The sequence below is a fragment of the Sphingomonas sp. Leaf230 genome (assembly GCF_001421745.1).
Classification (GTDB): Bacteria; Pseudomonadota; Alphaproteobacteria; order Sphingomonadales; family Sphingomonadaceae; genus Sphingomonas.
The window spans coordinates 940831-998501 of the sequence record NZ_LMKW01000001.1; the positions used below are offsets into that span (position 1 = coordinate 940831).

Here is a 57671-nt window from a genome sequence, read left to right on the forward strand (position 1 = left end):
CGGCCGCTCGGAGCTGGTCGACGTGCGCACCGCGGCGGGCGTTCCTGTCACGCAGAACGGCACGCCGGGGTATTCGGCATTCGGCTTCGGCAATTGCTGCCGCCGGTCGTACGATCTCGACTACACGACCTATGCACCGTTCGCGCAGCTCGGTCTGGAGATCGGCCGCTTCAACATCGACGGCTCGCTGCGCTACGATTTCGGTCGGGCACGCGGTAGCGTCGCGGGTTCGGATCTGGGTGCAGGCTTCGGCAGCGGCCTCACGACGTTCGACATCAACGGTAATGGCGTGATCTCGGCGCCCGAGCGTCAGGTCGCGATCATCCCGACGCGCCGCTCGCCACTCAACTACAACTATGATTACCTGTCCTACTCGGGTGGCGCGAACTATCGCCTGACCGACAGCACCGCGCTGTTCGCCCGCTACAGCCGCGGCGGTCGCGCCAACGCCGATCGCCTGTTGTTCGGCCCCTCGATCAACACGACCACGGGCGGCCTGACCGACGAAGGCGCGGCGGTCGATTTCGTCCGCCAGCTCGAAGGTGGGTTCAAGTTCCGCCAGAACGGTCTCTCGCTCTATGCCACCGGCTTCTGGGCACGCACCGAAGAGCAGAATTTCGAGGCGACGACGCAGCGTTTCTTCAACCGCGAATATGAGGCGAAGGGCGTCGAGCTCGAGGGCCGGATCGCACGCGGGCCGTTCTCGCTGTCGGCAGGCGGCACCTACACCGATGCGGAGATCACCAAGGACGTTCTCAACCCCGCAGTCGAGGGCAACCGCCCACGTCGCCAGGCCAAGTTCATCTTCCAGGCGACCCCGCAGGTCGATGTCGGTCGTCTGACCGTCGGCGCGAACGTGATCGGCACCACCGACAGCTACGCACAGGACAATAACGGGCTGAAGATGCCCGGCTATACGCAGGTTAACGCGTTCGTGTCGGTGCACCCGACCGAGAACGTCACGCTGTCGATCAACGGCAACAATCTGTTCGACGTGAAGGGCATCACCGAAGCGGAGGAAGGCGCGATCCCGACCAACGGCATCGTCCGGGCGCGCTCGATCACCGGCCGGACAATCTCCGCCGCGGTCCGCGTCGGCTTCTGATCGGGCGGGTGAGCGTGACTATGACCTCCACCGAGCGCCGTCTTGAAGCGCTCGCCCCCCTCCTCAAACGCCAGCTCGAACGCCTGTACGGCACCGATCGGCTGGCGACGCTCTGGCCGCGGATGGGGACGATCCTCCGCGACCGGGCGGCCGAACGACCATCGGCGATGGTCGCGCTCGACGAAGCGCGACTGGCCGATCCCGACTGGTTCGTCGCGCCCGACATGCTCGGCTATTCGACCTATGTCGATCGGTTCGCCGGCACCGTCGGCGGGCTGATCGACCGGGTCGACCACCTCGAATCGCTCGGCGTCCGCTACCTCCATTTGCTCGCGCTGCTGAAGGCACGCGAGGGCGACAGCGATGGCGGGTTCGCGGTCGCGGACTATCTCGCGATCGAGCCGCGGCTGGGGAAGATGGCTGATGTCGAGCGGCTTGCCGCACGGCTGCGCGACGGGCAAATAAGCCTGTGCGTAGATCTCGCGCTTAATCACACTGCCGACGATCATGCTTGGGCGAAGGCGGCACTGGCCGGCGATCCGCACTATCGCGCCTTTTATCACGTGCTGAGCGAAGACGAAGCGCAGGCGTACGAAGCCGATCTGCCGCAGGTATTTCCGACGACCGCACCGGGCAACTTCACGGAAGTGCCGGCAATGGGGGGACAGGTCTGGACAACCTTCTATCCATTCCAGTGGGACCTCAACTGGTCCAACCCCGAGGTGATGCTCGCGATCGTCGACACGATGCTGCGGCTGGCGAACCACGGCTTCGAGGCGTTCCGGCTCGACTCGATCGCGTTCCTGTGGAAGCAGATCGGCACCGATTGCCGCAACCGTCCGGAGGCGCACTTCATCGTCCGGGCACTCCGAGCGGCGCTCGACATCGTCGCGCCGGCAACGTTGCTGAAAGCCGAGGCGATCGTGCCCACCGCGCTGGTGCCGCCGTATTTCGGGGCGGACGAGGGCGCGGACTGGAATGGCGGGTTCGAGCCCGAATGCCATCTCGTGTACAACAATTCGCTGATGGTCGCAGGCTGGGTCGCGCTCGCCGAACAATCCGCCACCCTGCCCCACGAGATCGTCGAGGCGAGCGGTGGCCTGCCGCGTGGCGCCAACTGGCTCAGTTACGCGCGGTGCCACGACGATATCGGCTGGGGCGCAGTGATCGGCGACCTCGCTGGGATCGACCCCGATCCGGTCGCGCGGCTCAAGGTAGCGGCGCGCTTCCTCGAAGGCGGTGACGGCAGCTGGGCACGCGGTGCGCCGTTCCAGTCGGACGGGTCGGTGCTGCATGGCTCGAACGGGACGATGGCGTCGCTGGCCGGCCTTGAAGCGGCCAAGGACGAAGACGCGCGCGAAATGGCGTTCCGGCGGATCGCGCTGCTCAACGCGCTGTCTATCGCGAGTGGTGGTCTGGCGACGACCTATATGGGCGACGAGGCGGGGCTGCTCAACGACACCAGCTATCTCAGCGATCCCGAGCGCGCGCACGAAGGCCGCTGGCTGCACCGGCCGGAGATGGATTGGACGGTGCTCGATGGCGCGGCCGCACCGCGGATCAGCGGCGACCTGGAAGCACTGCGCACGGCACGTATTGCGAGCGGTGGCGCGGGTTCGCCGACGACGATCGCGACGGGTTCCCCTGCACTGCTCGGGATCGGTTGCGGGAGCGACCGGGTGCTCCTGAACTTTTCTGGCGCTCCCGTGCGAGTAGATGGCTTGGCGGGCTGGCAGGATCGCCTGTCCGAACAGCCTTGCGGTCACACGCTCGCCGTCGAACCCTGGGGCGTTATCTGGGCAGGCCCCGCAACGTGAACCGCCACTTTCTCAATCCTCCCCCGCAAGGGGGAGGTGTTTGGCCCTTGCCAGACGGAGGGGGAAGCATGCGAAACGCTGGTTCCGTGTCCTCCCCCTCCGTCACCTTCGGCGCCACCTCCCCCTGGCGGGGGAGGATCGATCGGTTCGCACCAGATTATTGCGTACAAGGGGCATAGCAATGAACCTCGGCCTCATGACCAAGCCCCGCCTCTCGCTGATGCGTCTCATCGAGATGAACCTCGGCTTCCTCGGGCTGCAATTCTCGTTCGGTCTGCAACAGGCCAACATGGCGCCGATCTACGGCTATCTCGGCGCGGACGAGGCGAGCCTGCCGCTGCTATGGCTCGCCGGGCCGATGACTGGCCTGCTGATCCAGCCGCTGATCGGCGCGATGAGCGACCGGACCTCGACCCGGATCGGCCGCCGCACCCCCTATTTCCTGGTCGGCGCAATTCTTTGCAGCCTGTGCCTGCTCGCGATGCCGTACAGCCCGACCCTGTGGGTGGCGGCCAGCCTGTTGTGGGTGCTCGACGCGGCCAACAACGTGACGATGGAGCCGTATCGCGCCTATGTCGGCGATCGCCTGCCCGACGATCAACGCGCGGCCGGCTTCCTGACGCAATCGGCCTTTACCGGCCTCGCGCAGACGCTGTCGTATCTGGCGCCGTCGCTGCTGGTGTGGATCGGCTTCAACAAAGACGCCGTGGATGGCAACGGTATCCCCGACATCACGCGGATCGCCTTCCTGATCGGCGCGGTGCTGTCGCTCGCGACGATCGTTTGGTCGGTCGTCCGCGTGCCTGAACTGCCCCTGCCCGCGGAAGAGAAGGCCCGGCTGGCGAAGGAACCGCTGACGCTCGGCGGCACGCTCCGCGATCTCAAGACCGCACTGGTCGAGATGCCCAAGCCAATGCGACAGCTCGCGCTGGCGATGCTGTGCCAATGGTACGCGATGTTCGCCTACTGGCAGTTCATCACCTTCGCGGTCGCACGCTCGCTGCATGGTACGTCGGACGCCAAGAGCGAAGCGTTTCGCGATACCGTACTCACCGTCGGCCAGCTCGGCGCGTTCTACAACGCCGTCGCCTTCGCCGCGGCGATCGCGCTGGTCCCGCTCGCCCGCCGCTGGGGCGCCAAGAGTGCGCACGCCGCCTGCCTGCTCGCGTCAGGCATCGCGATGCTGGCGATCCCCGGCCTGCGCACCGAGCCCGCGCTGTTCGTCGCGATGCTCGGCATCGGCATCGGCTGGGCGAGCATGATGGGCAATCCGTACATCATGCTGATCGACATGATCCCCCCCGAGCGCAACGGCGTCTACATGGGCATCTTCAACATGTTCATCGTCATCCCGATGATCATCGAGAGCCTCACCGTCCCGCTGTTCTACCACTCCGTCATGGGCGGCGAACCGCGCAACATCCTGTACCTCGGCGGCGCACTGATGGTGCTCGGCGCGGTGGCCACCACGCGCGTAACCATGAGCGCATCGGTGTCGCCCTCTGAGACCTCCGCCTAGGCCAGGGTCCGAGGCGGCTAAGTATCCGGCCAGTGACATGCTTTGCGGTTTGGCAAAAACTGTGCCGCCCATAGTTCGCGGCAGGCCGGTAACTAAACCTTGGTCATCGCATCTGCATGAAGAGAGCGAGCGCGTTGCGGGCGCTGTCGGCGAAATAGTCGTATATCGCGCGTGAGACTTCGGCGATAACCGGCTGGCGGTCGCGCCCCCCTCGCGCGAACACCACGATTGCGACGCGGCGGCCGTCCGGCATGGTGATGAACCCGACGTCATTGGTGATACCGTCGAGCGTACCGGTCTTGTCCTCCACCCTGGTACCCGCGGGAAGCAGGGCGCGGATACGGCGCGTGCCCGTCTGGCAGCGGCTCATCAATTCGAGCAGGAATTGACGACTTTGCGCTGCCAGGACGGTGCCGTTGTCGAGCTTGTTCAACAACGTGACCATGGCGATCGGCGTGGCGACATCCTTGCTGTCGGCAAGGTGGCCACGCTCCCTCAGCAACTGGGCGATGGTCCGATCCATTCGGATGCCGGTAATCCTGTGCGACGAGAGCCACTGCTGGATCGCGACGGGGCCCCCGAGAGCGGCAAGCAACTGGTCGGTCGCCTCGTTGTCGCTATGAACGATCATCAATTCCATGACCTTCGCGGCGGGACGACCGACGATCATATCGCTGAGCGTACGGCGACCTTGATCGACATCGGCAAGGTAGGCGGCGGCAATCGCGATCTTGACCGTGCTCGCCATCGGAAACGGCGTGTCCCCCCTGACGGACGCGGTCGAGCCATCGCGAAGGTCCAGGGCAGCGATGCCGTAGTCACCGGAGCGTTCCGCGACCAGCAAACTCAACACGCGTTCGAGCCCGGTAGGCGCAATCGAGTCTGCAGTCGCCGGTGTCGCAACGAGGAGGCTAGCGGCGATGCTCGAGAGAAACAAGCAGGAAAGCCGAGGTGCGCGCATCAGTCGTCCTTGAATGTCGTCCGTCGTCGAAGTGGAGATGCTAGACCGAAAAACATGAACGCATCATGTTGCATGCCGCTGAGGAACGAACAACGGCGAATGGCATGCGAAGGGTAGCGAAGCCAGCCATGTCCGGTATCTGGCTCTTCCGCCCGTCGCTTTTGACATGGCAGCGGCCGCCGCGACTAGGTCCCATGCGGTCAATGATGCCAACGCCTGCGCGTAAGCGTCGAAGTCGAAAGATTCAAAAGTTACCGGCCCCGGAGAAAACGATGCCGGCTGAGCGCACCTCATAGACGCGCAAAAAGATCGCCGATGGACGCGACGAAATGCGTGCTCATGGCCGCGATCGCCGCTTTCGGGTCACGGTCGGCGATCGCGCGCGCTAGGTTATGATGGTGCACCAACACGGCGGTACGCTGCCGTGCGGTGGTTCGCGTTGCCCAGGCGGCAGGCACCGCGTGGACCATCATCGGAGCGAACGAGCGGACGATCTGCAGGAACAGCATATTGCGCCCCGCCTGCGCGATCGCCTGGTGGAACGCGATGTCGTGGCGGGTCAGCGCGTCGACATCGGTACCGGCCGCTTCCATCGCTTCGGCTAAGCCAACGATCGTCCGTGCCTCGTCGTCGGTGCGCTCGATCGCGGCGAGTTCGGCGGTGCGCAGTTCCAACGTGCGGCGCACGTCCCAGATCTGCACCATCGAGATCTGCGCCGTCGCCACCGCGTGATCCAGCGACGTCGCCATCACCGATCCGTCGATCGCGGCAACGCGTGCACGCCGGCCATTGCCCACGTCGATCAGCCGCAACGCCGCCAGCGCGCCGAACGCTTCGCGCAGCACCGGCCGGCTGACACCCAGCTCGGTCGCGAAATGCCCCTCGGATGGCAGCGTATCGCCGACCTTCATGTCGTTGGTGCGGATATGCGTGCGGACCGCGTGAACCGCCTGGTCGACGAGCGAGCCGCCCTCGATCAGTCGCAGGCTCGCTGCTCTCATGCCGCGAGCCGCGGTGCGCGCAGCGAGGACGGGGTCGCGCCGAACTGCCGCGAGAAGGCACGCGTGAAACTCGCGTTGTTGAGATAGCCGCACTGGTACCCGATCGACGATACCGGCAGGTCGGTCGCGATCAGCAGCTGACGGGCCGCCCCCAGCCGCCGGTCGAGAAGCGCGTCGGCGACCGTGCAGGCGAACATGTCGCGGAAGCCGCGCGTCAGCTTCGCCCGGTTCAGTCCACAGGCGCGCGCGATCGAATCGAGCGTCATCTTCTCGCCCCAGCGCTCGTCGATCATCCGCTTCGCCGCGACGATCCGCTGGCTGTCGCGAGCGGACAATTGCCCGGCCCCCGCGAGAGGGACAAGGTCGTCCTCGACGATCCGCTGGAACGTGCTGGACAGGAGCTCGATGCATTTTGCCGAACGATGCGTGCTGCGCCAGGGTTCGGGCAGCGTGCAATCGAGGATCGCCGCGACCATCATCCGCAACTCGCTCGGCAGATGGCACGCGATGCTCGCGTCGGGCGCGTAATCGAAGACCCGCAGGCAGGCGCCACGTTCGACCGCGAGGACGAGGATCGCGCGCCCCTCCGAGGGAACCGTGCCGGTGGTGACGGTGACCTGCGCCGGCGCGTCCTCGCCGAGCGTGAAGCAAAGGACCACCGCGTCGGCGGAAACAGCCGTCGGGTCGACCAGGCCCTCGCCGATGAATGCCGCCATCTCGGGCGACACCGTGACCCGTTCCTTCTGCATGCTATCCTCGCCCAACACCGATCTCCTGTTCCCGATTGCCGGGATTGGGTCGATCATGCAGCTATCGGATAGCTCACGCAAGAGCTATCTTACAGGTCAGGCCGTTGCCGATACCGGTGCGCGCCGCATCGCAATCGTGAAGGCGACGACGGAGATCGCACTGGTCACCACGCCGACGATCGCGAGACCCTGCGCGAGATGCGCCTCGCCGCCCAGCACGCCGCTCGCCGCCGCGACGAGCGTCGGTGCGAGGCCGTAGCCGATCAGCCCGGCGATCGCGATGAACGCGCCGATGCACAACCCGCGCAGTTCGTTGGGAATGAGCACTGTCAACGCCACCGAGGTCACTACGCCCGTCACTGCGCCGCACGTCACGAGCAGGCCGACGGCGACCCCGAACAGCGGAACCGAGGGCATGATCGGGAACAACGCTGCGGGCACACCGACGGCGGCGGCAACTATCGCACCGATCAGCAAGCCACCGCGCCGCCCGCTCTTCTGTCCCCGGTCGGCGGACAGCCCACCGACGATCGCACCCACGACGCCCGAGCCAAAGAGCAGCGTGCCCATCCAGCCGGCGAACTGGTCGGGCTGCAGGTGGAAATTGCGCGACAGGACCGGCGAGACCCAGATCCCGGCGGCGGCATCGGCCATCACCACGCTGATCTGGCCGATGAACAACGGGATCAGGAACACGCGTCTTGCCCAGAGCTCGCCAGCGACGGCCTTGAACGGCGCATGCGTGCCCGCCGCAACCTCCTGGCGCGCCGGCTCGCGCAACAGGAACAGCGGCAGAATGGCAATCACGCTGATGACCGCGAGGCCCAGATGGACGCTGCGCCACGGCATCATGCCTGAAAACCACGCCGGCGCGTCGCCATGCGCGAACAGGCCGAACAGCGCGCCCGACAAGCCCAAGGCGAGCGCGACGCCGAGCGACTTGCCGAGGTTGACGATCAGCATTGCCCTGCCCCGCTGCGTTGGGACGCAGAAGTCTGCGCACAGCGACAGCGCCGCAGTCAAGGCGCCGGTCGTGCCGATCCCAGTCAGCATGCGCGCCACAAACAACACCGGTACGCCCTGCGCGAACGCGGTTAGCACCGTGCCGAGCGTCCACACTAGCGCGAGCGCGATCATCATCCGCACGCGGTTGTAGCGATCGACCAGGATACCGATCGGGATCGAGAAGACGGCGAGCGGCAGTGCCGCCGACAGTCCCTGGATCAAACTCAACGTATAGTCGCTGAGGTGGAGTTCGGCCTTCGCGCCCTCCTGCACCGTTCCGAACGAGCCCATCATCGTGAAGCCGACCGCCATCGCCAGCGCGAGCGCGAGCAACGGCAACAGCGTTCTTGCGAACGGCGGTGAGGTGGCCTCGATCGGTCGGGCGAAATCGGTCATGCAGGGTCCTTATGCAAGCGCACGGCACAGTGCCTCGTGGCTGTCGCGGCGCGCCTGTTGCGAGACCGGACCGTCGGCGAAGACATCGAAGGCGTGATAGCCGCCGGGGTAGACGTGAAGCTCGACCGGCACGCCCGCGCGGATCAGCCGTGTCGCGTAGTCGATGTCCTCGTCGACGAAGAGATCGAGCGCACCGGTCGCGATATAGGCACGCGGCAGGTTGCTGAGGTCGGTCGCGCGGGCTGGGGCCGCGTAGGGCGAGACGTCGTCGCCACCGGGGGCGTGGCCGAGAAGCGAGGTCCAGCCGAAGCGGTTGCTCTGTGCGGTCCAGATAAACTCGCCGGCGTACGGATGCGGCGGTGCGGTGCAGGTACGGTCGTCGAGCATCGGGTAGATCAGGTGCTGGAACGCGAGCGCATACTCCCCACGGTCGCGCACCATCAGCGCCAGCGCCGCCGCGTAACCGCCGCCTGCGCTCTGCCCCAGCACACCGAGCCGGGTCGGATCGATGCCGAGCCGGTCGGCATTCGCGATCGTCCAGGCGAGCCCGGCATAGCAATCCTCGATCGGACCCGGGAAATTCGTCTCGGGCGCGAGGCGATACTCGACCGACACCATCATACATTGCAGGTCCGCGATCAGCGGACGGACCAAAGGATCATAATCGCTGACCTTGCCCATCACATAACCGCCGCCGTGGATGTGATAGATACAGGGCAGGACGCCAGTGACGCCCACCGGACGGAAGACGTGCAGGTCGATATCCGGGGCTCCGGCAGGCCCTGGAACCGTATGGATCTCCAGCGTCGCCAGCGACTCGTCGGCCGGCGGCAACATCGACGGCCGGTCGCGCATCGCCGGCAGGATGTCGTCTGTGAGCGATATCCGCGGCATGATTTCCAGCAGCGGGCGGAGCGTAGGGTCGACGAGGTGCAGGCTGTCCATATCAAATCCTTCTTCCCCCCTCCCTGGAAGGGAGGGGGTGGGGGGGCACCCCCAGCCCCTCCCTTCCAGGGAGGGGAGTAGTTCAGAACGCGAAGATCTTGCCCGGATTGAACAGGTTGTGCGGGTCCAACGCATGCTTCAGCGTCCGCATCAGATCGACCGCATCGCCCAGTTCGGCGACCAGCCAGTCCTGTTTGCCGATGCCGATGCCGTGCTCGCCGGTGCAGGTGCCGTCCATCGCCAGCGCACGCTCGACCATCCGCGCGTTGATTGCCGACACCTCGGCCAGTTCGGCCTCGGACTCCGGATCGATCGAGAAGACGACGTGGAAATTGCCGTCGCCGACATGGCCGAGAATGGTCGCCGGGACCGACGAGGCCTGGAGATCGGCCTTGGTCTCGCCGATGCATTCCGCCAGGCGGCTGATCGGCACGCACACGTCGGTCGCCCAGCCGACCGCGCCGGGGCGCAGATTGACCGCCGCATAATAGGCCTCGTGCCGCGCCTTCCACAGCTTCGAGCGTTCCTCGGGCAGGTTGGACCAGCGGAAGTCGCCGCCGCCGTTCGCCGCCGCGAGTTCGCGCACCGTCTCGGCTTGTTCGTCGACATAGCGCGGCGAGCCATGGAATTCGAAGAACAGCGTCGTCAGTTCGGGATAATCGAGCTTCGACCAGGCGTTGACCGCCTTCATCTGCATGTCGTCGAGGATTTCGACGCGGGCGAGCGGCACGCCGATCTGGATCGCCTGCACCACCGTATCGACCGCGCCGTTCAGCGTGTCGAAGCTGCACACCGCGGACGAGATCGCCTCGGGAATGCCGTGCAGCCGCAGCGTGACCTCGGTGATGATGCCGAGCGTACCCTCGGAGCCGACGAACAGCCGCGTCAGGTCATACCCCGCCGCCGACTTGCGCGCGCGGCGGCTCGTGCGGATCTCGCGGCCGTCGGGCGTCACCACGCGCAGGCTCAAGACTGCCTCACGCATCGTGCCGTAGCGCACCGCGTTGGTCCCGCTCGCCCGCGTCGCGGCCATGCCGCCGATCGTCGCGTTCGCGCCTGGGTCGATCGGGAAGAACAGCCCCAGGTCGCGGATGTGCTCGTTGAGCTGTTCGCGGCGGACGCCGGCCTGCACCGTGCAGTCGAAGTCCTCGGCGTTGACCGAGACGATCTGCGTCATCTCGGACAGGTCGATCGAGACGCCGCCGTGCACCGCCAGCGTGTTGCCCTCGATCGAGGTTCCTGCACCGAACGGCACGATCGGCACCTTGGCGGCGGTGCACAGCTTGACGAGATCGACGACCTCCTCGGTCGACCGGCAAAAGACGACCGCGTCGGGCAGCATCGGTGCGAAATGCGCCTCGCTGCTGCCGTGGTGGAGCCGCATCGCGTCGGTCATGTGCAGCGCATCATCGAAACGCTGCTTGAGCGCCGCGACGAACGCCGGGTCGAGCGGTGCGCGTTCTATGGGGTCGAAATGCATGGTCATCCTAGAACCGGAAGCTCGCGCGCACGCCGTAGCGGCGGCGGTCGCCCTGGATGGCGAGGTTCGACGCCAGCGGCGCGAGCCCGGCCCGCACCAGCGCAGACTTGTCGATATAGCTTTCGATGAACTTGGTGTTGAACAGGTTCGTGCCGAACGCCGTGATGGTCAGGCCGCTGGAGAAACGGAAGCCGAGCGAAGCGTTGGTGATCGCATAGGCCGATAGTTTCGGCGCGACATTGGGGTCGAGCGAGGAGCCGATGCGGCTGCCCTTCCCGAAGATCCCGGCGTCGAGCAGCACCGCATTGGCGCCGACCGGCACGGTGTAGGTCGTATTGAAGTTGAAGTTGTAATCGGGCGTGAAGATGATCCGGTCGCTCGATACGTGGACGCCAGTGGTCGCGAAATACTGGCTGTCGTCGGTGATGCGGGCATGGAGATAGGATGCGCCGGCATCGATCCGCCACTGGTTCGTCACGCGTAGATGCGCCTCCACTTCGGCGCCGTAGCTTTCGACCGTACCGGTATTGAGGTTGATCGCGACGAATCCCCCGCTGGTGTTGGGCGCGAGCGAGTTCTGGCCGATGAAGTCCTTGTAGTCGTTATAGAACACGTCGGCGTTGATCGTCAGGCGACGGTCGAACGCGTCGAACTTGGTGCCAAGTTCGTAGGTCCAGACATTGTCGCCCTTGTAGGTCGCATCCTCCGGCCGCGTACCCGGACCGTTCTGGCCACCGCCGCGGATACCCTTGGCGACCGAGGCGTAGCTCATCACCGCCGGTGTCCAGTGCTGCGTCAGCGTGACGCGCGGTTGGAACTGGTCCTTCTTGTACTCGGGCGCCGTATACGGCGTCGTGCCGTTGACCTGGCTCGCGACCAGCTTCTGGTGATCGTAGCGCCCACCGACCGCGAGATCGAGCGTGCCGACTTTCAGGAACGCGGTGGCGAAGATCGCGCGGGTGTCGTTGCGGACATAGGTCGACGACGGCGTGGTCGAGGCCGGCGCCGGGAAGGTCGGCCCCAGCAGCGCGCGGAAATCGATCGTCGTCAGCTGATCACTCGTCTGCGTGTAGCGGTTGCCGTACAGCCCGATCAACGTCGAGAACGCGTCGCTCCACTGCGTATCGAAGCGCAGTTCGGCAGTCTTGGTCTTCAAGGTCGAACCGCCGCGGGTGCGGAGCAGGTCGACGGGGCCGAAATCGCCGTCGTTGATCCCGGCGACATTCTTCTGGTTGTAGGCGCCGATCGCGGTGATCTTGGTCTTGAGCGAGGCGGCGTCGAACTCGCCCTTCACGCTCGCGCCGTAATAGTCGATCACCGCACGGTTGAGGACGTTGGTCGCGCCGTCGAGGCGGTAATCGGTCGGCCCGGCGACATGAATATACGACGTGCTGCCGCCCGCGGTCTGGTCGTAATTGCCGTTGACGGTGAACACCGCCCAGTCGGCCGGCGTGAAGCGCAGCGTGCCGCCGACGCTCTGCTGTTTCAGTGGGTTCATGTCGCCGATCGTCAGCGTGTTGCGCATGAAGCCGTCCTGCTCGTGATAGGACGCACCCAGGCGGAACTGGAGCAGGTCGCGCACGATCGGCCCGCTGACCGAGCCCGAGACCGAGGCGTAATTGTCCGTGCCGGCGACCGCAGCGTCGAACCGCCCTTCCCAGTCATTGCCCGGCTGGCGCGTGATGACGTTGATCGCGCCGCCCAGCGTGTTGTTGCCGAACAGCGTACCCTGCGGCCCGCGCAACACCTCGATCCGCGCGACGTCGACGATCGGCGAGTTGAGGTACGATGTGTTCGGCTGATAGACGCCGTCGATGAAGATGCCGACGCCCGGCTGTACCGTGTCGATCAGCGTCGTACCGATGCCGCGGATCGACACGAACGCGCGACCGACGCTGTCCGAATTGATGTTGAGGCCCGGCGTGTAGGACGCGACGTCCTTCACCGTGTTGACCTGCAGTTCCTTCAGCCGGTCGCCCGTGATCGCGGTCACCGCGATCGGCACGTCCTTCAACGACTCCTGGCGCTGGCGGGCGGTGACGACGATGTCATCGGAGCTGACGGGCGTTGCGGTCTTGGCCGTATCGGCGGCGTCCTGCGTCGCCGATACGGCAGCGTCCTGAGCGACGGCTGGCACGGTGGTGAAGGCGGCGGCGGCGCATCCTGCGGCGAGCAATGTCTTAAAGCGCATTGGATCCTCATCCCTTTAGAGCGCCGATCCATTGCCGGCTACTTCTACGCTCAGAGCTATCCGATAGCCTACCTGTATGAAAGGTCTCGAGCTATGCCGTCCGGCTCGCGGGCTTCGCCGATCGGTGCGTTACCAACAGCTATAGCCGCCGTCCGCGAGGACGATGCTGCCGGTCATCAGGCTCGCCGCATCCGACGCTAGGAACGCGACGATCGATGCGACTTCTTCGGGTTCGCCGAGACGGCCCTGCGGCGTGCCGTCGATCCAGCGCTTGTACATTTCGCCCTCGCGATCCGCGAAGCTGTTGAGAACGGTGTTGATGTAGGTCGGCGCAACCGCGTTGACGCGGACGCCGCGTGGCGCCCATTCGGCAGCGAGGCTCTTGGTCAGCTGGTGCACCGCGGCTTTCGACGCGTTGTAATAGCTTTGCGGCTGCGGTCGGTTGACGATGAAACCGCTCATCGACCCGACATTGACGATAGCACCCTTCCCCGCCGCCAGCATGTGCCGGCCAAAGGCGCGCGCGCACCAGAAGGTGCCGTTGAGATTGACGTCGAGTACGTTCAGCCAATGCTCGTCGGCGACGTCTTCGGCTGGGGTTTCACTGCGTGCGATGCCGGCGTTGTTGACGAGGATGTCGATCGCCCCGAGCTGATCGGCGACGGTGGTCACGCGGGCGGAATCGGTAACGTCCATCCCGATACCGTCGACCGCATAGCCCTTGCTTGAGAGCGCCGCCTGTCCTGCCGCGATCGCCGTCTCGTCGCGGTCGGCGATCGTCACGTGCGCGCCCATCTCCGCCAGCGCTTCGGCACAGGCCAGGCCGATCCCCGCCGCGCCACCCGTCACGAGCGCACGGCGGCCCGTCAGCTTCAGTCTTTCGAGATACATGGTCGGTCCTCAGGGTAGGAAGGGTGCGGCCGGCATGACGGGCTCGTGCCGCGCCTCCTGCCGGACAAGCGAATAGACCTGTCGCGTTTCGGCATCGAATTCGCCCCAGGGCAGGCGGCCGTCGGTCGCGAACCGGATCCACAGCGCGTGCATCCGTTCGGCGAGATCCTGTGGCGGATTGGGGCCGCACAGACCCTGATCGCCGGTCGCACACGCCAAGGAGTCGAACACGAACGGCAGCTCCATGCCGTGCGACGCGCCAAGCTCGCCACCGAACATCGGCGACCGCCAGTCGAACTCGTACATATGCGTGCGCCCCTTGTGCGCCTCGGCAAAGCGGCGCGCGGGCCAGCGAAAGACGAGATCGTTCATCGCATCAGTCAGCGCCTGCCCGGGTTTGCGGCCCTTCGTCCCGATCCCGTAGGCCTTCAGCACCTTGCGCGCATGCGGTTGCGACTTGTGGAGGACATAGGTCGCCAGCAAACGTCCGATCTTGTCGCGTACGCCAGTGGGAACGAGATACAGGTTCATCTCCTCGGCATTGGTGCCGATCAGCAGATCGACCTCCGCGCCAGCGCCGTTAGCCAGCGCATCGAGCGGACGCTGGGGCAGCACGTCGTCGCCGTGGACGGGAACGAAGCGGCTTATTCCGAACACCGGTTCGTGGCCCGCCTCATCTCGCAGATCGATCCGCGCAGTCGGTGCCGATACCGCCTCGACCGCGTCGATCAGGCGGTCATACGCTACGCTGCCAAAACCGGCTGCGTCGGGCGTGATTTTCAGGATCTTCGCGAGCTTCTTCACCAGCCGCTGCATCACCGGGACCGACCGCGTCATTCCGCCATGGCCGCTCTGGACGATCGCGCGCCGGAACAATCCCTTGGCGAGCGGCGAGGCGATCAGATCGGCGATCGCCATGGCACCCGCGGACTCACCGAACACCGTGACGTTGTCCGGATCGCCGCCGAACGCGGTTATCCCGTCCCGTACCCATGTCAGCGCTGCGATCATGTCGCGCAAACCCAGGTTGGTCGGCACGCCCGGGATCGGCAGGAAGCCGTCCACGCCCATCCGGTAATTGATCGCGACGCAGATCACGCCATCGCGTGCGAACGTGCTGCCGTCCTGCACCGGCGCATCCTTGCTGCCGATCACGAACCCGCCACCGTGGATGAACACCATCACCGGCAGGCCAGTCCGGTGGTCATCGGGCCGCCAGATATTCGCCGTCAGATAGTCGTCGCCCGGCGCCCAACCCTCGCCGATCAGCGGCACGGTATCGAGGCCTGGGAACGCCTTGGTCCGCTGCGGCGCATTGGGGCCGGTCACCGTCGCGTCGCGTACGTCTGACCACGGCACGACCGGTTGTGGCGGCGCGAACCGGTTCGCGCCCACCGGCGCCGCGGCGTAGGGCACGCCCAGGAACCGCCGCACGTCGCCTGCGGCACTCCCCTGCACGATACCGTCGGCGGTCGAGACGATGGGTTGGCTCACGATGTTCTCTCCATCCGACCGCGGCTCCGGTCGGAGGACAAAGGTAGCAGTCCGGCAACGCATGTCGCGAACTCACGTTATGCGCATCGTTGCTTTTATCGTGCAGTCCGGCGGGCCAGCGTACGTCGTATTACCAAGCCCCGGTTCCGGTCGAGCCCTGCCGGTATTCGGCGATGCGCCGCCTGGTCGCGGGAGATGTGGTCTCCGGCAGGTCGTCCAGCGTGAACCAGCCAGCCTGTTCGATCTCCCGCAAATCGGCGCGGGCGAGAACACCACTTGCCGCGGTTCGCACGACGAAGATCACGATATGGTCGTCCTTGCCCTCCCCGCGACTGTGATAGACGCCGAGCACCCGCTCGATCACCGGATCGGCGATCGCCACCTCCTCGGCAAGCTCTCACATCAGCGCGGCGGCGATACTCTCGCCCTTCTTCACGCCGCCGCCCGGCAGATACCAGTGATCGGCATAGGTATGCCGCACCAGCGCGACCCGCCCGTCCCGATCCAGCAGGAGCGCGCGAACACCGATCGTTCGCGGCTTGCCTATCCGCCATACCAGCTTGGCTGCCATGCCGATCAACCGATGACGTACACCCACGCGTCCATTCCCCTGCTTGTGATCGATTCGTCGCAAGGTACCCAAGAACCTGGTTTTACGCCCGAGGTCGTTGGGAGGCACAGCCAACCAGCGGACGGGCACAGCGAAGGCTTTTGTAGCTCGCTCCGAACGCGCGCAGATTACAATCGTATCTTCGACATTCTGATCACGGAAGCAGTCAGTGGCGATAGAAAAGTGGCGGGACCGATGACGCGACTTCGACGGGCGAACAACATAGCCGACCTGCGTCTGCTGGCGCGCAAACGGCTGCCGCGACCGATCTTCGACTATATCGACGGTGGTGCCGACGACGAGGTGTCGCTGCGCCGAAACGTCGATGCATTCTCGAACTACGAGCTGGTGCCGGACGTGCTGAACGATGTCTCGGCTATCCGGACCGGGACGACGCTGTTCGGACAGCTATCGCGCTGGCCGCTGATGCTGGCGCCGACCGGGCTTACCCGGATGTTCCACGGCCACTCCGAACTGGCCGTGGCGCGCGCAGCCGCGCGGCACGGCATCCTCTACAGCCTGTCGACGATGGGAACGACGCGGCTCGAAGATCTTGCCCAGGCGTTCGCCGGGCCGAAGGTTTTTCAGATCTATATCTTCAAGGACCGCGGCCTGACCGCGGAGTTCGTCGCGCGCTGCCGGGACGCAGGTTTCCACGGGCTGGCGCTGACCGTCGATACGCCCGTCGCCGGCAACCGGGAGAGAGACCGGCGCAGCGGACTGTCGCTACCGCCCAAGCTGACGCTCAAGTCGCTCCTTAGCTTTGCGCGTCATCCTTCATGGTCGCTGCCCGCCCTGACAGGATCGAAATTCGATCTCGCGAACGTCAGCCACAAGATCGACGCGCTCGCATCGGGGCCGATGAGTCTGTTCGACTATATCGGTGGCCAGTTCGATCGCTCAGTCGGTTGGCGCGATGTCGAATGGCTAGCGCGCGAGTGGAACGGGCCGCTCGCGATCAAGGGCGTGATGACGCCGGAGGACGCGCGCCGGTCGATCGCTTCGGGGGCGACCGGCGTGATGGTATCCAATCATGGCGGACGCCAACTCGATGGAGCGCCTGCGCCAATCGATCAGATCGCCGCAGTACGTGACGCCGTCGGCGATGCGCCGGACGTCATCTGTGACGGCGGCATTCGGCGTGGCTCGGACATCGTGAAGGCGCTGGCGCTGGGCGCGACCGCCTGTTCGATTGGACGCCCCTATCTGTACGGCTTGGCGGCAGGCGGAGAAGCAGGCGTCGACCGCGTACTGACGCTGCTCACGGAGGAGTTCGAGCGTACGATGACCCTGGCGGGCGTGAACGATATCGCGGCCTTGGCTCCCCGCCATGTTCGACCCAATCGCGCCTAGCCGAAATCCGCCAGTACCTTTTGATCGTCATCGTTATCACGTCTGACGTGATCCAAGCGTTGTCTGTGGCTGCCAACCTGTCGGACGGCGCCTTCCAAGGCATATGCTGAATTCCTTGCCTCAATCCAAACCGTGATCCGCCCCTAGCACGACCACTGTTGACATATATCCCTCCCGCATATTAGTAATATGCCAGAAGGATATATGGGTGTCAGATGAACGAGACTGAGTTCCTCGATGGATATGATCCACACCGGTACGAGCGCCCATCGGTTGCGGTCGATCTAATCCTGGCCAGCGTCGTCAACGGCAGGCCCGCCGCGTTGCTCATGCAGCGTCCCGAACATCCTTGCCTTGGTGCGTGGTCGCTACCCGGTGGGTTCGCCGGCATCGACGAGAGCCTCGATGCCGCGGCACACCGCGTGCTAGAAACGAAAGTACGGATGGCGGACGCCTATATCGAACAGCTCTACACGTTCGGCACGGTCGACCGTGACCCGCGCACCCGGGTGATCAGCGTCGCGTATTTCGCACTGCTTCCCCCTGCCCGCTTCGCAGCCGCGCTGAAGGCGGCGCCCGACCTGATATTGGCCGAACTCGTCGTCCCCTGGTCCGGCGAGACCGGCGGGCCGGTCGAGGCGCGGTCACAGGATGGAGACGCGCTGCCGCTCGCATTCGACCATGCCGAGATGCTCGGGCTCGCGATGCTGCGACTGCGCGGCAAGCTCGATTACTCGGATGTCGCCTTCGCGCTGCTGCCCGAACGCTTCACGCTTCGGGCACTGCAGGACGTCCACGAGACGATCCTCGGGCGACCGCTCAACAAGCCCGCCTTTCGCCGCCGCATGCTCGCCACGAACACGCTGGTGGCGACCGGCGAACGCGAGACCGGTGCATCGTTCCGTCCCGCCGAACTCTTCCGCCACCATTCGACACAGGAGTAACCGTCATGGCCTCGATCAAGAACCTCGGTTTCCTTGCCCAATTGCGCAGCGATGCGAGCAACCACGTGATCCGCTACCGCAGCGGCAAGGTGAAGCAGAGCGGGCGCGGGCTGGTCTTCTGGTTCCGTCCGGAGACCGCGAGCATCGCCGAGCTGCCGATGGACGACCGCGAGATGGCGATCTTCGTGAAGGGCCGCAGCCAGGACTTCCAGAGCGTGGCGATCCAGGGCACGCTGACCTGGCACGTCGCCGATCCCGAACTGCTCGCCTCGCGCGTCGATTTCAGCCTCGGCCTGCTTACCGGTGCCTATAAGAGCGAACCGATCCAGCGGATCGAGACCCGGCTCGCGGGGCTCGTCAACCAGGCCGCGTTGCAATATCTCGCGCAGGGCTCGGTGCGGGCGCTGCTCGATGCCGGTCCGGAGCCGCTGCGCCACCAGCTCGAGGCTGCGCTCGCCAACGATCCGGCGCTGAACGAAATTGGTATCGCGGTCACCGCGGTTCGCCTGACCAACCTTGCGCCATCGAGCGAACTCGAACGCGCGCTCCAGACCCCGACGTTCGAGGCGCTCCAGCAAAAGGCCGACCAGGCGACGTTCGAACGCCGCGCGCTCGCGGTCGAGAAGGAACGTGCGATCGCCGAGAACGAACTGGCCAATCGCACCGAACTCGCGCGCCGCTAAATGCTGCTCATCACGCAGGAGGCCGAGAACGCACGCAACCGCGCCACCGGTCTGGCCGAGGCGCAGCAGGTCGAGGCGGGGGCGGAAGCCGAGCGTATCCGCACGATCGAAAGTGCCAAGGCGGAAGCGGAGCAGGCCCGGATGACAATCTACCGCGACCTGCCGCCGGGGGTAATGCTCGGGCTCGCCGCGCGCGAACTGGCGGGCAAGCTCGATACGATCGAGCATCTGAACATCACGCCCGACCTCCTCGCGACCGTGCTCGGCGAATTCCGTAATGCACAGCCAGCCCCGACGGCTCAGACTGCGCTGCCCCGCTGATGGCGACCAACGCCCCGCGCGCGGTCTTCGTCACCCGCGAGACCGACTATGACCTCCTGCTCGCACGACACGCGACGCGCGGGCAGGCGAAGTTCTTTCTCGATACGCGCGGCCAGGACATCGACGTGATCGAGGATCGGCACCGCCAATTCCACGCCACGCTGCACGAAGCGCGCTCGCTCGTTCCCGACGACTGGCGCCAAGCGGGCGTCGCTCGTGCCGACCTCGACCGGTTCCTGTTCGGCCCGGAGGACGTGATCGTCGCGGTCGGGCAGGATGGGCTGGTCGCCAACGTCGCGAAGTATCTCGACGGGCAGCCCGTGCTCGGGCTCAACCCCGCTCCCGATCTGTACGATGGCGTCCTAGTGCGCGTGCCGCTGGCCCGCTTGGCGGCGCTGCTGCCTGCGAGCGTCTCGGGTGCGGCGCCGGCCGAGCAGCGGACGATGGTCGAGGCGCGGCTGGATACCGGTGAAAGGCTGCTCGCGCTGAATGAGGTGTTCGTCGGTCACCGCAGTCACCAGTCTGCACGCTACCGGATCACGTGCGGTGACCAGGCCGAGGACCATTCGTCGAGTGGGCTGATCGTCGCGTCGGGCACCGGCGCGACGGGCTGGGCCCGCTCGATCATGGAGGCGACGCATGCCGCCCTCCCTCTCGATCCGCAGGAGCGCGCGGTTGGCTTCTTCGTGCGCGAACCCTTCCCCAGCGTGGCGACCGCGACCTCGCTTCGTGCCGGCAAGCTCGTAGGCCAGCCGCTCGCGGTCACGTCGCGGATGAACGATGGCGGTGTGATCTTCGCGGACGGCGTCGAACAGGACTTCTTCGCCTTCGACTGGGGCCGCGGCGTCACCATCGCCCCCGCCACCCGCACCCTCCATCTCATCACCGGTTGAGTCGTTCGGCATTGTGCTCGCTCAAGGCCAACACGGCCGCCCGAGACAGCGGCCTTCGTGCTGGTTAGCTCGGGACGTCAGTAGCGGTAACGCAACACGGCCTTGCCACCCGGTCGCAGCAGCGGCGACCAAGTAGAAATTCCGTCGATACTACGAACCTCGTCGCCGTCGGCTTGGATCGCCTGGCCCGCGGCGCCGATCGCCACGTCGAGCATCACGGGAAACGAGTTGCCGTTGCTCGCCGTTACGACGGCCTCGTGCGAACCGGCGGTTTCTGAAGTTAGCGCTGCCATCGGGCTCAGCACGGCGACTGCCTGGGTTAGTGTCACACGGCTACTAACGCCGGCAGCCAGACGAACCGTTTCGCCAATTGTGCGGTCGCCGATCGTTCCCAAACCCAGAAGCAATCGCCCGCTTGCCTGATCCGCGTAGAGCGCAGTGCTGCCGGCGGGCAGCGGCACGCCCAAGCTGTGCTGTTTATCGTTCTTCAGCACCAGCACGATCGACGTCGGCACACCGTCGAGTTGTTGTCCGGGATACACTGCGCGCCGATAGCGCCGCTCGACCGGCACCGCCTTCTGAACGATCAGGGCAACCTGCTTCTGTCCCCTGGCCACGACGGTGGTCGGCATCGGCACGCGGTACAGCTTGAGGTCGCCCAGGTCCTCGGGTGGCGGCGGCGGTGGTGGCGGCGGTGGTGGCGGTGCCGGAACCGGCGCAGATAGCGCGAACGCCATGACTCGCGATCCGGTTACCACGATCTCTTCGGCTAGCTCGAATTGCTTTTGCCGCAGGTCTGAGGTCGTGGTGCCGAGCGGGTAGCAGACCAATCGCAGCGCACCAGCCGTCGCAGGCATCGCCGGGACCGCGACGCGGTTGAGCCGGCCTGCGACAGCCTGAACGTCCGCATTCGAGAAGATCTCCGGATTGCCGTTGGCGAGAGTCAGCCAAGCGAACAGGTCGACCGTGCGACCGTCGGCGGCAAGCGACGTGACGTAGCTCGCTCGCCAGTCGAAGCCCGAGGACAAATAGGAGAGTCGCACCGTGACCGTGCGCGCCGTCGGGCTGGTCGTCGTTACGCTCAGCACCGGCTTGCTCGACAGGCTCATTGGCACCCGCGCGAAATTCAACCGTTCGGCCAGACCCGAACAGCGCAACGCCTCGATCCCGGCAGTCGTGCGCAGGATAACCCCCGGTGTCGGGCCTGCAACGATCGTCGCGGGTTCACTCACCAATTTTCCGCTCGCCTTGTCGGTGCGGGTCAGCGTCACCTCGCGACCAAGCGTGCCATCGACCAGAGAGGCGGGCGACAGCAGGCGGGCGTCGCGGTTCTTTTCGATCGTGCCGCCAGGTAGGCCGTCAACGATGGCGCTGACAGGGACGATCCCCTCCGCCACGCCTTCGAACCGGATCACTGCGGATCCCCGAGGCAATCGTACGCGACGGGTCTCCGTCACCAGGGCGAAGCCACCGAGATACCGCAGGTTCATCGCGCCCTTGCCGTAAGGCGAGCGGTATGCCGTCAACGCGACGTGATCGGGCGCGGACGACGTAACGATGGCCGTCCGAGTCTGCGCTTCCGCCCCTCCCGACAACAAAATGCCCGCCAGCAGCGCGAGGAGCAGCCAAAGCCGCATCAGTAGCGGGTGTCGAAGGTCGCAGTTACCGTCGCGGTGCCGTTGGCCGGCACCGCGACTTGCCACGTCATTGTACCGGCGTCGCGACGCTCGCCCTTGGCGCTATCCGCAACGACGCGCACGTCGCCCCCGTCGAGCCCCCCCTGCACGAGTTCGACCGTCACCGGCCGGCCGCGCGCATTGGTCAGCGTATACCGCATCGCCGTACGCCATCGACTATCACCCTGCCGCGTCCGCGATACGGTGGTTGGCTGCACCTTCACGTCGAAGGCATCGCCGGTGGGCAGCGCGATCGTCGATCCTTGGGGAGTATGCTCGATACGGTTCTCGCCCGTGAACTGTGGTTGGCCACGCGCGTCCCGGACATAGACCCGGACCACGCCCGCCGGCAGCGCGTCGCCCAGGCCGGCCGCGCCCGAGTTGCTGAAACGGAGCACCGACTGCGCGCTTCGTAGCTCCTCCGAGCTGCCCAGCCAGCCATTCTCGAAACGATAGCCCGCGCTTGCCGCAACGCCCTTCGCGTCGAGGAAGCTGACCTGCTTGGTCTGCTTGTCGGCGATCGTGGTGCGCTCAGCCAAAGGATACAAATAGAAGTCGCCAAGCTGTCCGCGCGCGGTGCTTTCGGTTCCGGGCAGAGTCGTCGTCGTCATGCGGCGGCGGCGCGGGTTGTAATTGCCGTTCCCGTCATCATCCGTGCTGCCGACCTCGCCAGCAACCAGCAACGTTCTGGCGTTGCCGAACGTCGTGCCGCTGGTGTTCTTCAACGTCACCCAGCCTTGAACGTCCACCGTCCCACTCTTGTCGTCGAACAAAGCGACATAGTCGGCACTCCAGCCCAGCCCACGGCTCAGGTAGGACAGTGTCGCCGGGCGCGATCCCGCACGCGTGCTGGCCAACGTCACCGACAATGTCGGACGGGCTCGCAACGCATCGGGCACCCGGTCGAAGATCGCGCGCACAGGCAGTCCGTCGTCGCGCAACACCTCGACATGACCGTTCACCTCGATGACGACGCCGCCATTGACCGCCAACACTTTCGCACGGTCGCGGGTCTCGGCGCCGGTAGCGGGGTTGGTGCGCACCAGCGTGATCGTCTCGCCCACCGCTTTCTCCATCAGGCTCGACGGGCTGAGCAGATCATAATCGAAGTTCTGCTCGACGATCGCGGCATCGGGCACCGTCAGCGATACCGTCTCCGGCCGGATCGACGCGCTCACGTCGGGAAAGCTCTGCCGCACCCGCCCGTCTGCCAGGGCCAGCGACCGCACGTCCTGCACCAGCGCGACGTCGTTGTTGTAGATGGTAACCGACACGTCCCCCTGCGCGCTACCCGCGGTCGGCGAGTCGGCGGGGGGCGGCAGTTGTTGGGCGCTCGCCGCCGTCGATCCGAGCAGCATTGCCAGCCCATACGCTCGCCAGATGTTGTCGCGCACGCCATTCTCCCCTGAGTGCGCGACAATGACGCGGTCGGATCGGAAGGGCAATGCGACAATGCCCCCCGCTTAGCGCTGGAAAGGCGTGGGATCGTTGGTTGCTGCGTGATCCAGCAGAAGCCCAATCGACAACCGATCGCACCGAACAGAACGTACGGAATCTCGAATTGTACCGGGCCTTGTCGAACTGGCTCAAGGGGTTAGCCGCCCAGGCCATTTGCTCCAGGTCTGCAGCCCACCCGATGCGCTGCGGTCAGCGCTCCCCGGAAGGTGGCACGTGGAGCTTACCGGGGACTTCATGACGACGGTGCGTCGTTGCGAAAGTTGGAGAGCCCCGACAAGCGGATTGGCGGCCGACACCGCGGAAGCGTTTGTTTACGACCGCACCCTTACGGCTCTCGACCACCGCCGGAAAGGGGTTGGCCGGGCGTTGTATCGGACCATGGGATGGGAGACTTTATCGACCTATCGACGGCATCGATCCCAATGATCTGATTGCGGCCCTTGGCGGATAGCGGACCCGACGTTCAATCTCGCGGTTTTCGGTCAACACTAGGGGTCGAGAATCCGATCAAGCCAACAAGGCTCTCCTGACGAGGTGGCGCCCCGACGAGGCCTCATCGTCTTCCCCTATCGCGACAGCAACATATGTAATTCCCGGAGCAGTTTAGCGGCAATTTCCGCAGACTTCGGTGGACTTTACTTTACGGACAGCTAGCCACGCGCTCAGTTTTGAGAGGACGTAATTATGGGCGAACGGGTCGGGATCGCAGTGATCGGACTGAATGGCGCGGTGGCCACCACCGCGGCCGCGGGGATCGCGATGATCCGCGCGGGGTCGAACGACCTGTCGGGCCTGCCGCTCGCCAGCCGCGACGTCGACGGCATGGCGGCATACCGCGATCTCCATTTCGGCGGCTGGGACCTCAGCCATGACGACCTCGCGACCGCCGCGCTGAAGCACGGCGTGCTGAGCGAGAGCGAACTCGCCAACGGGGCGTCCAGCCTGTCGGACATGCGGCCCTGGCCCGCCGTCGGCTCGACCGATTTCTGTGCGAACATCGACGGCGCCAACAAGATCGCCGCGCCCGGCCACCGCGCCGCGGTCCAGCACATCCAGGATGATCTCGCGCGCTTCAAGACCGAGCAGAATCTCGACCGCGTCGTGATGATCAATCTCGCCTCGACGGAGCGCAAGGCCGATCTTGGTGCGGACGCGCTGACCAGCGTCGAGGGCTTCGAGCGCGGTCTCGACAGCGATGACGCAGCGATCAGCCCGGCGATGCTCTATGCCTATGCGGCGATCGCCAGCGACACGCCCTACGCCAATTTCACGCCGTCGGTCGCCGCCGACGTCGCACCGCTCGCCGAACTCGCCCGCCAGCGCGGCGTGCCGATCGCCGGCAAGGACGGCAAGACCGGCCAGACCTTGCTGAAGACGGTGATCGCGCCTGCGTTGCGTGACCGCGCGCTGCATGTCGATGGCTGGTTCTCGACCAACATCCTCGGCAATTCGGACGGCCTCGCGCTCGACGATCCCAAGAGCCTCGCGTCGAAGGTCGATACCAAGAAGTCGGTCCTCGACCAGATCCTCGGCTATCCGGTCGAGGATCACATCATCATGATCCATTATTACAAGCCGCGCGGCGACAACAAGGAAGCGTGGGACAACATCGACCTGACCGGCTTCCTAGGCCAGAAGATGCAGCTGAAGCTGAATTTCCTGTGCAAGGATTCGGTGCTCGCCGCACCGCTGGCGATCGAGATCGCGCGCTGCCTGGCACTGGCACAGACGCGCGGCGAAGGCGGCGTGCAGGACCAGATGGGGATCTTCTTCAAGATGCCGCAGACCGCCGACGGCGGCGAGCCGATCCACGCATTCGGCGAGCAGCAGCTGATCCTCGACACCTGGCTTGATCGCCGATGACGTTCGAAGCTGCGCATCTGCCGCTGTTGCGTGAACTTGGCGACCTGAAGCGGATCCGGTCGGCGGAACGCGACGGGTCGATCGCCGAGCGATTGTTCGCGCGTGGCTGGGCGGCGCTGGCAGCGGGCGATGCGCCGGCTGCGGTGATGCGTCGTACCGTCGCGGCCGCGCTCGCCGCGGCACGACTGGGCGATCTCGACCGCACCACGCTGGCCGAGCTTGGCCTGTCCGATGCGGAAGCGTGTGCCGTGCTCGAACGCGGGTTCGACGAGGTGGCAGTGTTGCTCGACCCGGCGCTCGCGGCGGACCTGCGCAATGCGCTGCCAGAGGGCGCACCGGCGGCGGGGCCGGTGCCACGGTTCGTCACGCAACTCGCGACGCAGCCGCGTGCGGGCGTCACTTGCCCGGGGCGGCCGCGCCTGTTGCTCCAGCCGCCTGAGAACCACGCCGAGCACTGCCTGATCGTCGCAGTATACTGCGTGCTCGCGGCACCCGGTTACGGCGCGGATCCGGCGGAGGTGTTCCTCGCATCGATGGCGCATCATTTCCACAATGCGGCGATGCCCGACGCGGGGTTCACCGGCGAAGTGCTGCTCGGCGACCTGCTCGACTGCGTGATAGACGCCGCGCGCGAACAGGCGATGGCGATGCTCGATCCGGCGGTGGCGGCGCAGGTTCGCGCGGCGATCGCGCCGATCGCTGGCGACGCGACGCCGGCGGCCCGGGCGTTCCATGCCGCCGACGTGCTCGACCGCGTGCTGGAAATCGAACAGCACACGCGCGCCGCCTCGGCGACGATGGACACGGTGCTGCATACCTACGAACTCGTCCATGCCGGCCCGGTCAAGACGTTCCACGACCACGTTCTGGCGGACGTCGGCCTGTTGTGATATACCGCTCGCCTGTCACCGGACGACCGCTCGTCGCGGATACGCCGCATTCGCTCGCCGCGCCCGGAGAGCGCTGGCCAGTGGTCGATGGCATCCCGTATCTTCGGACCGACAGCGAGGGGCTGGTGGCGGTGACGCTCGACCATCTCGACGCAGGCTGCCCGGGCGATGCGCTGGTCGCGCTGCTGACCGATCAGGATGCGTGGTGGACCGGCCCTGCGACTGATCTCGGCGAGCTGAAGCAGCTGGTCCGTGAGCGTGACACGCTGACGTTGCGCGCGGCGATGGGGCTGCTGCGGATGGGGCCGGTCGCGGATTACTTCGCGCATCGCTGGAGCGATCCGACGTACCTCGCCGGGCTCGCGCTGGTCGAGGCGCATTGGCGGCAGCCGGGGACCGGGTTCGAGCTGGCCTGTGGGATCGGTCACTATCTCCGCGAGCTGACAGCGCGAGGCGTCGCGTGCGTCGGCGCAGACGTCGTGTTCTCGAAATGCTGGCTCGCAAAGCACTGGGTCGCACCGGCCGCGGAGTATGTCGTGTTCGACGCCGTCGCGCTGTGGCCAGTGGAGGCGCAGACGTTTGACCTGGTCGCGTGTCACGACGCCTTCTATTTTCTGCCAGACCAGCCGCGGATCGCCGGGCTGCTGCGTGATGCCGTCGCACCCGGCGGCGTGCTTGCGGTAAGCCACCTCCACAACGCCGCCGTCTCTGGCGGGGCAATGGGACCGGCACGCGCGTCGTCCGAATGGGCAGCGCTGTTTCCAGATGCCGTCGTTTACGATGAGCGCGAGTTGCGTCGTGCACTGCTCGTAGGGGATCCGCCCGCGTCGACCCGATGGTCCGACGATCCCGCCATCGAGGCATGGTCGATCGTCGAGGCGGATGGCGGCACGGCGCGTCTGCTGACCGGCGGACTGGCGATGCCGGTCGCCGATGCGGTCCTGCAACCGAACCCGTTGCTCGATGGCGATACCCCGCACTGGCCCTCAGATCGCTACCGCACGGAATATGGCGCAGCCGCCACATGGCTATCGGACTCCGGCGATGCGGCGCGAAACCGCCGGGTCCTCGACCTGCCGGCTCGGTGGTGAGCATGCGCTGGGGCATTGTCGGGTTCGGCTGGGTCGCACGCGACTATATGGCGCCCGGCATCGCCGCGGCAGGTGGGACGCTCGTCGCCATCGCCGACCCCTCGCCGATGGCGCAGGCCAGCGCGATGTCCGGCGGAATCCTCGCCTACGATACCGTCGAGGCGATGCTGGCCGATGCCGCACTCGACTGCCTCTACGTCGCCACGCCCAACAATCTTCACGCCGACCCGGTCCGCGCGGCCGTTGCGGCGGGCGTGCCGGTGTTGTGCGAGAAGCCGATCGCCGCGACGCTGGACGATGCCGAAGCCATCGGATCGGCCGTCGCGGGACACCTCTACGGCACCGCATTCGACCAGCGCCACCATCCCGCGCATTGCGCGATGGCGCAAGCGATCCGCGACGGGGCGATCGGCCGACCGATCGCGGTACGGATCGTCTATGCCTGCTGGGTCGACCCGAGCTGGTCGCCGTCCAGCGATGGCAGCGGCTGCAACTGGCGCGCCGATCCGGCCGCGGCGGGCGGCGGCGCGGTCATCGACCTTGCGCTGCACGGCCTCGATCTCGCGGCGATGCTGGTCGACGAACCGCTCGCGCGCCTGCACATCGACCTGCAGCGACGCATTCATGACTATCCGGTCGACGATGGCGGCATCCTGTCGGGTCGCACCGCAGGCGGCATCCTGGTCCAGAGCCACGTCGCGTATAACTGCCCCGAAGTGCTGCCCCGCCGCAGGCTCGAGATCCTCGGCGAGGACGGCCTGCTCGTCGCCACCGACACGATGGGACAGACCGAGGGTGGCGCCGTGATCCGCCGTTGCGCACGCACCGGGGACGAGACCGCCTTGCCCTTCGACGCCACGCTGTCACCCTTTGCCGCGCAGGCCGCCGCGTTCGCCGCCGCCGTCCGCGGCGACGCGCATGATTTCTCTATTGACCGGGACCTGTCGCTGATGCGCCTTTTCGACGCCGCCTATACCGAGGCGCGATCATGCCTCTGAGCTGGTATGCCTGCGCGCATTGCGGCTTCTGGCAGCGACATTTCGCACCCGCCGACTGTCCGGTCTGCAACGATACGCGCAACGACCTGCCCGAGGATGGCTGGCGCTTCCTCCCTGAACAGGATGTCGCCGCAACCCACGACGGCAGTTGGCGACAGGTTGCCGACGATCTCTGGGCCTTCACCACGACACCGCATCTCGGACTCGGTGGCACCGGCTGGCTGATCGTCCGCGAGGGCGGCAACATCGCCTTCGAGGCGGCCCCCTATTATTCACCCGCGATGCTCGAACAGATCGCGCGGCTTGGCGGGATCCGCTATCTCGCGGCTAGCCATGCGCATGGCTATGGCGCGCTGTTCCAACTCCAGCGCGACTGCAACCCTGAGATGCTCGCGATCCACAAGGACGACCTCGGCATGACCAAGGCGTTCCGCGTCACGACGCCGTATGACGACGTGCTGGAGATTGCGCCAGGCTATACGCTGCATCACGTCGGCGGCCATTACGAAGGCCAGGCGGCGTTCCACGATGCGGTCGGCAGGCGCCTGTTCTGCGGCGACATGTTCAAGATCGACCAGGACGCGGCAGGCGTCAGCCACGCGATCTCGAGTCACAAGGCGTTCCACAAGGACATCCCGCTGACGCACGGCGAGATCCGCCAGTACCGCGACGTGATCGCGCCGCTCGCGTTCGACGCCGTCCTGACCCCGTTCGAATATGCCCCCGAAGTCGGTCGCGATGTCGCCGTCGCCGTGCTCGACGAGGCGCTGGCCCGTGCGCCGGGCGTGAAGAGGATCCCCCTATGACCCGCACCATCACCGGCCTGCCCGAGCAATTGGGCGCAGCCTGCCACCTCTATCTCGACGCGTTTCCCGCCGGCGACATCGTCGCGTTTCCGATCGACGGGATCGACCGTGTCGGCATCCCGGTCTGGGTGGTCGCGCTGTTCCCGGAGACCGCGGACCTAGACGGCATCATGCCGTACGGCGTCGGCTATGGCGCGACCGACGAGGCCGCGATCCTGGGTGCGCTGGGCGAAATCGCCGAGATGGTCTGGCCGACGCTGACCCTGTCGGCGCGCGGCAAGACGCACGGCAGCTATGCCGACCTCGTCCGTGAACGCGGCGAGCGTGGGATTGCCGATCCGCTGACGCTGTGCCTGCCCGCCGGCTCCCCGGTCGGCCGTGATACGCCGCTCGATTGGGTCGAGGCCAGGCGGTGGGCGGACGGTTCCAGCGTCCTCGTACCGATCGACCTCGCCGCCTATTCCGCCAAGGAACTGGCGCCCAGCTACGTGCCCTTCACGACGATCATCTCCAACGGGATGGGCGCGGGGCCGGACCTCGACTGGGCGATCGGCCACGGCCTGTGCGAGATCCTCCAGCGCGACGGCAACGGCCTGCTGTTCCGCGCGCTCGATCGCGGCGTCGCGATCGACCTCCCCGAAAGCCTACCCGCCGAGATCGGCGACCTGATCAACCGGTTCGCCGCCGCCGACGTCCGCGTGATCCCCAAGTTCGCGACCGACGAGTTCGGCCTCGCCAACGTCTATTGCGTCGGTGTCGATGCGCGCGAACCCGCGGTGCCGATCATGGCGACGGCGTGTGGTGAGGCAGCGCATCCCGACGCGGTGCAGGCGCTGGCCAAGGCGATTGCCGAATACGCCGCGAGCCGCGCGCGGAAAGCCTTCGCGCATGGCCCAATGGCACTCGCCGAGACGATCGCGCCGCGCGGCTATATCGATCGGTTCATGGCGCAGGCCGGCGGTGCCGCGAAATCGAGCGATAGCCGCGCGTTCTCGGAGATGCAGCGCTGGACGGATGTCGACGCAGCGACGCTCAGGGACTGGCTCGCCGACACGATGCTCGCCGAGCGCAGGCGCCGGGCCTTTGCCGACCTTCCGCGCGCGGACGTCCCCGATGCACGCGCGCGCGGGCGACTGGCGAGGGAGGCGGTCGAGACGGCCGGGTTCGACATTCTCTACGTCGATATGTCTCCCGCGGATGCCAGCGTCGCGGTCGTCAAGGTGATCGTGCCGGGCATGGAGGTCGAGACGATGAGCTATTACCGGATCGGCGAGCGCAACGTCGCCAAGCTGGTCGCACTCGACAGCCCGCTGGTCAGCTTCGGCGGCGAGGAAAGCGCGACCCGCCGGCCCGTCCGCCTCACCGAGGAAGCAGTCGCGCGGCTCGGCGGCCAGCCGTTCTTCGATACCGCACTCGCAGACGAAATCGTCGGCCCCCTCTATCCGCTCTACCGCGAACCCGAAGCGCATCACGTCGCCTGGTCCGAACAGGGCCTCGAGACGGAGGCGGCACGATGACGCTCCGTTTCGCCTACAACACCAACGGCGCGGCCAACCACCGGCTCGACGACGCGCTGCACCTGATCGCCGACGCTGGCTATGACGGCGTCGCGCTGACGCTGGATCATCACCACCTTGATCCCTTTGCCAACGATTGGGCGCACGAGGCGGAGCGGGTCGGCGCGCTGATGCGGTCGCTTGGACTGGGGGCGGTGATCGAGACCGGCGCCCGCTATCTGCTCGATCCGCGCGACAAGCATGAACCGACGCTGGTCACGGCCGATCCCGAGGGCCGAGATCGGCGGATCGCGTTTCTCGCCCGCGCGCTGGAGGTTGCGGCGATAGTAAACGCCGAGACCGTGTCGTTCTGGGCCGGCGTGCCAAAGGCCGGTGTTGCGCATGGAGACGCGCTCGACTGGCTCGATGCGGGGCTCGGCAAAGTTGTCGAACATGCCACTCGCACCGGCATCCCCGTCAGCCTCGAGCCCGAGCCCGGCATGCTGATCGAGACCGTCGCGGACTATGCGCAACTCGCGCTCCGCCATCCCGACCTGCGGCTGGCGCTCGACACAGGCCACTGCCTCGTCACGCAGGATATCGCTCCGGATGCCGCGGTGCACGCCTATGCCGACCGCCTCGGCACCGTCGCGGTCGAGGACATGCGCCGCGGCGATCACACGCATCTCCCCTTCGGCCAGGGCGACATGGACATCCCCGCCATCCTCACCGCGCTGGAGTCGATCGGCTTCGACAAGCTTGTCTGCGTCGAACTCTCGCGCGAGAGCCCGCGCGCGCATCAGGCGATCCCCGAATCGATCGCCTATCTCCGCGCGGCGGTTACCTGATGCGGATCTGCTTCGTCTCGCGCCGCTTTTTCCCCGCGATATCGGGGATGTCGATCTACGCGATCAACCTGTTGCGCCAGCTTGTCGCGGCGGGCCACGACGTGACGATGATCAGCCAATATTACGGCGATCCGGCACGCGCCCGCGTCTACGGCGGCGGCCCCCCGCCCCCGGTATCGGGCGTGCGCGTCGTCGGCCTCGAAGCATTGGGCGAACAGGATGGCGGTGATTTCGAACGCGATATCGACGCTATGGTCGAGGCCATCGCCCACGACCACGCCGTCAATCCGTTCGACATGCTCCACGCGCAATATGGCTATCCGACCGGCTGGGCGACGATGATCGCAGCCCGCCGGCTCGGACTGCCCTGCGTCGTGTCGATCCAGGGCGGTGACGGGCATTGGGTCGGCTCGTGCTGCGAAACGCACCGGCTCGCGATGGTCCGCGTGCTCGATCATGCCGGCGCGCTGCTGATCGGCGGCAACAGTTTTGCGGGCGAGGTTCACGACCGACTCCGCACCCCACTCGACCGCTTTACGATCGTTCCGGGTGCCGTCGATACCGACCATTTCACGCCGGCATCCAAGGCAGCGCCCGAAGGTCCGGTCCGCCTACTCTATCACGGCCGCGTCGACCGCCGCAAAGGCGTGCTCGACTTCCTCCAGGCGCTACCGGAGGTGCACGGCGACTGGCACGCCACCATCTCGGGCATCGGCCCGGACGTCGACTCGGCGCAGGCGCTTGCGACCGAACTTGGCCTCACCGACCGCGTGACGTTCAGCGGCTATGCGGACTATGACGCGGTCCCCGAACTCTACCGCGCGCACGACGTGTTCGTGTCGCCGACCTATGCCGAGGGGTTCTCGAACACCATCCTCGAGGCGATGGCGTGTGGCCTCGCGGTCGTCTCGTGCCACGCCGTCGGCGTCGTCGACTGCGTCCGGGATAACGAGAACGGCCTGCTGACCGATCCCGGCGACGTACCGGCGCTGGCCGCCTCGCTGACCAGCGTCATCACCGATACGAGCCTGCGCAGACGCCTGGCCACCGCCGCGCTGGAAGAATGCCGCCGGGTGTATAGCTGGGATGCCGTCGGGCAACAGATTGTCGGCATCTACCGCGACCTGCGTAACCAGCCGCAAGCCGCCTTCGACACGGACCTGCCGATCACGCCCTGCCGCTTCCGCAGCGAACCGCATCTGTTGTGAGCGACCGATGAAGCTGCTCGCGATATCGCCGCATCTCGACGATGCCGCCTTCTCCGCCGGCGGGCTGCTGGCATCGCGCGTCGACCAAGGCTGGGAGGTCACGGTCGTCACCTGCTTCACCGGCAACGTCGCACGGCCGACCGGGTTCGCGCTCGCGTGCCAGCTCGACAAGGGCCTGGGCGCCGACATCGACTATATGGCGCTGCGCCGTGCCGAGGATCACGCGGCATGCGAAGCCCTTGACGCACGCGCGATCCATCTGCCGTTCCTGGAGGCGCCGCACCGTGGCTACATCTCGGCAAAGATGTTGTTCGCGGCACGGCTGCCCGACGACCGGGTCGTCGACGATGTCGCGGCGGCGCTGGCTGAGCTTCTCGCGGCGGAACGGCCGGATCTCGTCCTCGGGCCACTGTGCCTTGGCAAACATGTCGACCATCACGTCGTTCTTGAGGCGATCCGGCGATCCTCTGCCGATCACACCGTGTTGCTATGGGAAGACTGGCCTTATGCCGATCGCGAAGACCGCGTTGCCGCCATGCCCGCGGTGATCGAACACCTAACCCCAGAGACACGCGCACGTCGGATCGCCGCCTGTGCTGCGTACACGTCGCAACTCGGCTTCCAGTTCGGCGGGGTCGAGGCGATGACCGAGCGGACCGAGCGGATCGCCGAGGAACGTTTCTACCCCCTCCAAGCGTTCTGATCGACCGGCCACCGCCGCCGCGCGTCCCCAATTCCAAGCAGAGCCATCATCATGACCGAAGTTTCCGTCGTCACCCTGGGCAAGGGGCGTCCCGACCATCTCGTCAACGTCGTCCGCGGGCTGATGCGCCAGACGCTGCCGCCGACCGAGCTGATCGTCGCGGTGATGCAGGACGATCTGTACGACCTGCCAGAGGCGCCGTTCCCGATCCGCCAGATGCAGGTCGTCGCCGACGCCCTTCCGCTCGCTTCCGCGCGTAACGCCGCGGCCCGCGCAGCGACCGGAGACGTGATCGTCTTCCTCGACATGGACTGCATTCCGACGCCCACATTGCTGGCCGATTATGCCGGGTTCCTCGACACGTTCGACGGGCTGTTGATGGGCGAGGTCCTGTACCTGCCGGGTGGCGCGACCGACGGCGATTGGCAGTATGACCGGTTCGCCGAGATCGCGGTGAAGCATTCGGACCGTCGCGGTCCCCCGCCGCAGGGCATCGAGATCTGCACCGACTATCGTTGTTTCTGGTCGCTCAACTTCGCGATGCGACGCGCCACGTTCCTCCGTCTCGGCGGGTTCGACGAGCGCTATGTCGGCTATGGCGGCGAGGATACCGATTTCGGCAAGGCACTCGACCAGGTCGGCGTGCCGATCGCGTGGATCAAGGGCGCTCTGGCCTATCACCAATATCATCCGCACCACATGCCGCCGGTGCACCATCTGGACAGCGTCGTGCGCAATGCCGAGCTGTTCGAGACCAAATGGGGCTATCGGACGATGGGTCATTGGCTCCAGGCCTTCCGCCTGATGGGGCTGATCGATCCGACTCCAGGTCGGCCGATCCGTATTCTACGGCGTCCGGATGCGGCCGATCTCGCGCTGACCGGCCAGCAGAGCCATCAGCCCTACGCCAATACCGCGACCGTCATCCGCCTGCTCGAAGACCGGCTGGCCGCAAGCGAGAGAGCCGCGGCGGCCGAATGAGGATCGCGGTCCTCTGCCATGTCCGCCAGCCGATCGCGCAGCCGTTCGCCGGCGGGATGGAATCGCAATGCTGGCATCTGGCAGCGGGTCTCCAGGCGCGCGGCCATGACGTGGTGCTGTTCGCTTCAGGGGACAGCGACCCGCGGTTCACGATCGATGCCGTGATCCCCGAGCATTACGAACGGACCTTTCCGGGCGCCGAGCACCGCGGCTTCGCGCCGTTGATCGCACATCTCGACGATGGCTACGCCGCCGCCTGCGACCGGATCGCCGCCGGTAATTTCGACGTGGTCCACAACAACAGCCTGCATCGCTTCCCGCTCGAGCCGGCGCGGACCGCTGCGGTTCCGACCGTCACGTCGCTGCACGTCCCGCCCTATGACGCGCTCCGCTGGTTCGTGCACGCCAGCGTCGCGCCGACGCACCGCCTGACCGCGACCTCGGCACACCAGCTCGCCGCCTGGTGGCCGGATGGCCCGCCACGCGAAGCCTCGGTGCTCCACAACGGTATCGACCCCGACGCGTGGCCGTTCGTCGCGCAAGGCGATGGCAGCGCGGTCTGGTGCGGAAGGATGACGCCCGACAAGGCGCCCCATCTGGCAGCGCAGGCAGCCCGGATGGCCGGCGTCCCACTTACGCTCTTCGGACCGATCGAGGATCGCGACTATTGGGAAGCCGACGTCGCGCCGCTGCTGGACGGCAGCATTCGTTATGGCGGACATCTAAATGCATCGGCGCTTGCGGCGGAGATGGGTCGCGCTTCGGTGTTCGTGTTCACGCCGTGCTGGGACGAACCATTTGGCCTGGTCGCGGTCGAGGCGATGGCATGCGGCCTGCCTGTGGCGGCATTCGACCGCGGCGCGTTGCGCGAAGTCATCGGCGAGACAGAATGCTTCGCGCCGCCCGGTGATGTTCCGGCGCTCGCCGACGCGATCACGGCAGCAATCCGACGCCCCCGCGCCGCGCAACGCGAACGGGTCGAGACGGCCTTTACACGTGATCGGTGGCTCGATCGATGCGAGGACCTTTACCGTGACGTTGTCGGTCACGAACAAGGGCGGGTCGCATGACGAACAGCGACCATCTGGGAGAGCAGCGCGCGCTGCTCTCCGCATTATACCGGACGCATGTCGAGCTTGGTTCTCGCTATGCGCTGGTCGACTTTCCGGATCATGCGAACGTCGGCGACAGCGCGATCTGGCTCGGCGAACTCGCCTTGCTGCGACAGATAACGGGGCGCGATCCGTGTTACGTTTCGACCTGGCACGATTTCGATCTCGATGCCTTTCGTAGCGCCTGTTCCGACGGCATCCTGTTCCTGCATGGCGGCGGAAACCTCGGCGACATCTGGCCGCATCACCAGCGGTTTCGCGAAGATATCTTGGCCAGGGTCCGCGACCGACCGGTCGTGCAGCTACCGCAGTCGATCCATTTTCGCGTGCCCTCCGAGGTGGATCAGTTCGCTGCGCTCGTCGCCGACCATCCCGACTTCGTCCTGTACGTCCGCGATACGCGTAGCCTGGACTTCGCACGCGAACATTTGGCCTGCTCGTCGCACCTAGCCCCGGACTCGGCGTATGCGCTCGGCGAGCAATCGCGCGACGCGGCGCAGTGCGACGTGCTGATGCTGATGCGCACCGACGACGAACGGCAAGGCTATGCGGTACCGTCGGCCGATACAGCGACCGTCGTCGACTGGCTGGAGGACGATGCCGATTTACCGGTCGGAGTCGACGCCAAAGCACGCGAAGCTCAAGCCGTCGCACGCGTCGACCGTGGGCTGCGGTTGCTCGCTCGAGGGCGGGTCGTCGTGACGGACCGGCTGCATGGTCATATCCTCGCGGATCTGCTGGGTATTCCGCATGTCGTTCTCGACAACGACTACGGCAAGATCGCCGCATATCTCGACGCCTGGCCCGCCCCGGACGCGATCGTGACGAGAGCCTCGACGATCGAACACGCCATGGTTCTTGCCAAGCAGCTCGTCGGCGCGCGGTGACTGCCGCCATCGACGTCAGCCTGCTCGTCTGCACGCGCAATCGCGCCGTGTCGCTGACGGCTGCGCTAGAGTCCGTAGAGCGCGCGGCGGCGTATGCTAGAAACACGACCGTGGAGGTCGTCCTGGTCGACAACGACTCGGTCGACGGCACGCCGCAGCGACTAACGGAATGGCGCTCGCGACAGACTTTCCCCGTCCACCTCGTCCACGAACCACACCCCGGGCTTGCCCGCGCGCGCAACGCCGGGCTCGCGCACTGCACCGGGCGCATCATCGCGATGACAGACGACGACTGCGTCCTGCATCAAGACTATTTCGCGGCCGTCTGCGCCGCGTTCGAAAGGGCCAGCGGGCCGGCGATCATCGGCGGTCGCATCCTGCTCGGCAACCCGGCCGATCTCCCCGTCACGATCAAGCTTGAAGACCATCCCATGGTCGCGCCGTCGCGCGGGTTTCCGGGTGGGTTCATCATGGGGGCAAATCTGGCATTCACCGCGGATGTCCTGCGACTGACGGGATGCTTCGACGAACGGTTCGGGGCCGGAGCCCCGTTCCTTTCCGCCGAGGATACGGATTTCCTGTTTCGTGCAGCAGGCTCTGGCGTCGCGATACTCTATGACCCGCTGATGGTCGTCGATCATCATCACGGGCGCCGTGATATTGAAGACGAGACACGGTTGCTGGCAGGGTACAGCTTTGGCGACGGCGCGCTGTACGCCAAGTATCTCGTCTCCGACCGACGCGCGCTTCGCGCCATCGTCGAGGATATTCTTGCCGTTCGCTTCGACTGGACGCGGCCTGTGAAGACGCATGCCGGTATCAAGCGGTTCTACTGGTTCCGGCTGCGCCATAAGGCCCGGGGCCTGGTCTACTTCTGGTGGGTCGCCCTCCGGCGAAGCATGTCACGCTTTATCTGATAAGCCACTGTACCTGCTAGCCTTTCCTCCACGATACACCATATTCGAACCATGGGCGGACGTGTGAAGCGGATGGCAGGATTGTTGGAGGCGGAGGCGCGGACGATCGCTGCCGAAGATGCCGGGCGATGCGGGCTGTGCGAGCGGCCCTTGGGGCGAAAGGTGGAATGGCATCACCGCATTCCGAAAAGCCGGGGTGGTACGGAGGTCGTCCCGGTTCATCCGATCTGCCACCGTATCATCCATGCCAGCGTCTCGAACCAGGATCTGGCGACGACGTTCGCGGATCTCGATGTCTTGAAAGCGCGCCCGGATATCAGTCGCTTCCTGCGCTGGATCGCCGACAAGCCCGCGGACTTTCACGTCCCCACCCGCCGCGCCGATATCCGCTGACTGCACCGGCCTCACCGAGAGATCGTCATCGACAACGGTCTTTTGTCGGCGGCACTTAACGATCGGAGGACCGTTCCTTCAGCGACCCGAACAGCAGGACGCTTTCCATGACCGATGATCCGCGCACCAGCCACCCGACGAGCTTTCCCGGTGAACCACAGCAGCCCCGCCCCGGGCTTGTCGTCAACATGAAGACCAAGCCCGACCACGGCGAGGAAAGCTATGTCGGCAAGGGGCTTCTCAAGGGTAAGGTCGCGCTCATCACCGGGGGTGATTCCGGCATCGGCAAGGCGGTGGCCATCGCCTATGCGCGTGAAGGCGCGGACGTCGCGATCTCGTATCTCGCCGTCGAGCAGGACGACGCCGAGGATACGCGGGGCTGGGTGGAGAGAGCGGGGCAGCGCTGCCTGCTGCTACCGGGCGACATTCGCGACCGGGATCACTGCGTCACGTTGGTAAAGCGCACCGTCGAAGAGCTCGGCGGGCTCGACATTCTGGTGAACAATGCTGCGGCGCAGACGATGAACGAGGATCTGGACAGCATCGACGATGACGAGATGCAATGCGCGTTCGCGGCCAACGTGTTCGCGATGATCCGTCTGGCGAAGGCCGCGGCACCGCACATGAAGCCGGGGTCCGCGATCGTGAACACCTCGAGCGAGCAGGCCAAGGTCGCGACCAAGAGCATGATCGTCTACGCCGCGACCAAAGGCGCGATCTCCAGCCTCACCGTCGGGCTTTCGAACCTGCTCGTAGCGAACGGCATTCGCGTCAACGCCGTGGCGCCGGGCCCGATCTGGACGCCGATCCAGCCGATCGCGAAGTCGCCGGAGGAACTGGAAAAACTCGGTCAGGATACCCCGATCGGTCGCGCAGGACAGCCGGCCGAGCTTGCTCCGGCGTATGTCCTTCTCGCGTCGTCGGAGGGAAGCTACATGACCGGTGCAGTGATCGCGGTTACCGGTGGCGTGCCGATCAACTGACGGACGAGCGGGCGCTTCGGCGCTCGTTCATCGGCCCGCCTAGGAGTTCGCCACTTCAACGCGACGTGCGGCGCGCGCATGCTCCTTCGTAAAGTCGCCGACACCGCGGTCGGTGTGGCACAACCGGTCCCAATGGCGGAAATACAAGCCGTAGTTGCAGCCATAGAGTTCGTGGTGCCGCTGGTGGTGGCTGGCCGTGATCAGCCACCCGCCCAAGGGCCCCGACCACAAGAAACGCGGGAAGATCTCCCATCCCATGTGGTTGGTGACCCCCATCACCGTCATGATCGTCAGCACGATGCCTAGACCGGCGATATGGATCGGAACGAAGAACACCAACAGCGGGATGACCACCGCGCCGGTCAGCGCCTCGATCGGGTGAAACGCCATCGCGGCCCAGGCCGTCGGCGGGCGACTGGCATGATGCAGCGCGTGCGCCAACTTGAACGGTTTGGGACGATGCATCCAGCGGTGCGTCCAGTAGAACCAGGCATCGTGCAGCAGCAGATACAGGAACACCGAAACCGGCAGGTACCAGAGCGGATAGGCGTGGATGTCGGAATATACCTGCGTCCAACCATGATGCTGCCATCCCCAGGCAACTACACCCGCCGGGATCCCGTAAAGCGCCGCGGACGCGAGGCTCCAGATGATTTCGCGACGGACCTGCGGGTCCAGCCCGAGGTACAACCCCGGATGCTTGCGGACCGTGATCCAGGCGAACGCGCCCGACACGAGGAGATAGCGAACGCCGACGATGACGGTCATCGCGACGGCGGAGAGGATGATGGCGAGAGTCATGCTTGATCCTCGACGACCCTGCGATCGGCTGCTCGCAAGGTGAGAGCGCGGCGCCGCGACGGAAGCCCCCACCACGGCGTTCCCGGCGACAGATGGTGCTCGTGATGATAGCCGCCGAAGTGGAAACAGGTCAGCAGCGACAAAATCGGGCCCACTTCGATACTGTGCGCGCGGTGAGCGTCCGCAAAAGGAGTCTCGCGCTCCCGGTGCGGCAACCACGTCCCGAACACGAACAACTGCGCCACCGCACCCAAGGCTGGCAATGCCCAGAAGACGACGATGTTGCCGAGCGGTGCCCCAAGCAGCAGCGTATAGATCAGCGCCACCATGGTTATCCGGATGATCTGCCCGTGCGAGTAATAGGTCTTGAAGAACTGCAGGAACCAACCGCCGAGACTGGGGTCGCCACCGTGAAAATCGGGGTCCCCCGCTCGCCCGGTTTCCTTGTGATGCAGATGATGCTGCGGCAACAGTGATGCGTACGACAGGCAGGCGTAGAGCGAAAGACAGGTCGCGCCGATCGCTCGGTTCAGACATGGTCGATCGGGCGCCAGCGCACCGTGCATTGAGTCATGCGCGACGATGAACAATCCGGTACTCAGCCAAGTCTGGACGATGACCATCACGATGGCCAGGGGAATGGTATCCGGGCTCCATCGCCAGAAAAAAATGCCGGTTATGTGGATCGCCAGCCACGCCACGACGATAGCGGCGGACAGCGACACGCCGACACGCGTCTGGTGCCTCAGGGCCTCCGATTGGCGAACCGTTCCGCTCACTTCTTTGCATCTGCCGAGACGAGGTTTCCGGCTTTGTCGGGACGTACCGCACGCCGCTGCGGATCGGCATTCGCGCGCAACTGCGCCTTCAGCACCGACGGCTTGCGCGCCAACAGGAAGCCGTGGCTGACGGTACCGTCCTTGCCCTCGACCGCGTGGTGCAGGCGGTGCGCTTGCAACAGGCGCTTGAAATACCCCTGCTTGGGTACCCAGCGAAAACCGCCGCGCTGATGCACCAGCATGTCGTGCACGAAGGCATAGATGCCGCCGTACACGGTGATGCCGAGCGCTGCCCACCACAACGGCTCCCACCAGAGGCCGACGACGAACAACACGATCGGCACGATCGCGAAGACGACCGCATACAGGTCGTTCTTTTCAAACCAGCCCTCGTGATCTTCGTGATGCGACTTGTGCCAGCCCCAGCCCCAGCCGTGCATGACATACCGATGCGCTGCCCACGCGAAGCACTCCATGAACAACACCATGAAGACGACGATCGCGAGTTTCTCGAACCAGGTCACTTTGCTCGATCGCATGAATTGACGGTGGACGGGTGCAGCGAATTCAGCATGATGCACACATAACCGTTACCCGCCGGCTATGCGAGGGCGCTCCGCGACAAAATATCCCGAGCCGGTGGCGTCGAAGCCATTCTCCGCTCCGGACCACGTCGTCTTTAGATCGCGTGATGTCCATGTAATGTGGTCGAAATCGACCTGCCTGGGCACCGCATGGCGGCACGCTGCGTTTGACCGGTATGATTGCCCCGTTGTTCCGCGCCGACCACCGAGAGACTGCTTCCTGGGTCTTGATCGGGGCCATGTTGATGAGCTTCCTCGTCGCCCAATATCATCACCGCTTCACCGTGGATCCGATCCGAGCCGCTCCCGCGATGGCAGCGGTGACGGCACTCGCCCTCGCGCTCGCGATCGGCAAGTACACCGCGCGGCCGCGTCTCGTTGCCGGCGCGCGAGCGTTTCTCCAAATGACGCTGTTCACGGTGCTCGGCGTCGTTCTGGCGTATGCCCTGGCGGCAAACGCGGGGAAGTTGTGGGATGCCCGACTGGCCGCCGCCGATCGCGCGATCGGTTTCAACTGGCCGGTCGTGTTGGCGTTGCTCGACAAATCCCCTCCTTTGATTTGGCTGTTTGGACTGGCATATCACAGCCTCACCTTGCAGATGATCGTCGTCATCGTAGCGTTGAGCGGCATGGGGAAATTCGACACGCTGAGGACGATGGTCTGTGCCGCGATCCTGTCCGGTTTCGTCACGATCCTGATTTCGGGCCTTACTCCGGCCATGGGCAATCTGTTCGATCCGTCCAGGTATGCACATCTCTGGCCATCCATAGCCTGGCTTGAACAGGGGCTGATATCCGGGCTTCGCGACGGGTCTCTACGCGTGCTTGATCTCACGATGCTCATGGGAATCGTCAGCTTTCCCAGTTTCCATGCGACGCTCGCCGCCATCTTCATCTGGGCGTTCGGCGCGATGCCGCGGCTTGCGGTTCCGGGCCGGGTATGGGCGGTACTTACGATCGTCGCGACGCCGGTCTTCGGCGGTCACTACGGGGTCGACGTCATCATGGGGCTGTTTCTCGCACCGCCTGCCATCATTGCAAGCCGCCACATCACGCGGCGCAGGCGGGCACCCCATCTAATGGACTCAGCCCAGCCGGCATAGCGTCGGCATCGCTGAAGAGGGCCGAATCGACCAGCGCGGCAGCCTCGGCAGCGCCCCCGGCCCCCGCCATTTCGGCGGCGAGCAAATTTGCCGCGTGGCGGTACGACGGATCCGATAGCACGAGCCGCAACGCCGCTTCGAGGCCCCCCTTGTCTGCTTCGGCGGGCGATACGATACGAGCCGCCCCGATCCGCTTCAGTCGCGCGGCCGTAGCGGGTTGTTCGAATGCCAGCGGTACCGCAACGATCGGAACGCCGGCGGCCAGCGCGTCCAGCACCGTGTTGAACCCGCCGTGCAAAATCGCCGCCGAACATTTTGGCAGGATACGGGTCTGAGACCAGAATGCCCGCACCAGGGGCCTGCCGGGTAGCGAGGTGACTTCGGCCTCGCTCAGCCCGCCACCATGCGCGACCACCGCACGAGTGCCGGCCGCGGCACAGGCAGCCGTCATCGCGACGAACAACGATCGGCGTGCCCCCTGCAACGATCCCAGCGAACAGAATATCAGGGGTCGGCCATCGTCCTCCGGAAGATCGACGTCAGCTTCGTCCAGCCGCCACGGCGCGCCGTATCGGAAGCTCGTTGGCAATGCCGCGCGGGGGAAATCCAGACCTGCCGGGCATTGTGCGACGTGCAGGCGGTCCGACCATTGATGCCGAGGGTCGGGGTCAAGCTTCCACCGGCGCGCATAGAACGACACGACTTTGGCGATCGGCCGCATCAGCAGGTCGCTGACGGCGTACCCACCATTGTTGCGACGAAGGCCAGCCGCAGTGGGACGATACTCCCAACCGAGAAACGGTGGCGGAACCATCGGCTCTCTGAGCAAGGGCAAGCCGGTGACGGCAGTCACGAACGGCAGTTGGAGATGTCGTGCCACCAGCGCACCGGCAGGTTCGACGGAGTCGGCGAGTACCGCATCCACCCCAAGTCTCGACAGTGCCGCCGGAAGAGCCTCCAATAGCAGTTCCGTCATGGACGCCGTGCCGCGGATCATCCTGGTCAGTCCGACAGGGCCCGATGGCTGCGCCAGCTTCCGGTAATATGCCGCCAACAAGCCTTGGCAGTCCGACGGGTGGTCAAGCGCCGCAAAACCGACACTGCCGTTGGGCACTAGCGAGGCGACGTCGGCCAGATGGACTATCGTGACTCTACGCCCTGCTTCGACGAGCGATGTTCCCAATGCCACCAGCGGATTGATGTGCCCGGCCGTTGGCGGCGCGATGATGGCGATATGTCGCCGATTGAACGTCAATGCCGTGGAGCTTTCCGTCGCCGTCTCGTTTGACCGCTTACTATCAGCATGCAGCCGAACGGCGATAGCTCGATTTTGCGGAGTAACCCACTACGCTTGCTCCTTTGATCGTAGTCAATGCGTGTTCAAATACAGGCGTTCAGACGCTTGTCCCAGAACTCACGTGCTGGTCTGGCCTCACCAAATTCTGATCTTTGTATCGCTAACCAAGCGGCGAGGTTCGTCGATCCCCCCTCGCCGCGTGGTAGCCTTGGTGTGGGTCTCAGGCCACCCCGATCCAAGCATCGACCTGTTCCGCCAGCACCCCGAGCGGCAGCGCGCCATGCGCCAGCACCACCTCGTGAAAATCGCGAATGTCGAAGCGCGCGCCCAATGTGGTCTCCGCCTTATGCCGGAGCGCCGATATACGCTGCTGGCCCACCATGTAGCTCGTCGCCTGGCCGGGGTTGTTGATATAGCGATCGACTTCCTTAACCACGTCGCGTGCCGAAAGTGGCGCATTCTGGGTGAAATAGGCGACCGCCTGATCGCGGCTCCAACGCTTGGCATGCATGCCCGTGTCGAGCACCAAGCGACACGCGCGCCACACTTGCAACGCCAGCATCCCCAGTTCCGAATACGGATCGCGATAAGCGCCCATCTCCTTGGCGAGCCGTTCCGAGTACAGGCCCCAGCCTTCGGTATACGCGCCATAATAGCCGAAGCGGCGGAACTTCGGCACGCCGGTCAGCTCCTGTGCGCGAGCAATCTGGAAGTGATGCCCCGGCGCGCCTTCGTGATGGGCGATCCCCTCGACCTGAGTCTTCTGCACCTGCGTCATGTCCGCCAGATTGACGTAGAAGATGCCGGGCCGCGAGCCATCCGGGGCGGGCTGATCGTAGAACGCCACCGCGGCAGTTTCCTGTCGCCACGTCTCGACCGCGCGTACCTCCAGCGGCGCCTTTGGCAGTCGGCGAAAGAAGCGAGGTGCGGCGGCCATGGTCTGCGCGATGGCTGCGCGTGCGTCGGTGAGATAGAGTTGACGGCCAGCATCGGTGTTGGGGTATTTGAACTTCGGATCGGACCGCAGCGCCACGAAGAGATCCTGCAACGATCCGGTGAAGCCCGCCCGTTTCATCACCGCCGTCATCTCGGCATGGATCGATCGTACCTGATCCAGCCCCAGTTGGTGGATCTGCTCCGCTGTCATGTCGGTGGTCGTGTAATAGGCGAGCCGCGCTTGATAATAGGCGTCGCCGCCCGGCAGGCTCCACGCGCCGCCATTGCCCTTGGCGAGTGGCTCGATCTCGTCGAGCGCGGCAAAGAGTATGTCGAAGCCTTGGCGGAACGGCCCTTTCAATGCCGCGACCGCATCCGCGATCAACGCCGTCTTGATGCTCTCGGACACGCCAAGCTTGCCGACCTTCGCCTTGAAATCGGCGAGCAGGCTGCTGTCCGCGCCACTATCGAACGGCGCTCCGGTGATAACTTGGCGGGCATCGCCACGGGCAGGCGTGAAAACCATCTTTGGCGGTACGATACCCTTCGCCGCCTGTTTGCGCATGGTTGCGGCGACCTCGCGCATGACGCGCAGGGAATCACGCAATCGCGCCACATAAGCGTGAGCGTCGGCTACCGTGGCGATGCGGTGCTGGTTGATGAGGAAAACCGGGATGTTGCCCGCCGGGCTGCCGTTCGTCGATACCGGGAAGGCATAGTCGCGGAACGCGAACTGGCGGCGATCCGTGGCGACCTGCGCTTCGAACAATCGATAGCTCAGCCGGGCATCGGGTCCAAGCCGACCGACCGCGAAGCTGCGTCGCAGGTCGGCGAGTTGCGCATCCTGCAACGCTTGTGCGCGCCGTGCGGCAGCGTCGGTATAATCGTCGAGCCTGTCATAGTTGGTCTTCAGGCCGAGGCTGGTCTGTGTCTCGGGACTGAGCGCGACACTCGCATCGAACGCGGCGTCGAGAAAGCGCAGGAGCCGCGCATCGTCATCGGCGGTCCCGGTTGCCGCAATGGCGATCTGTGGGTCGATCAGCGGCAGAGCGGCGCCCGCCATCAGCATTCCTACAAACGCGCGCTTGGTGAGCATCACGGGGCCTTTCTATCGGTTGCGAACCAGCGCTAGCCGCCACTTTGCATCACCGCAATGATCAACACTGCCGAATATTGGGAGCCGAACAGGAGATCGTTCGCAAAGCGCGATGACCTTGGGGGGAGATGTTCAGTAGACCTTTGAGGCTCCTACGTCCTGCCATCCAGTCGACTCCTATTGCGATTATCATGTCATCCCCTGCACTCCTATTTTCGCCAGTATTGAAGGCAGGCAGGTGACCAGGAAAAGCGGCTTAGATCCTATTGTACTATGGTAGCGCTATCGATATCGTCACGAAAAGAACGATAAAAATGGGAGAGCGACTATGGGATTCGGGTTCCGCATGAACGCCGTTCGTCGATGGGTGGGACACCCGCTTTTATGCTTGTCCAGCCTGATGATTGCCTCGACCACACCGGCGCTGGCACAGACCGACAAGATGGCGCCTATCGCCACTCCGGCGCAGCCCGACGCCATCGCGCTTGATACCGGTAAACTCCCGGGGGCGACCGCACCGGAGGCGTGGCACAGTCAATATGGTAGCGTGTTCGCCCGCAACGTCACCGTGGCGACCCTCACCCCCTTCTTGCCGGATCCCGCCAAGGCCACCGGTACAGCGGTGATCGTCGCACCGGGCGGTGGATTCCAGACGCTGTCGATGGAGAACGAAGGCTGGGACGTGGCGCGTGCGCTTGCCGCCAGAGGCGTCGCTGCGTTCGTCCTGAAGTATCGCCTGAACCCGACACCGCAGGATCTTGCCACATTCGCGCGACCGGTGCCGCAGGGTATGCGCCCGCCACGTCCGAACGCCGATGCGATGATGGCGGGCCTTGCGCCGCAGATCGCGGATGCGAGGGCGGCGTTCGCCACGGTCCGCAAGCGTGCGGGCGAATGGCATGTCGATCCCAGCCGCATCGGCATGGTCGGATTTTCCGCAGGTGCGATGCTGACGATGGCAACGACCGTCGCCGGGCAGGACGCGAAGCCGGCCTTCATCGGCAACATCTACGGTCCGCTCGCCGCGATGACGGTGCCGGCCGACGCGCCACCGATGTTCGTTGCGCTCGCGGCGGACGATCCCTTCTTCGGCAATGGCGGCCATGGGCTGATCGACAGTTGGCGTGCGGCCAAGCGCCCGGTCGAGTTCCACCTGTTCGAACAGGGCGGTCACGGCTTCGGCATGTACCCGAAGACCACCACGAGCACGGGCTGGTTCGATGAATTCACCCGCTGGATGGCGATGCACGGCTGGCTGAAACCGGCGCAGTAAGCTCCCTCTCACGAGTTTTACGACGTTTCCGCTGAAGAGCCGCGCAACCAAGCGCGCCTCCGGCCACGATATTCGACAGGAGAGACGTGTGTCCCGCAAGAGCATCGCCACCGCCCTCGCTTCGGTAAGCCTCTGTGCATTTTCCAGCGCGATATACGCGCAATCGCTGACAATTAGCCCCGCCGAAACGCTCGAGGCGCAGGGGTTGAACGTCATCGTCGACCATAACCAATCGAGCCCGATCCGCTTCGCGGCGATAGCCGCGACCGCGGAGGTGAGGTGATGCGCACCCTTTTTACCACCATTGCGCTGCTGGCCTCCGCTACCGTCGCAACCGCGTCATTGGCTGGACAGGATCCGCCGCCGGAGCAGCCACACCGCTACACCGCGATCAAGCTGTGGCCCAACGGCGCGCCCGGGTCGGCGGCACGCCGCGGCGAGGCGGAGATCGGCCGCGACTATTGGGTCCGCGACATCCACGATCCGTCGCTGCTTGCCTTTCCCGCCGACGTAGCGAACCGCAACGGAGCCGCGATCGTGATCATGCCCGGCGGTGGGCACAAATTACTCGTATGGACGAACGAGGGCACGAAGGTTGCGACCGCGCTGAACCGCATGGGGGTGACCGCGTTCGTGCTCAAATATCGCCTCGCGAACGAGCCCGGCTCGAAATATTCGGTCGAAGGAGATGCTGCGGACGACGCGCGGCGCGCGATGCGCTGGGTCCGAGCGCATGCTGCGGACTATGGCATCGATCCGGCACGCGTCGGTGCGATGGGCTTTTCGGCAGGCGGCGAACTCGTGTCGCTGATCGCGGACAATCCCGAGCCTGCTGAGCGTCGACCTGCCGATCCGATCGACCGTCAGTCCGCTCGCCCCGATTTCCAGGTGTTGGTCTTCCCCGGACCGCGAGGCATCCCAGCAACCGCCATCGCCAACGCGCCCCCAGCGTTCCTGGTCGCCGGCAGCCGCGATCCTTGCTGCGCAGCACCGACGGTCACGCTCTACGAGCAGTTGCGCAAGAGTGGCGTGTCGGCGGAACTTCACATGTATGCCGACAGTGGCCACGCGTTCAATCTCGACGAGTCGAACCGGATCTCCATCCTGCACTGGCCGGATCGCCTTCAAGACTGGCTAGCGGATGGCGGCTGGCTTTCGCCCCGACCTGCGAAATGATGCACGGATGATTTCGTTTTTTGGGGCCGATCATGCCGGGCGACGATCCGCATTCTCCAACCCGGACTGTCATGTATGGTTCTCGCTGACCCATTGACGAGACTGTCGTCCACCTGACCAGTCCGGGGGACAGAAAGTCCGCCCGGACTGGGTTTCGCACAGTCGCCTACATGCCGGCTGCGGTCGGGCGGACGATGACCTCGTTGATGTCTACTCCCTCGGGCTGCTCCAAAGCGTAGCGGATTGCTCGCGCGATCGCGTCGGGGGTCAGCGACTTTTGCCGCCATGTGGTCAGCGCAGTGGCAATATCCGGATCGGTGATGTCGTTGCCCAGTTCGGTCGCCACGACCCCAGGTGAAATGATCGTCGTGCGGATGTCATCATGCTCCTGGCGCAACCCTTCGGTGATTGCCCAGACCGCGTATTTGGTGGCGCAGTAAACGGCGGCGCTCGGCATCACGAAATGCGCGGCGATCGATGCGACGTTGACGACGTGGCCCGCCTTCTGCGCGATGAATCGCGGCAGCACGGCAGCGATCCCGTTCAGCACGCCGTGAACGTTGACGTCGATCATCCGCGTCCACTCGTCCTGCTTCAGCGCGGCGAGTGGCGATAGCGGCATCACGCCGGCATTGTTGATCAGTACGTCCACGCGCCCGAACCGCGCCTCCGCCGCATCGGCGAACGCGGCGAAGCTCGCGGCGTCGGTTACGTCCAGCGCCTTCCACGCGACGTTGTTGCCGAGTTCCGCCGCCAGCGCTTCGAGCCGATCGGTCCTGCGCGCTCCGATGAAGAGGCGCGCGCCCCTGCCCGCCAGTTCGCGCACGGTGGCCTCGCCGATACCGCTTGAGGCGCCGGTGATCAGCACTGTCTTGTCGATGACGTCGTTCATGATGGTTCCTTTCGTGTCGCCTCGAAGGCTGCGCACAGATGGAACCGGACTGCCGACCAGCGTGAGACCGATCTTCCGCAATCCTTGCACGATCCTCCAAAACGGCCTCACCGCCGCTTGTGACAATGGCTGGCAGCGGACACAGTCCCATGATGAGTACGATCGCAGACCTCGCCACGCTGGTTGCGCGCCATGTCCCGAGAACCGGCATGGTCAGCACGCCAATCCATCGACTATCGCTGTTCCGGGCCGATGAGCCGACCGTGCCCCTGCCCGCCGTGTATGACGCGTCGCTTTGCATAATTGCCCAAGGTGCCAAGCGAGTCTCGCTCGGCGGAGAGAGCCTGCTCTACGATGCCGCGCATTACCTGCTGGTCTCGGTCGACCTGCCGCTCGTCGGACACGTCGTCCAGGCGGATCGTGACAAGCCGTACCTCTGCTGCAAGATCGACATCGACCAGTCCGTGCTGGCGGACCTCATCCTGGCGGAAGGCGGCCGGGCGCCGAAAGCCGATCTGCCGGCGCTCGCGGTATATCGCAGCGACGACGATCTGGTCGAGGCAGCGTGCCGACTGATGCGTCTGCTGGATCGACCGGACAGCATCGCTGCGCTAGCGCCGCTGATCGAACGGGAGATCCTGTACCGTTTGCTCGTGGGTCCCCACGGGGCTGCACTTCGCTACATGGCAGTGGCGGACAGCCACCTCAATCAGGTCAGCCGCGCTATCGCGACGATCCGCACCGGGTTCGATCGGCCGCTCCGCATCGGGGACATCGCCACCGCCGCGGGTATGAGCCCGTCGTCACTCCACGAACACTTCAAGGCGGTGACGAAAATGACGCCGTTGGCGTATCAAAAACAATTGCGGTTACAGGAGGCACGACGCCTGATGCTGTCAGGGAACACGACGGCAAGCGGCGCAGGTTTTGCCGTGGGCTATGAAAGCCCCTCACAGTTCAACCGCGAATATGCACGGTTGTTTGGTGCTCCTCCGCGTCGTGACATCGAGCAACTCCAACTGAGCGGCAATCTACTGACGCCCGTGTAGCGACACTCAACTGGTTCGGCGATTTCTATCCGCTCGACAACGGCGCCGGTCGCGGTTGCGGAAACGATGATTGCCGAACCGTTCCAGGTTCGAGGCGTCCGGCCAATCGCTAAGACTATGCGGTAAAGCTATTCTCTTGTGGGCGGATCATCGCGCCTTCGATCTTGGCGGGACCGATGGCTGCGCCTTTCGCCCTTCAGTCTCGAACGGTACAGGTCAGGAACGGAGGAGATGAGAATGACCGTAAACACGATGAAGGTGGACGACCAAGCCAAGATCGACCTGTTCCAGGTTATCGCACCCATCGTAATGCAGTATCTCGCCGCGAACTCCCCGGATCGAGCACTGATTGCGGATGACATCATCGACTTCTTCGCGCTGTCGATCGCTGCGGTGATCGAAAACGACACGGATCTCTCGACCCCGCAACATCTGCGAAAGGCCGGTGAGGCAGCCGGAAAGCATATCGCGCACTGGGTCAGGCTCCTGAAGCTGGATCACGAACACCGCGGCATGTCGTTGCTGGCGATGACGATGGGTACGGTCGCGTCCGACGAGGCACAGCGATAGCCGCACAGTGGTTCCCATCGTTCCCCTGCGCCGGCTAGCAGGCGACACCCGCCGCCGTCGATTTCTAATAGCTCATGCTGAACTACGTCGCGGCTTGGACCTGCCGCCGACGTGATCCGTCCGGCCGATATGCGAATTACCTGGAACCAGCCTTCGAAGGTGAGCGCTTTAGCCATCATGAAGCCGGCACTCCCGGTCAATTTAGGATTTGAGCATGACGGAAGCGACCTGGGGCGACGATGCGAAGACGCCGGATATCGACTGGCGGATGAGTGCTGCGTTGGAGAATGTGCCGCGTGGGAACGAGAACCTCGCCGAGGTAACGAGCCTGGAGGGCGCTGTCCGTACGTGGATGACGCTTGATCCCGAGCATCGCGACGCTGCTGTGCTTACGCCGGAGCACCCTTTGCAAATCGACGGTGCGGCCCATGCAACCTTCGCCGGCGACGGTATCGCCGCGCTGGCCGAGCGGCTGCCTAGCGCAAACGACGAGGGCTGAGCCATGGCATCTGCGAGCGTTCGCTTCGAGCCGGGCGAGTATGAATGGCTCGCCGAACGGCGCGGCGTCCTGTTTCTCGGCCACACGGACCTTGGCATGGTCGAGTTCCTGATCACGAGCGAGGCGTTGGCGGAGTTCCTCAGTCCGGACTTCGACGGCATCGACAGCGATACGGCGATCGAAACGTATGGGGAATTCGAGTCCGACATACACCGTATCGCGCGACGCGAGTTTGTCAGCCGGCTGGGCGGAGAGCCCCCAGTCCTGCTCACGGCCGCCGACGTTTGCGACGAACCTTCGCAATCACGCAGGCCGTAACCCTTCGCCCGACAATCATATTGCCCGCCAACAAGGACTGATCTGATGGAAACCCGCAAACTGGGCCAGCAAGGCCTCGAAGTCTCTGCGCTGGGTCTCGGCTGCATGGGCATGTCCGACTTCTACGGGAGCCGCGACGAGGCGGAGTCCATTGCTACAATCAATCGCGCGCTCGACCTCGGCGTGACGTTTCTCGACACCGCCGACATGTACGGCGTCGGCGCCAACGAAGAACTGGTCGGTCGCGTCGTACGCGAGCGGCGCGAGTGGATCGTGGTCGCGACCAAGTTCGGCAACGTCCGCGGGTCGGATGGCAGCTTCAAGGGGATCAACGGCCGCCCCGACTATGTGCGGTCGGCTTGCGACGCAAGCCTGAAGCGGACCGGACTCGATGTCATCGATCTCTACTATCAGCATCGCGTCGACCCCGACGTGCCGATCGAGGAGACCGTCGGTGCAATGGCCGACCTCGTCCGCGCGGGTAAGGTCAAGTATCTCGGCCTGTCCGAGGCTGCTCCCGCGACGATCCGCCGAGCGCATGCCGTGCACCCGATTACCGCGTTGCAGACCGAATACTCGCTGTGGAGCCGTGACGTCGAGGACCAGATTTTGCCGACGGTGCGCGAACTGGGGATCGGCTTCGTGCCGTACAGCCCGCTTGGCCGCGGCTTTCTTACAGGCCAGTTCAAGACACCCGACGATCTCGACGCAGGCGACACGCGCCGCAACCATCCGCGCTTTCAGGGCGCGGCGTTCCAGAAGAACCTCGACCTCGTCGCCGCGATCGGCACTATGGCGGCGGACAAGGGCTGCACGCCGGCCCAGCTCGCGCTTGCATGGGTATTGCGCCAGGGTGAGGATATCGTGCCGATCCCGGGTACCAAGCGTCGCAAGTATCTCGAGGACAATCTAGGCGCGCTCGACGTGGAGCTGAGCGATGCCGATCTCGCCCGTATCGATGACATTCTCCCGCCCGGCGCGGCGCAGGGGACACGCTATCCAGACGCCTCGATGGCAAGCATCGACGCGTGAGCGTTCCGTCTTTCGCGGCGGTCGCACCGGGCAAGCTTGCGGTCGTCACGGGTGCGGCTGGCGGCATTGGACTGGCCGCTGCTCGCGGCTTTGCCGACGCGGGAATGCGGGTGATTCTGGTCGACCGTCCCGGTAAAGCGCTGGAGCAGGCCGCAGCCTCGATGGACGGCACAATTGCGCTGTCCGCCGACGTCGCGGATCGTACCGCGATGGCCGCGCTGGCAAAGGAGGTGGTCGACCGTCACGGTCCCGTCTCGGTGCTGATGAACAACGCCGGCATCGGCGGGGGCGGTGACGTGTTTGCCGACCCAGCAAAGTGGGACGAGGTGCTCGGCGTCAACCTGATGGGCGTGATCCACGGCGTCCAGGCCTTCGTCCCGGGCATGGTCGAAGGCGAGGCCCCTGCCCTCGTCATCAACACCGGCTCCAAACAGGGCATCACGCAGCCGCCCGGCAACACCGCCTACAACGTCAGCAAGGCCGGGGTGAAAGCGCTGACCGAAGGCCTTGCTCACAGTTTGCGCGAACGGACCGGAAGTCGGGTCAGTGCCCATCTGCTTGTGCCGGGCTTCACCTGGACCGGGATGACGGCTGGTCGACTGGCCGAGAAACCGCCCGGCGCGTGGACACCCGAACAGGTCGTGGCGCTGATGATGGACCGCGTGGCAGCGGGCGACTTCTACATCTTGTGCCCGGACAACGAGACAACGTCCGAACAGGATGCGAAGCGGATAGCGTGGGCGGCGGGGGACCTGATCGAAAACCGCCCCGCCCTGTCGCGCTGGCATGTGGATTGGCGCGACGCCTTCGCGGAGTTCATGCGGGACTAGTTGCCTGCTGGGGGGCCTTCACGGCAAGTCATCGCTGCCGTGCCGGTCTCCGCTGGATGCGCCAGACCGTGCCGCTCCCCTCACCCGCCTGGCAGATAAACGGATTGCCGATTTGGTTGCGTGATGGAAGAATGCGGTCATGCAGATACTTAAAGCGGCCGGTCTCGCCCTCCTCGCGTCAGTTCCCGCCAGTGCACAGATCGTCGCCCAGCCCTCGGCAGGCACGTATCAGCGTGCCGTGGCGGCCGGTTACAAGGCGGCACTCTATTGCTCAGGCATCTTCAATGCAGGCCGTACGCCGGAGCAGATCGATGCCGATGAGTTGGCCGGCATCTATCCTGACTATGAGAAGATCGTGCCGACGCTCACGGCGAACGTCGACCGCACCCGCCAATCCGTCTCCGTAGGGTTCGATCCGAAGCTACCTCCGAGACGCGCGGAGTGGACTAGCGGGCATGGCTGCGTGACGTTGCCGATCGGCAGCACGGCACCATCTAGCCACAAGTCGACCGCGACACCGTCGATTCGAGCAGCCGATCCTCGTCGCTGGCCGCAAGGTGACGCTGGCATCGCACCGCGCCCATCGCCCACGCTGGCTGGCGCGGTCGGCAAGGCATTCGGGACCACCTACGGCGTCGGCACCAAGACCGTCGGCGTAATCGTCGTGAAGGACGGCAAAGTTCTTGCTGAGCAATATGGCCGCGGTTTCGGGCCGTTCGTGTCCAACCGGACCTGGTCGGTCGGCAAGTCGATCGCCGGCACGCTCATCGGCCTGAACAACGCAGCCGCGTTGAAGGCCCCCGCCGCCGTGCCGCAGTGGAAGGCCGGCGATCCGCGTCATGCCATCACGCTCGACAATCTCCTGCGCATGGGATCCGGCCTGCACAGCGACACCGCCGGCAATCGTACCGATGCGATTTATTTCGGCGGGACCACGGTGGACGAACAGGCGGTGTCATGGCCTTTGGAGGCCCTGCCCGGCACACGCTTCCGCTACGCCAATAATGATATTCTGCTCGCGGTCTATGCCACCCGAAACGCGATCGGAGAGGCCCGGTACCGGGCGTTGCCGGGCAGCCTGTTCGGTCCGCTCGGCATGGCCCACACTGTCGCCGAGACGGACTGGCACGGCAATTACATCCTCTCCAGCCAGGTCTGGTCGACCGCCCGCGACCTGGCGAGGCTGGGATTGTTCTGGTCGCAGGACGGCGTCTGGCAGGGCAAGCGCCTGTTGCCGGCAGGCTGGATGCGCACCATGACGACGCCGAGCGGACCGCAGCCGTTGAGCGGACCGGGCTATGGCGCGACGATGTGGCTGTTCGGCCCCAAGCAGGGCTTGCCCGAAGGCAGCTACGCCGCGCAAGGCAACCGGGGACAGTATGTCATGGTGATCCCGTCCCGGCATCTGGTGGTGGTCAGGCGGGGCGAGGACCCCGGCGCTGCGCGGTTCGACATCGCCCGCTTTGCCGCCGAAGTTGCCGCGGCGTTACCGTAAACTTGTCAGGCGGAGTCCGCCGTGGCCGCTAGCGCTTCGTGAACACCGCCTTGGGCAAGACGACGTGGACGCCCTTGTTGCGGTCGACGAGTTCGGTGATCTCGACATCGCCTGCGACGCTGATCAGCATGTAAGCATCGTCGCGCGTCATGCCTTTTTCCGCGACGAGGAAATCGATCATGTTGCGCAGCGCCTTGCGGGTCGCATGGCTGAGATCGTCGTCGAAGCCCATCGCGATATAGGCCTTGGGCGTCTCGGCGCGCGGATAGGCGATCGCCGCCTTCTTGTGCAGCACGAACTCGAACGTGCCGGTCAACGAGGTTTCCAGCGCGGTGATATCGACCTCGCCATTGCCCTGCGCGGCATGGCCGTCGCCGACCTGGAACAGCGCGCCGGGGGCGTAGACGGGGAGGAACAAGGTCGTCCCGGCGACGAGCGCCTTGTCGTCCATGTTGCCGCCGTTGATCGTCGGCGGCGCGCTGTCGTAGCGACCGAACGACGGGGGTGGCGCGACTCCCATGCTGCCGAAGAACGGCGCAAGCGGCACCTCGACGCCGGGCGCGAACAGGCCGACCATGCGCTTCGAGTCCAGCGGGACGATCTTCATCCGCGCATAAGGAAAATCGTCGGTGAGAAACCCCGCCCCGTAGCGGAACGCGTTATAAGCATAGGGGATCGCCAGATCGACTTTCCGGATGCGCACTTCCAGCATGTCGCCGGGTTCCGCGTCTGTGATCGCGATCGGTCCGGTCAGGATATGACCGCCGGGGCCGCGCGCGCTCGCAGGTACGCCGTCATAGACCGCACGCAGCGCCGGTTCGATCTGCGCAGGCGCGACGCCGGCCTTCTCCAGCCCCGCCGGGCTGTTGGTCAGCAACGTGTGGATCACCACCGTGTCGCCCGAGCGGATCGTCAGCACCGGCTTGTCGGTGGCATCGTAATGCCCCCAGGCGACCGTCTGCGGCGTCGCCTTCAGTTCGTAGGTCGCGGCGCCCGCGGGCGTCGCCACGGAAGCCAAAGCGGCAAGGATCAGGTAGCGCATCGTCATCCCCTCAATAGGCCAGCGCGCAGCCATCGGCGCGCATCTCGCTCGCCGCGGCATAGACCCGAGTTGCGCCGTCCATCCGATGCTCGACGCATTCGTAGCGACCGAAGCCGCCATCGGGCTCGCCGATCATCCAGCCGATGTCGGCCAGGCGCTGCTTCGTGGCGGCAGGCACGCCCGATTCCAGCCGCAGCAACCCGCGCGGCCCCAGCCCGGCACTGTCTTCCCCCATCGATTGCGACGAGCCCTCGTGATGCCAGCGCGGCGCATCGCCTGCCGACTGGATCTCGAGGCCATAGTCGACGCGGTTGACGATGATCTGCGTCTGCCCCTGCGGTTGCATGTCGCCGCCCATCACGCCGAAACTCATCCAGGGATCGTTCCCGCGCGTCGCGAAACCGGGAATGATCGTCTGGAATGGCCGCTTGCCGGGCGTGTAGATGTTGGGGTGACCGTCCCTCAGGCTGAACAGCTGCCCGCGATCCTGGAACATGAAGCCGAGACCATCGGCGACCAGCCCCGATCCCATGCCGCGAAAGTTCGACTGGATCATCGACACCATCATGCCGTCCTTGTCGGCGCAGCTGAAATAGGTAGTGTCGCCGTGGCTGGGCGCCTGGCCGGGATGGACGGGATCGAGGATCCGGTCACGGCGGATCAGTTTCGCGCGCTCGCGGGCGTAGTCCTTGGATACCAGCCACTCGACCGGGACCTTGCTGAAATGCGGGTCGGCGTAGAAGCGCGCACGGTCTTCATAGGCGAGCCGCTTGGCTTCTGCCTGCAGATGGATCGACAGCGGCGACTGGAAGCCTGCGTCGCCGAGATCGAAGGTCTCGAGGATGTTCAGCATCTGTAGCGTCGCGATACCCTGCGTGTTGGCACCGAGCGCATGCACGTCCACGCCGCGATAGCCCGTCCGATGCGGCGCGATCCATTCCGAGCGGTGCGCGGCCAGATCCTCAAGGCGCAGCCAGCCGCCGATCCGCTTGAAGTAGCGATCGATGACGCGGGCGATCTCGCCGGAATAGAACGCGTCACGCCCGCCCGCTGCGATCGCGCGATAGGTGCGGGCGAGATCGGGATTACGGAACACCTGTCCGATCGCCGGGCCCTTGCCGTCGGCCAGACCGTAGGTCCGGAGCGCGTTCGCGGTTTCCTCGATGCCGTTACCCGGCCGGCGGAATGCCGCCATACTGCGGCGGATGTAATAGGCGATGATGTCCGGCACCGGCGCGCCTGCCTCGGCATGCGCGATCGCCGGCTCGAACAACTGCGCCCAGGGCAGCCGGCCATAGCGTCGGTGCATCGTCCACCAGGCATCCACCGCACCCGGCACCGATACGGACACCGCACCCAGCGGGGGCAGCGCCCCGCCGCGTGCCCGCGACCGCACCGTTTCCAGGCTCAACCCGCGTGGCGACGCGCCCGACCCGGCCAGCCCGACGACCTTGCGCTGCTTCGGATCCCAGATCATCGCATAGGCGTCGCCGCCGATGCCACTCGATGTCGGCTCCAGGAAACCGAGACACGCGTTGATCGCGATCGCCGCGTCGACCGCCGATCCGCCTCGGCGCAGGATGTCGATCCCCGCCTGCGTCGCCAGCGGGTGTGCGGTCCCCGCGGCGCCGTTGAGGCCGTAGGCGGCGGTACGTGAGGCGAAACTCGCGCCGACCGGGCGATCGCCCGCGGCTACGTCGGGACGCAGGAAGCGGTCCTCGCCGGCAACCCAGCGCGGGGGGAGCGTCGCGGTCTTCGGCTGAGGCGCACCACCCTGCCCCGGTCCCGGTGCCCCCTGCTTGCCGGGAACGCCGGGCCCGACCTGCCCGCCTTGCGCCATGCTTATGCCCGGTAGCAATGCGGCCCCTGGCAAGGCGGCAATGAAAGTTCGACGACGCATAGAGGACGCTCCCGGTGCTGATGACCGATCTTCGCTGGCTCCGTGTGCGAGTTCAAGGGGTTGATGGCGTCCGCGTCGCTACAGCACCCGTTCACCGAACCTGACTCCGTCAGACACCGCAGTCGCAGCGCCTAACCGTCGCGCGGGGCGCGGGCGATCACGGCTTGAGCGACACGAAGACGTCCCTTCCAGATCTTGACCGAAGGATGCCCGGCAGCGAGGCCAACCAGTCGCCCCTCGATCTGCGCGACCTCTCGCTTGGCTGAATCAAGCTCGGTCGCCGTCGGTGCAGGCTGGATATTGGCGCGTGCATGCGCGCCGGTGCGTCCCT

At 65.5% G+C, this 57671-nt stretch carries 54 protein-coding genes and 1 pseudogene (2 of these 55 only partly in view); 34 read left to right on the forward strand and 21 right to left on the reverse strand.

All coding sequences use genetic code 11. The features are described from left to right. The 3 genes from ASE82_RS04070 to ASE82_RS04080 all read left to right on the forward strand — a co-directional run. Positions 1–1105, forward strand: the 3' end of a protein-coding gene (locus tag ASE82_RS04070) for a TonB-dependent receptor domain-containing protein (protein WP_056059164.1). Its footprint begins 1406 nt before the window's first position; the window shows 1105 of its 2511 coding nt (coding positions 1407–2511); the start codon falls outside the window, past its left edge; the stop codon is at positions 1103–1105. Positions 1106–1125: 20 nt separating this feature from the next. Then, the gene (locus tag ASE82_RS04075; protein ID WP_056059167.1) at positions 1126–2922 is read left to right on the forward strand and encodes an alpha-amylase family glycosyl hydrolase; all 1797 of its coding nucleotides are present in this window, start codon (positions 1126–1128) and stop codon (positions 2920–2922) included. 181 nt (positions 2923–3103) lie between these two features. Next, positions 3104–4441 carry an MFS transporter gene (locus tag ASE82_RS04080; protein ID WP_056059170.1) on the forward strand — a complete coding sequence of 446 codons (1338 nt, stop codon included), beginning with the start codon at positions 3104–3106 and terminating at the stop codon, positions 4439–4441. Between the two features lie 103 nt (positions 4442–4544). Here ASE82_RS04080 and ASE82_RS04085 read toward each other — a convergent pair whose 3' ends face one another. The 10 genes and pseudogenes from ASE82_RS04085 to ASE82_RS20315 form a co-directional block, all read right to left on the reverse strand. After that, positions 4545–5378, reverse strand: coding sequence for a serine hydrolase (locus ASE82_RS04085; protein WP_235524528.1), 834 nt, complete (start codon positions 5376–5378; stop codon positions 4545–4547). A gap of 314 nt (positions 5379–5692) precedes the next feature. After that, positions 5693–6403, reverse strand: a complete 711-nt coding sequence (locus ASE82_RS04090; RefSeq protein ID WP_056059174.1) for a FadR/GntR family transcriptional regulator — start codon at positions 6401–6403, stop codon at positions 5693–5695. Further along, positions 6400–7152 (reverse strand): helix-turn-helix transcriptional regulator, encoded by a 753-nt coding sequence (locus ASE82_RS04095; protein ID WP_056059653.1) that lies wholly within the window; start codon positions 7150–7152, stop codon positions 6400–6402. The genes ASE82_RS04090 and ASE82_RS04095 overlap by 4 nt, the downstream gene beginning before the upstream one ends. Positions 7153–7248: 96 nt before the next feature. Further along, positions 7249–8553, reverse strand: a complete 1305-nt coding sequence (locus tag ASE82_RS04100; RefSeq protein WP_235524530.1) for an MFS transporter — start codon at positions 8551–8553, stop codon at positions 7249–7251. Positions 8554–8562: 9 nt separating this feature from the next. Beyond that, positions 8563–9498: an alpha/beta hydrolase gene (locus ASE82_RS04105; protein WP_056059177.1), complete on the reverse strand. Its 936-nt coding sequence runs from the start codon at positions 9496–9498 to the stop codon at positions 8563–8565. Between the two features lie 82 nt (positions 9499–9580). Then, complete coding sequence (locus ASE82_RS04110; RefSeq protein WP_200910646.1) at positions 9581–10978, reverse strand: FAD-binding oxidoreductase; 1398 nt, start codon at positions 10976–10978, stop codon at positions 9581–9583. A gap of 7 nt (positions 10979–10985) precedes the next feature. Beyond that, entirely contained in the window at positions 10986–13169 is a 2184-nt protein-coding gene (locus ASE82_RS04115; RefSeq protein WP_056059183.1) for a TonB-dependent receptor, read from the reverse strand. A gap of 129 nt (positions 13170–13298) precedes the next feature. Beyond that, the gene (locus tag ASE82_RS04120) at positions 13299–14060 is read right to left on the reverse strand and encodes an SDR family NAD(P)-dependent oxidoreductase (protein WP_056059186.1); all 762 of its coding nucleotides are present in this window, start codon (positions 14058–14060) and stop codon (positions 13299–13301) included. Between the two features lie 9 nt (positions 14061–14069). After that, on the reverse strand, positions 14070–15554 hold the full coding sequence (locus ASE82_RS04125; RefSeq protein WP_056059189.1) for a carboxylesterase/lipase family protein: 1485 nt from the start codon (positions 15552–15554) through the stop codon (positions 14070–14072). Between the two features lie 130 nt (positions 15555–15684). Next, positions 15685–16125: pseudogene (locus ASE82_RS20315) on the reverse strand (NUDIX domain-containing protein). Between the two features lie 234 nt (positions 16126–16359). Here ASE82_RS20315 and ASE82_RS04135 point away from each other — a divergent pair. The 5 genes from ASE82_RS04135 (at position 16360) to ASE82_RS04150 (ending at position 20358) form a co-directional block, all read left to right on the forward strand. Further along, entirely contained in the window at positions 16360–17517 is a 1158-nt protein-coding gene (locus ASE82_RS04135; RefSeq protein WP_056059193.1) for an alpha-hydroxy acid oxidase, read from the forward strand. Positions 17518–17732: 215 nt separating this feature from the next. Continuing rightward, positions 17733–18461 carry an NUDIX hydrolase gene (locus ASE82_RS04140; RefSeq protein WP_056059195.1) on the forward strand — a complete coding sequence of 243 codons (729 nt, stop codon included), beginning with the start codon at positions 17733–17735 and terminating at the stop codon, positions 18459–18461. 5 nt (positions 18462–18466) lie between these two features. Then, positions 18467–19144: an SPFH domain-containing protein gene (locus ASE82_RS04145; protein WP_200910647.1), complete on the forward strand. Its 678-nt coding sequence runs from the start codon at positions 18467–18469 to the stop codon at positions 19142–19144. Then, positions 19145–19465 carry a hypothetical protein gene (locus ASE82_RS19780; RefSeq protein ID WP_200910648.1) on the forward strand — a complete coding sequence of 107 codons (321 nt, stop codon included), beginning with the start codon at positions 19145–19147 and terminating at the stop codon, positions 19463–19465. After that, complete coding sequence (locus tag ASE82_RS04150) at positions 19465–20358, forward strand: NAD(+)/NADH kinase (protein WP_056059198.1); 894 nt, start codon at positions 19465–19467, stop codon at positions 20356–20358. The genes ASE82_RS19780 and ASE82_RS04150 overlap by 1 nt, the downstream gene beginning before the upstream one ends. Positions 20359–20435: 77 nt before the next feature. On the opposite strand, the gene ASE82_RS04155 is transcribed toward ASE82_RS04150, so the two are convergent. Both ASE82_RS04155 and ASE82_RS04160 read right to left on the reverse strand, forming a co-directional pair. Then, complete coding sequence (locus ASE82_RS04155) at positions 20436–21995, reverse strand: DUF4139 domain-containing protein (protein ID WP_056059201.1); 1560 nt, start codon at positions 21993–21995, stop codon at positions 20436–20438. After that, on the reverse strand, positions 21995–23392 hold the full coding sequence (locus tag ASE82_RS04160) for a DUF4139 domain-containing protein (RefSeq protein WP_056059658.1): 1398 nt from the start codon (positions 23390–23392) through the stop codon (positions 21995–21997). The genes ASE82_RS04155 and ASE82_RS04160 overlap by 1 nt, the downstream gene beginning before the upstream one ends. Before the next feature lie 784 nt (positions 23393–24176). Between ASE82_RS04160 and ASE82_RS04165 the strand changes: the two genes are divergently transcribed. The 15 genes from ASE82_RS04165 to ASE82_RS04235 all read left to right on the forward strand — a co-directional run bounded on the left by ASE82_RS04165 (position 24177) and on the right by ASE82_RS04235 (position 38668). Then, on the forward strand, positions 24177–25355 hold the full coding sequence (locus tag ASE82_RS04165) for an inositol-3-phosphate synthase (protein WP_056059204.1): 1179 nt from the start codon (positions 24177–24179) through the stop codon (positions 25353–25355). Beyond that, the gene (locus tag ASE82_RS04170) at positions 25352–26245 is read left to right on the forward strand and encodes a hypothetical protein (RefSeq protein WP_056059206.1); all 894 of its coding nucleotides are present in this window, start codon (positions 25352–25354) and stop codon (positions 26243–26245) included. Before ASE82_RS04165 ends, ASE82_RS04170 begins: the two co-directional genes overlap by 4 nt. Then, positions 26242–27336, forward strand: coding sequence for a class I SAM-dependent methyltransferase (locus ASE82_RS04175; protein ID WP_082441113.1), 1095 nt, complete (start codon positions 26242–26244; stop codon positions 27334–27336). The genes ASE82_RS04170 and ASE82_RS04175 overlap by 4 nt, the downstream gene beginning before the upstream one ends. A gap of 2 nt (positions 27337–27338) precedes the next feature. Beyond that, a complete protein-coding gene (locus ASE82_RS04180) occupies positions 27339–28334 on the forward strand; it encodes a Gfo/Idh/MocA family protein (protein ID WP_156348739.1) in 996 nt (331 codons plus the stop codon). After that, complete coding sequence (locus ASE82_RS04185; RefSeq protein WP_056059213.1) at positions 28325–29140, forward strand: hypothetical protein; 816 nt, start codon at positions 28325–28327, stop codon at positions 29138–29140. The genes ASE82_RS04180 and ASE82_RS04185 overlap by 10 nt, the downstream gene beginning before the upstream one ends. Beyond that, positions 29137–30657, forward strand: a complete 1521-nt coding sequence (locus ASE82_RS04190) for a YcaO-like family protein (RefSeq protein WP_056059217.1) — start codon at positions 29137–29139, stop codon at positions 30655–30657. Before ASE82_RS04185 ends, ASE82_RS04190 begins: the two co-directional genes overlap by 4 nt. Beyond that, entirely contained in the window at positions 30654–31484 is an 831-nt protein-coding gene (locus tag ASE82_RS04195; RefSeq protein ID WP_056059219.1) for a sugar phosphate isomerase/epimerase family protein, read from the forward strand. Before ASE82_RS04190 ends, ASE82_RS04195 begins: the two co-directional genes overlap by 4 nt. Continuing rightward, the gene (locus ASE82_RS04200; RefSeq protein ID WP_056059222.1) at positions 31484–32692 is read left to right on the forward strand and encodes a glycosyltransferase family 4 protein; all 1209 of its coding nucleotides are present in this window, start codon (positions 31484–31486) and stop codon (positions 32690–32692) included. The genes ASE82_RS04195 and ASE82_RS04200 overlap by 1 nt, the downstream gene beginning before the upstream one ends. Positions 32693–32699: 7 nt before the next feature. Continuing rightward, positions 32700–33395 (forward strand): PIG-L deacetylase family protein, encoded by a 696-nt coding sequence (locus ASE82_RS04205; RefSeq protein ID WP_056059225.1) that lies wholly within the window; start codon positions 32700–32702, stop codon positions 33393–33395. A 51-nt stretch (positions 33396–33446) separates the two neighbouring features. Then, positions 33447–34376, forward strand: coding sequence for a galactosyltransferase-related protein (locus ASE82_RS04210; RefSeq protein WP_056059228.1), 930 nt, complete (start codon positions 33447–33449; stop codon positions 34374–34376). Further along, on the forward strand, positions 34373–35446 hold the full coding sequence (locus tag ASE82_RS04215) for a glycosyltransferase (RefSeq protein WP_056059231.1): 1074 nt from the start codon (positions 34373–34375) through the stop codon (positions 35444–35446). Before ASE82_RS04210 ends, ASE82_RS04215 begins: the two co-directional genes overlap by 4 nt. Next, on the forward strand, positions 35443–36375 hold the full coding sequence (locus ASE82_RS04220; protein ID WP_056059233.1) for a polysaccharide pyruvyl transferase family protein: 933 nt from the start codon (positions 35443–35445) through the stop codon (positions 36373–36375). The genes ASE82_RS04215 and ASE82_RS04220 overlap by 4 nt, the downstream gene beginning before the upstream one ends. After that, positions 36372–37292 (forward strand): glycosyltransferase family 2 protein, encoded by a 921-nt coding sequence (locus ASE82_RS04225; protein ID WP_235524545.1) that lies wholly within the window; start codon positions 36372–36374, stop codon positions 37290–37292. Before ASE82_RS04220 ends, ASE82_RS04225 begins: the two co-directional genes overlap by 4 nt. A 72-nt stretch (positions 37293–37364) precedes the next feature. Then, positions 37365–37685 (forward strand): HNH endonuclease, encoded by a 321-nt coding sequence (locus ASE82_RS04230; protein WP_056059662.1) that lies wholly within the window; start codon positions 37365–37367, stop codon positions 37683–37685. Positions 37686–37792: 107 nt separating this feature from the next. Continuing rightward, a complete protein-coding gene (locus tag ASE82_RS04235; protein ID WP_056059236.1) occupies positions 37793–38668 on the forward strand; it encodes an SDR family oxidoreductase in 876 nt (291 codons plus the stop codon). A 39-nt stretch (positions 38669–38707) separates the two neighbouring features. Here ASE82_RS04235 and ASE82_RS04240 read toward each other — a convergent pair whose 3' ends face one another. The 3 genes from ASE82_RS04240 to ASE82_RS04250 are packed head-to-tail and all read right to left on the reverse strand — an operon-like array spanning position 38708 to position 40787. After that, entirely contained in the window at positions 38708–39469 is a 762-nt protein-coding gene (locus tag ASE82_RS04240; protein ID WP_056059239.1) for a sterol desaturase family protein, read from the reverse strand. Then, positions 39466–40194: a fatty acid desaturase gene (locus ASE82_RS04245; RefSeq protein WP_235524547.1), complete on the reverse strand. Its 729-nt coding sequence runs from the start codon at positions 40192–40194 to the stop codon at positions 39466–39468. Before ASE82_RS04245 ends, ASE82_RS04240 begins: the two co-directional genes overlap by 4 nt. Positions 40195–40244: 50 nt before the next feature. Further along, on the reverse strand, positions 40245–40787 hold the full coding sequence (locus ASE82_RS04250) for a sterol desaturase family protein (RefSeq protein WP_235524552.1): 543 nt from the start codon (positions 40785–40787) through the stop codon (positions 40245–40247). 233 nt (positions 40788–41020) lie between these two features. On the opposite strand from ASE82_RS04250, the gene ASE82_RS04255 reads away from it, so the two are divergent. Then, entirely contained in the window at positions 41021–41935 is a 915-nt protein-coding gene (locus tag ASE82_RS04255) for a phosphatase PAP2 family protein (RefSeq protein ID WP_162236681.1), read from the forward strand. On the opposite strand, the gene ASE82_RS04260 is transcribed toward ASE82_RS04255, so the two are convergent. After that, positions 41883–42911, reverse strand: coding sequence for a glycosyltransferase (locus tag ASE82_RS04260; RefSeq protein WP_235524558.1), 1029 nt, complete (start codon positions 42909–42911; stop codon positions 41883–41885). The two genes, ASE82_RS04255 and ASE82_RS04260, sit on opposite strands and share 53 nt — an antisense overlap. A gap of 541 nt (positions 42912–43452) precedes the next feature. Continuing rightward, a complete protein-coding gene (locus ASE82_RS04265; RefSeq protein ID WP_435368530.1) occupies positions 43453–45237 on the reverse strand; it encodes a DUF885 domain-containing protein in 1785 nt (594 codons plus the stop codon). Between the two features lie 427 nt (positions 45238–45664). Between ASE82_RS04265 and ASE82_RS04270 the strand changes: the two genes are divergently transcribed. The 3 genes from ASE82_RS04270 to ASE82_RS04280 all read left to right on the forward strand — a co-directional run bounded on the left by ASE82_RS04270 (position 45665) and on the right by ASE82_RS04280 (position 47713). Then, positions 45665–46537, forward strand: a complete 873-nt coding sequence (locus ASE82_RS04270) for an alpha/beta hydrolase (protein WP_235524562.1) — start codon at positions 45665–45667, stop codon at positions 46535–46537. 88 nt (positions 46538–46625) lie between these two features. Then, positions 46626–46820 (forward strand): hypothetical protein, encoded by a 195-nt coding sequence (locus ASE82_RS04275; RefSeq protein WP_056059254.1) that lies wholly within the window; start codon positions 46626–46628, stop codon positions 46818–46820. Next, complete coding sequence (locus ASE82_RS04280; protein WP_082441116.1) at positions 46820–47713, forward strand: alpha/beta hydrolase; 894 nt, start codon at positions 46820–46822, stop codon at positions 47711–47713. Before ASE82_RS04275 ends, ASE82_RS04280 begins: the two co-directional genes overlap by 1 nt. Before the next feature lie 166 nt (positions 47714–47879). On the opposite strand, the gene ASE82_RS04285 is transcribed toward ASE82_RS04280, so the two are convergent. Then, positions 47880–48605 carry an SDR family oxidoreductase gene (locus tag ASE82_RS04285; RefSeq protein ID WP_056059257.1) on the reverse strand — a complete coding sequence of 242 codons (726 nt, stop codon included), beginning with the start codon at positions 48603–48605 and terminating at the stop codon, positions 47880–47882. Positions 48606–48757: 152 nt separating this feature from the next. Here ASE82_RS04285 and ASE82_RS04290 point away from each other — a divergent pair, with 152 nt between their 5' ends. The 7 genes from ASE82_RS04290 to ASE82_RS04320 all read left to right on the forward strand — a co-directional run bounded on the left by ASE82_RS04290 (position 48758) and on the right by ASE82_RS04320 (position 54398). Next, a complete protein-coding gene (locus ASE82_RS04290) occupies positions 48758–49654 on the forward strand; it encodes an AraC family transcriptional regulator (RefSeq protein ID WP_056059671.1) in 897 nt (298 codons plus the stop codon). 237 nt (positions 49655–49891) lie between these two features. Beyond that, complete coding sequence (locus ASE82_RS04295) at positions 49892–50224, forward strand: hypothetical protein (RefSeq protein WP_056059260.1); 333 nt, start codon at positions 49892–49894, stop codon at positions 50222–50224. 214 nt (positions 50225–50438) lie between these two features. Then, positions 50439–50723, forward strand: a complete 285-nt coding sequence (locus ASE82_RS04300; RefSeq protein ID WP_056059263.1) for a hypothetical protein — start codon at positions 50439–50441, stop codon at positions 50721–50723. 3 nt (positions 50724–50726) lie between these two features. Next, a complete protein-coding gene (locus ASE82_RS04305; RefSeq protein WP_056059266.1) occupies positions 50727–51041 on the forward strand; it encodes a DUF1488 family protein in 315 nt (104 codons plus the stop codon). Between the two features lie 45 nt (positions 51042–51086). Further along, positions 51087–52073, forward strand: coding sequence for an aldo/keto reductase (locus tag ASE82_RS04310; protein WP_056059268.1), 987 nt, complete (start codon positions 51087–51089; stop codon positions 52071–52073). Continuing rightward, complete coding sequence (locus ASE82_RS04315; protein ID WP_056059271.1) at positions 52070–52903, forward strand: SDR family NAD(P)-dependent oxidoreductase; 834 nt, start codon at positions 52070–52072, stop codon at positions 52901–52903. The genes ASE82_RS04310 and ASE82_RS04315 overlap by 4 nt, the downstream gene beginning before the upstream one ends. Positions 52904–53042: 139 nt before the next feature. Then, the gene (locus ASE82_RS04320) at positions 53043–54398 is read left to right on the forward strand and encodes a serine hydrolase domain-containing protein (RefSeq protein WP_056059275.1); all 1356 of its coding nucleotides are present in this window, start codon (positions 53043–53045) and stop codon (positions 54396–54398) included. 28 nt (positions 54399–54426) lie between these two features. Here the strand turns inward: ASE82_RS04320 and ASE82_RS04325 are convergent, their stop codons facing one another. The 3 genes from ASE82_RS04325 to ASE82_RS04335 all read right to left on the reverse strand — a co-directional run. Further along, positions 54427–55440 (reverse strand): acetamidase/formamidase family protein, encoded by a 1014-nt coding sequence (locus ASE82_RS04325; protein WP_056059673.1) that lies wholly within the window; start codon positions 55438–55440, stop codon positions 54427–54429. Positions 55441–55450: 10 nt separating this feature from the next. Then, positions 55451–57340 carry a gamma-glutamyltransferase family protein gene (locus tag ASE82_RS04330; RefSeq protein ID WP_056059277.1) on the reverse strand — a complete coding sequence of 630 codons (1890 nt, stop codon included), beginning with the start codon at positions 57338–57340 and terminating at the stop codon, positions 55451–55453. Between the two features lie 131 nt (positions 57341–57471). Further along, positions 57472–57671: the 3' portion of a hypothetical protein gene (locus ASE82_RS04335; protein ID WP_056059280.1), read on the reverse strand. It continues 13 nt past the right edge of the window; 200 of the gene's 213 nt are visible here — the last part of the coding sequence; the start codon falls outside the window, past its right edge; its stop codon occupies positions 57472–57474.

Coding starts and splice junctions, on each gene's coding strand:
- ASE82_RS04075 (WP_056059167.1), top strand. CDS start 1,126: ATGACCTCCACCGAGCGCCGTCTTGAAGCGCTCGCCCCCCTCCTCAAA.
- ASE82_RS04080 (WP_056059170.1), top strand. CDS start 3,104: ATGAACCTCGGCCTCATGACCAAGCCCCGCCTCTCGCTGATGCGTCTC.
- ASE82_RS04090 (WP_056059174.1), bottom strand. CDS start 6,403: ATGAGAGCAGCGAGCCTGCGACTGATCGAGGGCGGCTCGCTCGTCGAC.
- ASE82_RS04095 (WP_056059653.1), bottom strand. CDS start 7,152: ATGCAGAAGGAACGGGTCACGGTGTCGCCCGAGATGGCGGCATTCATC.
- ASE82_RS04100 (WP_235524530.1), bottom strand. CDS start 8,553: ATGACCGATTTCGCCCGACCGATCGAGGCCACCTCACCGCCGTTCGCA.
- ASE82_RS04105 (WP_056059177.1), bottom strand. CDS start 9,498: ATGGACAGCCTGCACCTCGTCGACCCTACGCTCCGCCCGCTGCTGGAA.
- ASE82_RS04110 (WP_200910646.1), bottom strand. CDS start 10,978: ATGCATTTCGACCCCATAGAACGCGCACCGCTCGACCCGGCGTTCGTC.
- ASE82_RS04115 (WP_056059183.1), bottom strand. CDS start 13,169: ATGCGCTTTAAGACATTGCTCGCCGCAGGATGCGCCGCCGCCGCCTTC.
- ASE82_RS04120 (WP_056059186.1), bottom strand. CDS start 14,060: ATGTATCTCGAAAGACTGAAGCTGACGGGCCGCCGTGCGCTCGTGACG.
- ASE82_RS04135 (WP_056059193.1), top strand. CDS start 16,360: ATGACGCGACTTCGACGGGCGAACAACATAGCCGACCTGCGTCTGCTG.
- ASE82_RS04140 (WP_056059195.1), top strand. CDS start 17,733: ATGAACGAGACTGAGTTCCTCGATGGATATGATCCACACCGGTACGAG.
- ASE82_RS04145 (WP_200910647.1), top strand. CDS start 18,467: ATGGCCTCGATCAAGAACCTCGGTTTCCTTGCCCAATTGCGCAGCGAT.
- ASE82_RS19780 (WP_200910648.1), top strand. CDS start 19,145: ATGCTGCTCATCACGCAGGAGGCCGAGAACGCACGCAACCGCGCCACC.
- ASE82_RS04150 (WP_056059198.1), top strand. CDS start 19,465: ATGGCGACCAACGCCCCGCGCGCGGTCTTCGTCACCCGCGAGACCGAC.
- ASE82_RS04155 (WP_056059201.1), bottom strand. CDS start 21,995: ATGCGGCTTTGGCTGCTCCTCGCGCTGCTGGCGGGCATTTTGTTGTCG.
- ASE82_RS04160 (WP_056059658.1), bottom strand. CDS start 23,392: ATGCTGCTCGGATCGACGGCGGCGAGCGCCCAACAACTGCCGCCCCCC.
- ASE82_RS04165 (WP_056059204.1), top strand. CDS start 24,177: ATGGGCGAACGGGTCGGGATCGCAGTGATCGGACTGAATGGCGCGGTG.
- ASE82_RS04170 (WP_056059206.1), top strand. CDS start 25,352: ATGACGTTCGAAGCTGCGCATCTGCCGCTGTTGCGTGAACTTGGCGAC.
- ASE82_RS04180 (WP_156348739.1), top strand. CDS start 27,339: ATGCGCTGGGGCATTGTCGGGTTCGGCTGGGTCGCACGCGACTATATG.
- ASE82_RS04185 (WP_056059213.1), top strand. CDS start 28,325: ATGCCTCTGAGCTGGTATGCCTGCGCGCATTGCGGCTTCTGGCAGCGA.
- ASE82_RS04190 (WP_056059217.1), top strand. CDS start 29,137: ATGACCCGCACCATCACCGGCCTGCCCGAGCAATTGGGCGCAGCCTGC.
- ASE82_RS04195 (WP_056059219.1), top strand. CDS start 30,654: ATGACGCTCCGTTTCGCCTACAACACCAACGGCGCGGCCAACCACCGG.
- ASE82_RS04200 (WP_056059222.1), top strand. CDS start 31,484: ATGCGGATCTGCTTCGTCTCGCGCCGCTTTTTCCCCGCGATATCGGGG.
- ASE82_RS04205 (WP_056059225.1), top strand. CDS start 32,700: ATGAAGCTGCTCGCGATATCGCCGCATCTCGACGATGCCGCCTTCTCC.
- ASE82_RS04210 (WP_056059228.1), top strand. CDS start 33,447: ATGACCGAAGTTTCCGTCGTCACCCTGGGCAAGGGGCGTCCCGACCAT.
- ASE82_RS04215 (WP_056059231.1), top strand. CDS start 34,373: ATGAGGATCGCGGTCCTCTGCCATGTCCGCCAGCCGATCGCGCAGCCG.
- ASE82_RS04220 (WP_056059233.1), top strand. CDS start 35,443: ATGACGAACAGCGACCATCTGGGAGAGCAGCGCGCGCTGCTCTCCGCA.
- ASE82_RS04230 (WP_056059662.1), top strand. CDS start 37,365: ATGGCAGGATTGTTGGAGGCGGAGGCGCGGACGATCGCTGCCGAAGAT.
- ASE82_RS04235 (WP_056059236.1), top strand. CDS start 37,793: ATGACCGATGATCCGCGCACCAGCCACCCGACGAGCTTTCCCGGTGAA.
- ASE82_RS04240 (WP_056059239.1), bottom strand. CDS start 39,469: ATGACTCTCGCCATCATCCTCTCCGCCGTCGCGATGACCGTCATCGTC.
- ASE82_RS04250 (WP_235524552.1), bottom strand. CDS start 40,787: ATGCGATCGAGCAAAGTGACCTGGTTCGAGAAACTCGCGATCGTCGTC.
- ASE82_RS04260 (WP_235524558.1), bottom strand. CDS start 42,911: ATGACGGAACTGCTATTGGAGGCTCTTCCGGCGGCACTGTCGAGACTT.
- ASE82_RS04265 (WP_435368530.1), bottom strand. CDS start 45,237: ATGCTGATGGCGGGCGCCGCTCTGCCGCTGATCGACCCACAGATCGCC.
- ASE82_RS04270 (WP_235524562.1), top strand. CDS start 45,665: ATGATTGCCTCGACCACACCGGCGCTGGCACAGACCGACAAGATGGCG.
- ASE82_RS04280 (WP_082441116.1), top strand. CDS start 46,820: ATGCGCACCCTTTTTACCACCATTGCGCTGCTGGCCTCCGCTACCGTC.
- ASE82_RS04285 (WP_056059257.1), bottom strand. CDS start 48,605: ATGAACGACGTCATCGACAAGACAGTGCTGATCACCGGCGCCTCAAGC.
- ASE82_RS04290 (WP_056059671.1), top strand. CDS start 48,758: ATGAGTACGATCGCAGACCTCGCCACGCTGGTTGCGCGCCATGTCCCG.
- ASE82_RS04295 (WP_056059260.1), top strand. CDS start 49,892: ATGACCGTAAACACGATGAAGGTGGACGACCAAGCCAAGATCGACCTG.
- ASE82_RS04300 (WP_056059263.1), top strand. CDS start 50,439: ATGACGGAAGCGACCTGGGGCGACGATGCGAAGACGCCGGATATCGAC.
- ASE82_RS04305 (WP_056059266.1), top strand. CDS start 50,727: ATGGCATCTGCGAGCGTTCGCTTCGAGCCGGGCGAGTATGAATGGCTC.
- ASE82_RS04310 (WP_056059268.1), top strand. CDS start 51,087: ATGGAAACCCGCAAACTGGGCCAGCAAGGCCTCGAAGTCTCTGCGCTG.
- ASE82_RS04320 (WP_056059275.1), top strand. CDS start 53,043: ATGCAGATACTTAAAGCGGCCGGTCTCGCCCTCCTCGCGTCAGTTCCC.
- ASE82_RS04325 (WP_056059673.1), bottom strand. CDS start 55,440: ATGCGCTACCTGATCCTTGCCGCTTTGGCTTCCGTGGCGACGCCCGCG.
- ASE82_RS04330 (WP_056059277.1), bottom strand. CDS start 57,340: ATGCGTCGTCGAACTTTCATTGCCGCCTTGCCAGGGGCCGCATTGCTA.